Source organism: Mesorhizobium sp. M0028, from assembly GCF_040323855.1.
Taxonomy (GTDB): Bacteria; Pseudomonadota; Alphaproteobacteria; order Rhizobiales; family Rhizobiaceae; genus Mesorhizobium.
This window is the reverse complement of the sequence record NZ_JAMYVG010000007.1, coordinates 55247-111339: the sequence shown is the minus strand read 5'-3', so window position 1 is coordinate 111339 and position 56093 is coordinate 55247. Positions and strand designations below refer to the sequence as shown.

Sequence of the window (56093 nt, the reverse complement as noted above, 5' to 3'; positions counted from 1 at the left end):
CGAACGGCAGCTTCTTGCCGAGCACATCCGACAGTGCCCGAAGGATCGCCCAGTCCTCGCGCGCCTCGCCGGGCGCGAAGCCGGCCCGGTTGGTCTGCTGCACGCGGCCTTCGGTGTTGACGAAGGTGCCCGACTTCTCGGTATAGGCGGCACCCGGCAGGATGACGTTGGCGCGATGCGCGCCCTTGTCGCCATGCGTGCCGATATAGACGACGAAAGCGCCGCCGGTCTTGGCCATGTCGATTTCGTCGGCGCCGAGCAGGAACAGCACATCGGTCTCGCCCAGCATGCCGGCGACGTTCCTGCCGCCCTCGCCCGGCACAAAGCCGACATCGAGGCCGCCGACCCGCGCCGCCGCGGTGTGCAGTACGGCAAAGCCGTTCCAGTCGGCCCTTGCGGCGTTGACGGCGACGGCGAGCTTCGCCGCCTGGCCGAGCACGGCCGCGCCGTCCGGACGCGCCAGCGCACCCTGGCCGACGATGATCAGCGGATGCGTCGCCTTCTTCAGCAGTTGAAAGAATTTGCCGTTGCCATCGGCAAGATCCTTCAGCGATTCCGGCCCGGCGCCGAGCTGCTCGTAATCATAGCGCGTATCGCCGACATCGCCGATGACGCCGACCGGCAGATTGCCGGCCCGCCAGCGCTTGCGGATGCGGGCGTTGAGCAAGGACGCCTCGAAGCGCGGATTGGCGCCGATGATCAGCACCGCATCGGCCTGTTCGATGCCTTCGATGGTCGGGTTGAAGACATAGCTCGCCCGGCCGAGCGACGGATCGAGTGCGGCACCGTCCTGGCGGCAGTCGGTGTTCTTCGAGCCAAGCGAAGCCATCAGAAGCTTCAGCGCGTAGATCTCCTCGACGGCGGCAAGATCGCCGGCAATGGCACCGATCTTTTCGGGTGCGGCATTCGACACCGCTTCCTTGATCGCGGCAAAAGCCTCGGCCCAGCTTGCGGGGGCCAGTCTGCCGTCCTTGCGCACATAGGGCCGGTCGAGGCGCTGCGTGCGCAAGCCGTCCCAAATGAAGCGGGTCTTGTCGGAAATCCATTCCTCGTTCACCGCCTCGTTGGTACGCGGCAGGATGCGCATCACTTCGCGGCCTCGGCTATCGACGCGGATCGCCGAGCCGACGGCGTCCATGACGTCGATGGATTCGGTCTTGGTCAGTTCCCACGGCCGTGCCTGGAAGGCGTAGGGTTTGGAAGTCAGCGCACCGACCGGGCAAAGGTCGATGACATTGCCCTGCAGTTCCGAAGTCATCGCGCTTTCGAGATAGGTGGTGATCTCGGCATCCTCGCCGCGGCCGATCAGACCGAGTTCCGATATGCCGGCAATCTCGGTGGTGAAGCGGACGCAGCGCGTGCAATGGATGCAGCGGTTCATGATCGTCTTGACCAGCGGCCCGATATACTTGTCTTCGACCGCCCGCTTGTTCTCGTGGTAGCGCGAGGAATCGACGCCGAACGCCATCGCCTGGTCCTGCAGGTCGCACTCGCCGCCCTGATCGCAGATCGGGCAATCCAGCGGATGGTTGATCAGCAGGAATTCCATCACGCCTTCGCGCGCCTTCTTGACCATCGGCGTGTTGGTGAAGATTTCCGGCGGCTCGCCGTTCGGGCCGGGGCGCAGGTCGCGCACGCCCATGGCGCAAGACGCCTGCGGCTTGGGCGGGCCGCCCTTCACCTCGATCAGGCACATGCGGCAATTGCCGGCGATCGACAGCCGCTCATGGAAGCAGAAGCGCGGCACTTCCGCGCCGGCGTCCTCGGCCGCCTGCAGCAGCGTGTAGTGGTCGGGTACAGTGATCTCTTTCCCGTCGACCTTGAGCTTTGCCATTTCGCCTCAAACCCCTGCGGACGTTCCGCAATCTTTCCTTCCGGACGCAGCCGAGACCGCGCACGATATTGAATTCACTTTTTGACCCCGGCCAACGCGGCCGCCTGACCGATCCAGCCGTCACGGCCGATACGGCCCTTCAACGACAGGTAGTCTTCGACCCAGGCGATCTCTTGCGGCGTCCACGCGGCAAGCTGGGCGTATGTCCAGATGCCAAGGCCGTTCAGCACCTTTTCCAGTTTCGGCCCGATGCCCGATATCGCCTTGAGATCGGCCGGCTCGGCTGGCCGGTCCATCGGCTTGGGCTGCTTGAAATCTTCCGGCATCAGCCCGGCCGAGGCATCCGCTGCAACGGTGCTCGCATTCGCCAAGCTCCGCGCCGCGGTGCTCGTCGCAATGTCGGTCACGTCATTGGCGAAGGACTGCGCCTCGGCAATCAGGGTTTTGGTCGCTGCGCGCGCCTTTGTCGAGGAGCTTTTGCCGGTCGCGGAAAAGCGTTCCGTCCTGGCCTCGAAATCCTCGGCGACCGGCTGCCAAAGCCGCTGCGAAGTTTCGGCCGCGCCCGAAAGCACGCCCATCCAGATGCCAAAGGCTTGGTTCGCAAGCCCAATGCCTAGTGCCGTCATCGCCGCCGCGCCCGCGACAGGATGCGCCAGGAGATTGACGGCATTGGCCATCTCCTTCGGCATCATCCTGGTCAGATCCTGATTCATCTTCAAGAACGGGTCCATATCGGGCGTAAAATCGTCGGGTGTCGAAAACAGCGACATAGGTGGTCTCCTGGTCGTTTCCGTCTGCCCCGCGCTCGTTTCCTCGTCTCGGACATTCGCCCGCATTTTTGAATTCTTCTATTCTGCCGCCGCCAGCACCGGTTCGGCGCGGTGTGCGTTGCGCGAAAACTCGTCGATGCGCCGCTCCACCTCGCCGCGGAAATGCCGCATCAGGCCCTGGATCGGCCATGCCGCCGCGTCGCCAAGCGCACAGATCGTGTGGCCCTCGACCTGCTTGGTCACATCGAGCAGCATGTCGATCTCGCGCTTCTGCGCCTCGCCGCGCACCAGCCGTTCCATCACCCGCCACATCCAGCCGGTGCCCTCACGGCAGGGCGTGCACTGGCCGCAGCTTTCGTGCTTGTAGAAATAGGAAAGCCGCGCGATCGCTTTCACGATATCGGTCGATTTGTCCATGACGATGACAGCTGCCGTGCCGAGGCCCGATTTCAGGTCGCGCAGCGCGTCGAAATCCATCGGCGCGTCGATGATCTGCTCGGCCGGCACCAGCGGCACCGACGCTCCGCCCGGAATGACCGCCAGCAGATTATCCCAGCCGCCACGAATGCCGCCGCAATGCGTCTCGATCAGCTCGCGGAACGGGATCGACATCGCCTCTTCGACGGTGCACGGATTGTTGACGTGGCCGGAGATGCAGAACAGCTTGGTGCCGACATTGTTGGGCCGGCCGAAGGACGAGAACCAGGCGGCACCGCGGCGCAGGATGGTCGGCGCGACAGCGATGGACTCGACATTGTTGACCGTCGTCGGGCAGCCATAGAGGCCGACATTGGCCGGAAATGGCGGCTTAAGCCGTGGCTGGCCCTTCTTGCCCTCGAGGCTTTCGAGCAGCGCCGTTTCCTCGCCGCAGATATAGGCGCCGGCGCCATGATGCATGTAGATGTCGAAATCATAGCCGGAGGTGTTGTTCTTGCCGATCAGCTTGGCCGCATAGGCCTCGTCGATGGCGCGTTGCAGCGCCTCGCGCTCGCGGATGAACTCGCCGCGCACATAGATGTAGGCGGCGACCGCGCCCATGGCGAAGCCCGCAAGCAGGCAGCCTTCGACCAGCGTGTGCGGGTCGTGGCGCAGTATGTCGCGGTCCTTGCAGGTGCCGGGCTCGGACTCGTCGGCATTGACGACGAGATAGCTCGGCCGGCCGTCGCTTTGCTTGGGCATGAACGACCATTTCAGCCCGGTCGGGAAGCCCGCGCCGCCACGTCCGCGCAGGCCGCTGGCCTTCATCTCATTGACGATCCACTCGCGCCCCTTGGCGATGATGCCGGGCGTGTTGTCCCAGGCACCGCGCGCCATGGCGCCGGCCAGCGACTTGTCGAAGCGGCCGTAGATATTGTTGAAGATGCGGTCTCTGTCCTGAAGCATTGCTCGTTCCTCAGACCGGCTTCTTGCCGGTCGGCCGGCTTTTGTTTCCGGGCGACGGCGTGGCCGCCTTGGCGGCAGTCTTCGCCGGTTTAACCTTGGCCTCCGGCGCTTTGAAAGCAGACGCCGGCTCGGCCTTGTTCTTGGGGCCTTTGCGCTGTTTCGAGACGTCCTCGACCTGCGGCTCGGCCTTGTTGGCATTGGCGGCCGAATGCAGCGGCGCTGCAACGCTCGCCGCCTTTTCCGCCGCGGGCGCGACTTTTGTCGCCGATGGCGATTTCAGCGCCGGACTGGTCTCGACAGCGTCGGTCTTCGGCTTGCTGGCATTCGAGGGCGCAACCGGCGCCGGCGCGGCAGAAGCGGCTGGCGGGGCCGGCGCCGCGGGTGCTGCGGCGGCAGCCGCCGGCGCCGCTTCCTTGGCGGCCTTGGTCGCCGCCCTGGTTTCCCGGTCGCGGGTCGCCTTCAGGATCGCCTTTTCACTCTTGAGGGTCGTCAGGCCACTGGCCGGCTCTGAGGTGACGCGGCCGTTTTGCGGTCCTGGCGTCACCGAAGCACCCTTGCCGGCGTCATAGAGGTCGATGATCTCGGCAAGCCGCTCCGGTGTCAAATCCTCGTATGTGTCCTTGAAGACCATAACCATCGGTGCGTTGACGCAGGCGCCGAGGCATTCGACCTCCTCCCACGACAGCGTGCCCTTGTCGTTGGTGTGGAACTGGTCGTGATGGATCTTCGAGCGGCACACATCCATCAGCGATTCCGAGCCGCGCAGCATGCAGGGCGTGGTGCCGCAGACCTGGACATGCGCGCGGGTGCCGACCGGATTGAGCTGGTATTGCGTATAGAAGGTGGCGACTTCTAGCCCGCGAATATAGGGCATGCCGAGCATGTCGGAGATCGTCTCGATCGCCGCCTTGGTCACCCAGCCTTCCTGCTCCTGCGCCAGCATCAGCAAGGGGATGATCGCGGATTGCTCGCGCCCCTTCGGATATTGCTTGATCCACTGCTTCGCCGCTGCCGCATTCGCCCGGTTGAAGGCGAAGGAGGCTGGCTGGAGGCTGGCTTCTGCGAGACGGCGGACTGACATTTAGCGATCGACCTCACCAAAGACGTATAGGTTCGTCATCTTGCTGCGGCCTCCTTACAAAGTTTCGCCGTACCGTCGAAACATTGGAAAGTCGGCGAATTTGTCATGACAGGCGGGCAAACGCCGGATTTACCAGCCAAGCGAGCAACAAGCCGCGCGAACCCTGTTTTGCCGGAAGCGGCTGCCGATACCTCCGCCTTAGACAAACTCGCGCCATCCGGCGCTGCGACGCTACACTCGCATGTATCTCTCTTGAAATAGAAAGCATCGACATCGGCGGATTCTGCTGTCGCACTTTCTTGCATGCCAAGCGTGACGTAGCTCAGCTTGAAGTGCTGCTTCACAAGATCGGAAGCATCGATAGACGCTCCGCACTCGATTGCATATGCAGGGTGCATTGCGACAGCAATGACGATTAACATGAGGCTCAGAATGCGATTCACCGATCGACCTCACCAAACACGATGTCGAGGGAGCCGAGAACGGCGGTGACGTCGGCCAACATGTGGCCGCGGCACAAAAAGTCCATCGCTTGCAGATGCGCAAAGCCGGGGGCGCGCAGCTTGCAGCGGTAGGGCTTGTTGGTGCCGTCGGAGACGAGATAGACACCGAACTCGCCCTTCGGCGCCTCGACCGCGGCATAGACCTCGCCGGCCGGAACGCGGTAGCCTTCGGTGTAGAGCTTGAAGTGATGGATCAGCGCTTCCATCGAGCGCTTCATCGCCGCGCGCTTCGGCGGCACCACCTTGCCGTCGAGGTTAGACACCGGCCCGCTGCCCTCCTTACCGAGCAACAGGTCGACGCACTGGCGCATGATTTTCGCCGACTGCCGCATCTCTTCCATACGCACCAGATAACGGTCGAAGCAGTCGCCGTTCTTGCCGATCGGAATGTCGAAGTCCAGATCGGCATAGCATTCGTAGGGCTGCGATTTGCGCAGATCCCACGGCGCACCCGAGCCGCGCACCATGACGCCGGAAAAGCCCCAGGCCCAAGCGTCGGCCAGGGAGACGGTAGCGATGTCGACATTGCGCTGCTTGAAGATGCGGTTGCCGGTCAAAAGCGCGTCGAGGTCGTCGACCGACTTCAGGAACGGGTCGATCCACTTGCCGATGTCCTCGATCAGCTTCTGCGGCAGGTCCTGGTGGACGCCGCCCGGCCGGAAATAGGCCGCGTGCATGCGCGAGCCCGAGGCGCGCTCATAGAACACCATCAGCTTTTCGCGCTCGACAAAACCCCAGAGCGGCGGCGTCAGCGCGCCGACATCCATCGCCTGCGTCGTCACATTGAGGATGTGCGACATAATGCGGCCGATCTCGGAGTAGAGAACTCGAATAAGCTGCCCGCGCTTCGGCACCTCGATACCGAGCAGCCGCTCGGCGGCGAGCGCAAAGGCATGCTCCTGGTTCATCGGCGCGCAATAGTCGAGCCGGTCGAGATAGGGCACGGCCTGCAGATAAGTCTTGTGCTCGATCAGCTTTTCCGTGCCGCGATGCAAAAGCCCGATATGCGGATCGACGCGATCGACGACTTCTCCGTCAAGCTCCAGCACAAGGCGCAAAACGCCATGCGCAGCAGGGTGTTGCGGGCCGAAATTGATATTGAAGTTGCGAACGGAGGTTTCAGCCATTTACTGCTTTGCCTTCTCATCTCCCGGAAGCACGTAATCCGTACCTTCCCACGGAGACAGAAAATCGAAATTGCGGAATTCCTGCTTGAGCTCGACCGGCTCGTAGATGACGCGCTTGGCTTCGTCGTCGTAGCGCACCTCGACGAAGCCGGTCAGCGGAAAGTCCTTGCGCAGCGGATGGCCCTCGAAGCCGTAGTCGGTCAGGATCCGGCGCAGATCGGGATGGCCCGAAAACAGCACGCCATAGAGGTCGTAGGTCTCGCGCTCGAACCAGTCCGCGCCGGGATATATGCCGGTGATCGACGGCACCAGCGTCTCTTCGTCGGCCTGGACCTTGATGCGGATGCGGATATTCTGCCTCGGCGACAGCAGGTGATAGACCACGTCGAAGCGCTTTGCCCGCGACGGATAATCTGCGCCGCAAACGTCGATGATCGAAATGAACTGGCATTTCGGGTCGTCGCGCAGGAAGGTCACCACCTCGATCAGGTCGCGCGGCTCGACCGAGATAGTGAGTTCGCCATAGGCGAGCACCGCTTCGCCGATCCGGCCGGTCAGCTTCTCGCCAAGATAGGTCGAGAGGTCATTCAACGCCTGGGTCATGCCGCTCACCGTTCGATCGTGCCGGTGCGGCGGATCTTCTTCTGCAGCAGAAGGATGCCGTAGAGCAGCGCTTCAGCGCTCGGTGGGCAGCCGGGCACGTAGATGTCGACCGGCACGATGCGGTCGCAGCCGCGCACCACCGAATAGGAATAATGATAATAGCCGCCGCCATTGGCACAGGAGCCCATCGAGATGACGTAGCGCGGCTCCGGCATCTGGTCGTAGACCTTGCGCAGCGCCGGCGCCATCTTGTTGGTCAGCGTGCCGGCGACGATCATGATGTCGGACTGGCGCGGAGACGCGCGCGGCGCGACACCGAAACGCTCGCTGTCGTAGCGTGGCATCGAGGTGTGGATCATCTCGACGGCGCAGCAGGCGAGGCCAAAGGTCATGAACATCAACGAGCCGCTGCGCGCCCAGGTGATCAGCGCCTCGGTCGAAGTGACGAGAAAACCCTTGTCGGCGAGTTCGTTGTTGATCTCCAGGAAGAACGGATCATCCTCCCCCACCGGTCTGCCGGTGTTGGGGTCGATGAGGCCCTTGGGCTTCGGCGCGACGAGCGTGCCGGAACTGTCGTTCAATCCCATTCCAGCGCTCCTTTTTTCCATTCATAGGCAAAGCCGATGGTCAGCACCGCCAAAAACACCATCATCGACCAGAAACCGAGCATGCCGATCTGACTGAACGACACTGCCCAAGGAAACAGGAAGGCCACCTCCAGATCGAAGATGATGAACAGGATCGACACCAGGTAGAAGCGGATGTCGAACTTCATGCGGGCGTCGTCGAACGAGTTGAAGCCGCACTCATAGGCGGAAAGCTTTTCCGGATCGGGGTTGCGGTAAGCGACCAGGAACGGTGCGGCGAGCAGCGCCAGGCCGACGACCAGCGCCACGCCGATGAACAGGACGATGGGCAGGTACGAACCTAAAAGTGCGTTCATGCTGCAGTTTTCCGTTGGCGGCCAATCCACTCTGATTACAGCACCGGACCCACTTGCGGAAGCGTGACAGATTAACCACTGAACCGTTTTAAGGGGGCTCTATGCTGCAACGCGGCGAGGGTTAGCGCAGCGCTTTCGGCGAAGCAAGTCAAACCTTGTTCAAATCGCGGTGCTGGACGGCATATCCGGGAAAACTGGTCCGATCCGCTCCTGTTTGATTTCCTTCACTTTTCACTCCACTTTTCTCTCCTGACATAGATGCCGCCAAAACCTTGCTAGCATGGGGCGGAATCGCAGGTCATTTTCTCTGTCTAACATCGTCCGGATACCGCCTTCATGAAGGAAAAAATCTCGCTTGCCCTGGCCCGTCGCATTGCGCTTGCGGCACAGGGATTCAATGACCCGCGCCCCAGCGGCACGCCTGACCGCCGGCATCTGGCCCGGGTGCTTGCACGTACCGGCCTGCTGCAGATCGATTCCGTCAGCGCCGTGGTTCGCGCCCATTATATGCCGCTCTATTCGCGGCTTGGCCCCTACAAGCTGGCGCTGCTCGACGACGCCGCGGTGACACGCAAGCGCATGGTCTTCGAATATTGGGCGCATGAAGCCTCGTTCCTGCCCGTCGAGACCTATCCGCTGATGCGCTGGCGCATGCGGCGGGCCGAGCGCGGCGAGGAAATGTACAGCGGACTGGCAAAATGGGGCCGCGAGCACGCCGCCTACATTGAGGACATCTATCGCGAGGTCGCTGAACGAGGCCCGATCGCGGCGTCGGCTTTCGAAGGCCAGAAGGGCTCGGGCGGCTGGTGGGGCTGGAGCCATGCCAAGCATGCCTTCGAATGGCTGTTCTGGGCGGGCCGCATCACCACGGCGCACCGGCGTGGTTTCGAGCGGTTCTACGATCTGCCGGAGCGCGTGCTGCCGCCAACGGTACTCGCTTTGCCAGTTCCGTCCCCCGCGGACGCCCACCGCGAACTGCTGCGCATCTCCGCCCGCGCCCATGGCGTCGCCACGGCGGGCGATCTGCGCGACTATTTCCGCCTCTCGCCCGCCGACATCAAGGGCCGCATCGAGGAACTGGTCGAGGCTGGCGACCTGTTGCCGGTGAGCGTCGAAGGCTGGAGCAAAACAGCCTATCTCCACAAGGACGGCCGTTTGCCGCGCAGGATCGAGGCGCGCGCCTTGCTTGCGCCGTTCGATCCCGTCGTCTTCGAGCGGTCGCGCACCGAGCGGTTGTTCGACTTCCACTACCGCATCGAGATCTACACGCCGGCCGAAAAGCGCCAGTATGGCTATTATGTGCTGCCGTTCCTGCTCGGCGACAGCATCGTCGGGCGCGTCGACCTCAGGGCCGACCGCCCGGCCGGCGTATTGCGCGTCCATGCCGCCTATTCGGAGCCCGGCGCCCCGCCGCAAACTGCCGCCGCCCTTTTCGAGGAATTGAAGCAGATGCAGGGTTGGCTCGGGCTCGAGCGCATCGAGGTGACGGCTGCCGGCGACCTCGGCCAGCCGCTCGCAGATATCGCCGCGTCATAGACGTGCGTTGACACGACTGCCTTCACAAGCCTAAATCCGTTCCAGACGGTCCCCTGCCCGCAACGGCAAGGGCCAAGAGGGAATGCGGTGCGAAATCTCGATTTCAAATCCGCGGCTGTCCCCGCAACTGTAAGCGACGAGCCAAGGCCGAAAACCACTGGGATATTCCCGGGAAGGCGGCACCCAGGCGATGACCCGCGAGCCAGGAGACCTGCCGTCTAGGACATAAGAATCCGATCGCCTGGCGGGTTTTCCGGGCAAGGAGCCTGATTTGGAACGCGACAGCAGTTTTCCGGCTGAGACAGCGGATTTATTGTCCGGCCATGGTGATTCCCCGGCCGGCGTTACCGTCATCGTCTGCTCGTCCTGCCGTGACGAGACCGGTTCGGACGCTTATCCCCGCGCCGGCGAACTGCTCGCCGAGCACACGCGCCGCGCCGCTTCCAGCGAAAACATTAAAATCCGCACCGTCGAATGCCTCGGCAATTGCAAGCGCCGGCTCAGCGCCGCGATGCTGCGCGACGGCTGCTGGAGCTATGTCTTCGGCGACCTGACCACGAGCAGCGGCACCGATCTGGTGACGGGGGCAAAGCTGTTCGCTACTTCGACGGACGGCCTCATTCCGTGGCGCGGCCGTCCCGATTGCCTGAAGCGCGGCTTGGTTGCCCGCATCCCTCCCCTCGACCTTTTGAAGGACTTGATATGACTTCCCCAGATTCGGCCGCCAACGTTTCGCGCGTCCCCTGCACCGTCGTCACCGGCTTTCTCGGCGCCGGCAAGACGACGCTGATCCGCCATTTGCTCGAAAACGCCAAAGGCAAGCGCCTGGCCATCATCGTCAACGAGTTCGGCGATATCGGCATCGACGGCGAGATCCTGAAGGGCTGCGGCATCGACACTTGCCCCGAGGAAAACATCGTCGAGCTGGCCAATGGCTGCATCTGCTGCACTGTCGCCGACGACTTTGTCCCCGCGCTCGACCAGATCCTGTCGCTGACGCCGAAGGTCGACCACATCCTGATCGAGACGTCCGGGCTGGCCCTGCCCAAGCCGCTGGTCCAGGCCTTCCAGTGGCCGTCGGTGAAAAGCCGCGTCACGGTCGATGGCGTCATCGCCGTCGTCGACGGGCCGGCGCTGGCTGATGGCCGCGTTGCCAACGACATGGACGCCCTGCAGGCGCAGCGCGCGCAGGACGAGACGCTCGACCATGACGATCCTGTCGAGGAGGTGTTCGAAGACCAGCTCGCTTGTGCCGACCTGATCATCCTGTCGAAGAGCGACCTGCTGGACGCAGCCGGCGCGGCGCGCGCCAATGCCGTCATCGGCAAGCATGTTGCGCGGGCGGTGAAGATCGTGCCGACCTCGCAAGGCAAGGTCGATCCGTCGGTGCTGCTCGGCCTTGGTCTCGCCGTCGAGGACGACATCGAGAACCGCAAGACCCATCACGACGACGAGCTCGACCACGAACATGACGACTTTGACTCGTTCGTCATCGACATTGCGTCGGTGTCCGACCCGGACGAGCTGGCACAACGCGTCGCCACGGCGGCGGAGGAAGAAAACGTATTGCGCGTCAAGGGTTTCGTCGACGTCGGCGGCAAGCCGATGCGGCTCTTGCTGCAGGCCGTCGGTCCGCGCGTCAACCACTATTACGACCGCGCCTGGACCGCTGAAGACGATCGCCGCTCGCGCCTCGTCGTCATCGGCCTGAAAGGGCTGAACCGCCCGGCGATCGAGCGTATCCTCGCCGGCTGATCCCAGGTACGAGCCGCGATGCACATCCTCACCACCACATCCGCCTCGCTCGACGATCTCGCCGAGCCTGTCGATCTCAGGCAAACGCCTGCGGATGTCGTGGCGCTGTCCTTCACCGACAGCGACCTCGCCGGGCTGGCGGCGGCGTGGAAGGCAGATGCGGACCGCCTGCCGTCGATGCGGCTCGCCGCCTTGCGCGACCTGCGCCACCCGATGTCCGTCGACCTCTGGATCGACAGCGTCGCCCGCCACGCCAAGGTCGTCCTGGTCCGCATCCTCGGCGGTTACGACTGGTGGCGCTACGGCTGCGACCAGCTTGCCGTTGTCGCGCGAAATCGCGGTATTAAGCTGGCGCTCCTACCGGGCGAGAGCCACGACGAGGATTTGCGGCTGATCGAAGGCTCGACGCTGCCGCGCCAGGAACTTGATGGTCTGCTCGACTATTTCCGCGAAGGTGGCCCGGCGAATATGACGGCGCTGGTGCAGAGGTTGGCAAGTCTCGCCGGATCGGGTGCGGCGGTCGCTGAACCTGTCAGCGTGCCAAAGGCGGGATTTTATGAGCCGGGACGCGGCGTTATAGAAAGAATGGACTTATCAAGCGTCGGCATTCCTTCGCGCCCCCCTCTGTCCTGCCGGACATCTCCCCCACAAGGGGGGAGATCGGCTGTCACTGACCGTCTCGCGACTTCTGCAACATCGAACATTGACGAAGGCGACGATGACCAGGCGATCTCCCCCCTTGTGGAGGAGATGTCCGGCAGGACAGAGGGGGGCGCGACGGAACGCAGCCTAAACCTACCGTCCGCCGAACCCGCCCCCATCATCCCCATCCTGTTCTACCGCTCGATGCTGCTCGCCGCCGATGTCGCGCCCATCGATGCGCTTGTCGAGGCGCTCGGGCAGCGTGGCATAGCGCCGGTCCCCATCTTCGTCTCCAGCCTCAAGGACGCGGCATCGCTCGCCTTTGTCGAAACCGCGTTTGCCGCGCTGAACCCTGCCGCCATCATCACCGCCACAGCTTTCGCCTCGGGCGCCGAACCCGGCGTCGAGACGCTGTTCGACCGCGCCGGAGTGCCGGTGTTCCAGGTCGTCGTCGCGACCACCCGCCGCGACATCTGGCAGAACAACCAGCGCGGCCTGGCGCCCGCCGACCTTGCCATGCATGTCGTCCTGCCCGAGCTCGACGGCCGCATCCTGGCCGGCGCCATTTCCTTCAAGAGCGAAAGCGAGATCGATCCGGCATTGGCCTTCCGCGCCTTCGCCAACCGGCCAGAGCCTGACCGCGTGGCGCAGGTCGCGAACCGTATCGAGGCCTTCGTGCGTCTGCAGCGGACGCCGCGTGCGGAGCGCAAGCTCGCCATCCTGATCCCCGACTATCCGAGCGCGCCCGGCCGCACCGGCTATGCCGTCGGTCTCGACGTGCCGTCCAGCGTGCTGGCGATGCTGCACGACCTGAGCGAACAGGGCTACGCCGTTGAAGGGATTCCGCAAACGCCGCGTCAGTTGCTGGAGGTGCTGGAGCCAGCCGACCAGGGACTGGCTTTGCAGGATTATCTGACCTTCTCGAAGGAATTGCCGCCGGCGGCCATCGCTGCGGTGGAGGCCGCATGGGGGAATACGGATGATGAGACAGGTTCGCGCGAGGCACCCCCCTCTGTGCTGCCGGACATCTCCCCTTCGAGGGGGGAGATTGCGCTGTTGTCTCTGCTTTCGCCAACTACCAAGGGCGTTAAGGGAGAGCCGGCAGCCGAACTGCCAATCTCCCCCCTTGAAGGGGAGATGTCCGGCAGGGCAGAGGGGGGTGTCCAAGCGCCCACCACCGCAAAATTCCCCTTCCGCGCCGCCACCTTCGGCAATATCACCGTAGCCCTCGCCCCTGATCGCGGGCGCTCAGCCGACCGCCGCGCCGACTATCACGACCCGACACTGCCGCCGCGCCATGCACTGATCGCCTTTGGCTTGTGGCTGCGTAAGTCGCTCGGCATCCATGCAATTATCCATGTCGGCGCCCACGGCACGCTGGAGTGGCTGCCCGGCAAGACCGTGGCGCTCAGCGAAAACTGCTTTCCCGAAATCGTCACCGGCCCCCTGCCCGTCATTTATCCTTTCATCGTCTCCAACCCCGGCGAGGCAGCACAAGCCAAGCGACGCATTGCCGCCGTCACGCTTGGCCATCTGCCGCCGCCGCTGACCGGCGCCGGGCTGGACGAAGAGCAGCATAAACTCGAGCGACTGGTTGACGAATATGCCCAGGCCGACGGGCTCGACCGCCGCCGCCGCGACCGCCTGGCGAAGCTGATCGTCGAGACTGCGGAAAAGACCGGCCTCGCCTCAGAGGCCGGCGTCGCCAGGACCGACGCAGCCGACGAAGCCTTGCGCCGCATCGACGCCTGGCTCTGCGATCTCAAGGATTTCGCCATCAAGGACGGCCTGCATATCTACGGTCGCTCGCCTGAGGGCGAAACCGATCCTTTGCGCGAGCAGAGTGCGGCAGCCGAGAAAGTAGCACTCATCGCGGCCCTCGACGGCCGCCATGTCGCCGCCGGTCCGGCCGGTGCACCGGCGCGTGGCCGGCGCGATGTGCTGCCCACCGGCCGCAATTTGTTTACCGCCGACCCACGCACCATGCCGACGCCGACCGCCTATGATCTGGGCAAGGTGGCAGCGGAAGAAGTCGTCCGCAGCTACATGCAATCGCATGGCGACTGGCCGCGCTCGCTGGTCATCGACCTCTGGGGCTCGGCCTCGCTGCGCACCGGCGGTGAGGAGATCGCGCAAGGCCTGGCGCTGATGGGCTGCCGGCCGCAATGGGATTCCGCCACCGGCCGCATCACCGGCATCGAGGTGCTGCCGCCGGCAACGCTCGGCCGCCCGCGCGTCGACGTCACCTGGCGCATATCCGGCCTGTTCCGCGACATGTTCCCAACCCAGATCGCGCTGATCGATGCCGCCGCCAACGCCGTCGCGACCCGCGACGAGGACGATTCGGAAAACCCGCTGGCGGCGAGAACCCGTGCAGACGGCAAGATCAGCCCGCGCATATTCGGCACCTCGCCCGGCACTTACGGCGCCGGCATCGAGGACTTGCTATCAAGCGGCGACTGGGCCGCGCGCGAAGAGATCGGCCGCGCCTATCTCGCCGCCACCTCGCATGCCTATGGCGGCGCCGAGGGCGAAGGCATTTCGGCGCCCGGCGCTTTTGAGGGCCGCATCGCTGAGGCCGACCTTCTGGTTCATACCGGCGACGATCCCGGCCGCGACATCCTCGAAGGCTCGGCCGACGTCGCCTTTATCGGCGGCTTTTCGGCAGCGCTTGCCGCGCTCGGCAAAAACGCTGACGTGATCGTGCTCGACACCACGGATCCGCAAAAGCCCAAGCCACGCTCGGTTGGGGACGCCGTATCCCGCGTCGTACGGGCACGCGCCGTCAATCCGCGCTTCATTGCCGGCCAGATGCGCCACGGGCCGCGCGGCGCCTCGGAATTCGCCGAGACGGTCGACCGGCTTGTCGGCTTTGCCGAGACCACTCATGCCATATCTGGCGCGCTGATCGAGGCCGTGCACGACGCCTATCTCGGCGACCCCGTTGTCCGCGCCTTCATCCTGCGCGAGAACCCGTCGGCGGCGAAGGTCATGGCCGAACGTTTCATGTCGGCACGACGGCGCGGTCTGTGGCATCCGCTGCGCAATTCGATCGATGACGATCTCGCCGCACTGATTGCCGAAGCCCAGGCGCTTGGGGTGGCGGCATGAACGCTTTCTCCCGACGCAGCGCCTGCCCTGCTTTGTCGGCACCGATGCAAACCGGCGACGGGCTGCTGGTGCGGCTCAATCCGGTCGCTGGAGGACTGTTGCCGAAGTCGTTGATCGGACTCTGCGAATCCGCCCTGCGCCACGGCAACGGCATTATGGAAGTGACCGCCCGCGGCAGCTTGCAGATACGCGGCCTGACGCCCGAAAGCGCCCGGCTGCTGGCGATGGAGGTCGATGCGCTGGGTGTTGCCGTTCGCACCGGCGTGCCGGTCGAGACTGGTCCGCTGGCCGGGCTCGACCCGCAGGAAATCGCCGATCCGCGCCCGCTAGCGGAGCGGATTCGGGCGGCAATCGAGGACGCCGGCGTCACGCAGCGTCTTGGCCCGAAGGTCTCGGTGATTGTCGACGGTGGCGGACAGCTGACCTTGGATGCAGTGACGGCCGATGCCAGGCTGGCTGCGGTGCGGACCGATGCGGGGACGCAATGGCAGGTGGCTATCGCCGGCGGCGGTCAGACTGCGACGCTACTCGTCATGGCCGAGGAAGATGCGGCCTGCGACATCGCCGTTGCGATCCTAAGGATGGTTGCCGAAAAGGGGCGCGATGCCCATGCGCGGGATTTGACAGAAAGACAGCTGAGATCTCTGGCAAATTGGCGATCCTTCGCGCCCCCCTCTGTCCTGCCGGACATCTCCCCCACTTGGGGGGAGATTGCGCCCTCATCTCAGCTTTCGCCAATCGATAAGCATGCTAAGAGTGAGCCACCGGCGAAGCTGCCGATCTCCCCCCAAGTGGGGGAGATGTCCGGCAGGACAGAGGGGGGCGCGAAGGATCGCCGGCCCATCGGAGTTTTCGACTTGGCTGCAGCCGGAACCGCCCTCGGCATCGGCCTACCCTTCGGCAGCATGCCGGCGAACCAGATCATCGCTCTCGCGCAGAGCGCGCTGGCCCTTGGCGCCACCGAAATCCGCCTGGCGCCGGGCCGCGCGCTGGTTTTCCTCGGCCTCGCGCCAGCGGCCTGCCCGCCGCTCCACCAAGCCGCCGCAACCCTCGGCTTCGTCACCGACGCCGCCGACCCGCGCACGAAAATCGCCGCTTGCCCGGGTGCTCCCGCCTGTGCCTCCGGCCGCATCGCGACGCGCGAAATCGCCGAGACCATCGCCGTGGAAAACCGCGACATCTTCGATTCTTCCTTGACGCTGCACATCTCCGGCTGCGCCAAGGGCTGCGCCCATCCCGGTCCGGCGGCGCTGACATTGGTCGGTAGCGAAAACGGAGCCGGACTTGTCGTGGACGGGACGGCTAAGATGTTTCCTGCCGGATACAGGCCGGGCGATGACGCCTCGCGCGGCATCGGCGGCATTGCAGCGGCAATCCGCAGAAAACGACTCCGAGGCCAGACTGCCGCCGCCTGCCTTGCAAGGCTTGGCACGGCCGGCGTCGTCAAAGCTTACCGACAGGAATGAGCATGCCCGCCCAGAACCCCATCACCTACGACTATATTCATGATGGCACAGCGATCTATGAGCGCTCCTTCGCCATCATCCGCGCCGAGGCCGACCTGTCGCGCTTTTCCGAAGCCGAGGCCGACGTCGCTATCCGCATGATCCATGCATGCGGCCAGGTCGAGGCTGCGCGGCATTTCGTTTTCTCACGCGATTTCGTCGCCGCTGCGCGCACAGCGTTGAGCGCCGGCGCGCCGATCTTCTGCGACGCACAGATGGTCTCGCATGGCGTCACGCGCGCCCGGCTGCCGGCCGGCAACGAAGTGATCTGCACGCTGCGCGATCCGCGGACCGCCGACATCGCGAGAAAAATCGGCAACACCCGCTCGGCCGCGGCGATCGACCTGTGGGGCGAGCGCATGGCCGGTTCGGTCGTCGCCATCGGCAATGCGCCGACCGCCCTCTTTTATCTGCTGGAAAAGCTGCGCGACGGCGCGCCGAAGCCGGCGGCGATCATCGGCATGCCGGTCGGGTTTGTCGGCGCCGCCGAATCGAAGGATGCGCTGGCCGAAAATTGCTATGGCGTGCCCTTCGCCATCGTGCGCGGCCGGCTGGGCGGCAGCGCCATGACCGCCGCCGCGCTCAACGCTTTGGCGAGGCCGGGCCTATGAATGCGATCGCAAAAGGTCGGCTGGTCGGCGTTGGCACCGGTCCTGGCGACCCAGAACTTTTGACGCTGAAGGCAGTGCGCGCGCTGGCTGAGGCCGATGTCGTTGCGCATTTCGCCAAGCGCGGCAACAACAGCAACGCGCGCGCCATTGTCGGAGCCCATTTTCGCGCTGATTTGATAGAGTTGCCGCTGCTCTATCCGGTGACAACCGAGATCGACAAGGACCACGGCGACTACCGCTCGCAGATCACCGATTTCTACGAGCAGTCGGCCGAAAAGGTTGCCGAGCACCTCAGCGCCGGCAGGATGGTTGCGGTGCTCTCGGAAGGCGACCCGCTTTTCTACGGCTCCTACATGCATCTGCATGTCAGGCTGGCGCATCGCTTTCCGACCGAAGTCATTCCCGGCGTCACCGCCATGTCCGGCTGCTGGTCGGCGACCGGCCTACCGATCGTCCAGGGCGACGACGTGCTGACTGTGTTGCCGGGCACGATGAGCGAATTCGAGCTGACGCGCCGCCTCGCCGACACCGATGCCGCCGTAATCATGAAGGTCGGCCGCAACTTGCCCAAGATCAGGCGGGCGCTGGAGGCAACCGACAAGCTGCCGCGGGCCATCTATGTCGAGCGCGGCACCATGCCGGGCGGCGTCTCGATGCGGCTTGCCGACAAAAAGAACGACCAGGCGCCTTATTTCGCCATCGTGCTGGTCGCCGGCTGGTCGGGGCGGCCAAGCGCATTGGGAGCCGAAGCATGAGCGGCCGCCTGACCGTCATCGGCCTGGGGCCTGGCAACGCCGACCAGGTGACGCCGGAAGCGAACCGGGCCGTCGCCGAGGCGAAATTCTTCTACGGCTACAAGCCTTATCTTGACCGGCTTGATCTGCGTCCCGACCAGATTCGCGTCGCTTCCGACAATCGCGAGGAGCTAGCGCGCTCCAGGGACGCGCTGCTGAAGGCTGCGGAAGGCCACGATGTCGCGGTCGTATCGGGCGGCGATCCCGGCGTCTTCGCCATGGCGGCGGCCGTCTGCGAGGCGATCGAGGCGGGGCCGGTCGAGTGGCGCGCGGTCGACATCGCCATCGTGCCTGGCATCACCGCCATGCTCGCCGTCGCCGCCCGCATCGGCGCGCCGCTCGGCCATGATTTCTGCGCCATCTCGCTGTCAGACAATCTGAAGCCGTGGGATTTGATCGAGCTGCGCCTGCTGGCCGCGGCGGGCGCCGGCTTCGTCATCGCGCTCTACAATCCGATCAGCAAGGCGCGCCCCTGGCAACTCGGCCGCGCCTTCGAATGCCTTGCCGCGATCCTGCCCGGCACCACGCCGGTGATCTTCGGTCGCGCCGCCGGCCGTCCCGACGAGCGCATCGAAGTTTTCTTGCTGGCGGAAGCCGATGCGCAAAAGGCCGACATGGCCACCTGCATCATCATCGGTTCACCGGAAACCCGGATCATCAAGCGCGGTGAAAAACCAGCGCTGGTCTACACGCCGCGGTCGGCAGCGGGCCCAAGAACATGACCGACCAGAAAATGATCGACCATCGCGGCAAGAGATTCGACCGTCTCAGCCGACGTGACGTCCGGCAACGCCGGCCTGCGGATCATGACCACCTCGATGCCGAGCGCCCGCGCTGCGGCGATCTTGCCGTAGGTCGCTTCGCCGCCGCTGTTTTTGGAAACGACGACATCGATGCGGTGCTCTTGAAGCAGCGAGTGTTCGTCCGGCTCCTGGAACGGCCCGCGCGCCAAGAGATAGGTCGCGTCGGGCACAGTAAGTCTTGGTTCGACCGGATCGACGCTACGGATGAGATAGTGGTGCTGGGGTGCAGCCTCGAAGGCAGTGATCTCCTGCCGTCCGAGCGCCAGGAACACGCGGCGCTGCGCCGATCCCAGCGCCGTCACCGAGCTGGTAACACCGTCGACCAGCGTCCACTGGTCACCTTCGGCAGGCTCCCAGCCTGGGCGCTTGAGCGCAACGATCGGCACGCCGGATCGGCGCGCTGCTTTCGCCGCATTGGCGGAGATCTGCGCCGCATAGGGATGCGTGGCGTCGATCAGCAGGTCGACGTCCGTCTCGTGGAGATACAACGCCAGCCCGTCGACGCCACCAAAGCCGCCAACCCGCACCGGCACGCCTTGCGCGGCCGGGTTTTCAGTGCGGCCGGCCAGCGACAGCGTAATCGCGAGATCGGAGCGCACCGAGAGTATTCCGGCCACCTGCCGGGCTTCGGTGGTTCCGCCGAGGATCAGAATGCGGTGGGTCATCATGCCTGCTGAAGGTCCGCGCGCCGCCGTGCTCACTCCAAAATGGCTCACGATCATCGGCATCGGCGAGGACGGTGTAGCGGGTCTCGGCGACGAGGCCAAGCAGTTGATCGCGGGTGCCGAATTCGTTTTCGGCGGCAAGCGCCACCTGGCCCTCGTCGCATCGCTCGCCAAAGGTGAAGCGCGCGCCTGGCCGACGCCTTTCGATGCCGAAATGCGCGACGTGCTGGCGCTCTCCGGCAGACGCGTCTGCGTGCTGGCCTCCGGCGATCCCTTCTACCACGGTGTCGGCGTCACCCTCGCCCGCAAGGTCGCGGCGGAGGATATGCGGGTGATCCCCGCGCCCTCGGCCTTCTCGCTGGCCGCCTCACGCTTGGGCTGGGCGCTACAGGACGTCGAGACCATTTCGCTGCATGGCCGCCCGCTCGACCTGATCCGGCCGTTGCTGCATCCTTGCACCCGCATTCTGGCGCTGACCTCGGATAGCGATGCACCGGACGCGATTGCCCGTCTCATGACCCAACTCGGCTTCGGCGCCTCGCGGTTGACGGTTCTGGAGGCGCTGGGTGGGCAGAACGAAAGGCTGCGCTCGGCGAACGCCGGCGCTTTCGACCTCGAAAAGATCAACCCACTCAACGTGCTCGCAATCGAAGTTGATTCGACCCCGCAAGCACGCGTCCTGCCGCTGACATCGGGCCTTGCCGATCGTTTGTTCGAGCACGACGGCCAGATCACCAAGCGCGAAGTGCGCGCCGTCACCCTGTCCGCTCTCGCGCCAAGGCGCGGCGAACTGCTGTGGGACATTGGCGCCGGCTCCGGCTCCATCGGCGTCGAATGGATGCTCGCGCATCCCTCCATGCGCGCCATCGCCGTCGAAGCCGATCCGGCCCGCGCCGCGCGCATCCGACACAACGCCGCGGCCTGCGGCGTTCCCGGTCTCGCCGTCGTTGAAGGTTCGGCACCGCAAGCTCTTGCCGGACTGGAAACGCCGGCGGCGATCTTCATCGGCGGCGGCGGCAGCGATGCCGGCGTGCTGGAAAGAGCCATCGATGCCTTACCCGCCGGCGGCCGCCTCGTCGCCAACGCGGTGACGCTGGAGATGGAGGCACTGCTGCTTTCCCGTCACGCTGCGCTCGGCGGCGAGCTCACCCGCATCGCCATATCCCGTGCTTCGCCGGTCGGTTCGATGCAGGCTTGGTGGCCGGCTATGCCGGTCACCCAATGGAGCTGGGTGAAGCCATGATGGTCGCGGGCATCGGCAGCCGCAAAGGCGTCAGCGCACGCGACGTGCTTGCTGCGGTAGAAACCGCGCTGGAGGCGCACGGGCTTGCCCTGCCCGCGCTTTCGGCGCTCGCGACCGCGTCTCTCAAGCAGGATGAAGCGGCAATCTTCGCCGCCGGACGCGAACTCCGCCTTCCGGTGATCGTTGTCGAGCAGGACGAACTCAAAGCTGCATCTACAACCAGCCACTCCAACCTATCACAGGAGCACGCCGGCACGCCGTCGGTTTCCGAAGCCTCCGCGCTTGCCGCCGCCGGCAAAGGCGCAAAACTGCTCGGACCACGCACCGTGCTCGGTGCTGTCACCTGCGCCATCGCCATCAGCGGAGATGCGGTATGACCGTCCATTTCATCGGCGCCGGCCCGGGTGCCGCCGATCTGATCACCTTGCGCGGGAGCCGTCTGCTCGGCAGTTGTCCCGTCTGCCTCTATGCCGGATCGATCGTCGCGCCGGAGCTGTTGCAGCACTGCGCGCCCGGAACGATGTTGATCGACACCGCGCCGATGTCACTCGACGAGATCGAGGCCGAATATCTGGCAGCCCACGCGGCCGGCCATGATGTCACCCGCCTCCATTCAGGCGACCTTTCCGTGTGGAGCGCCGTTGCCGAGCAGATCCGCCGGCTGGAAAAGCACGGCATCCCTTACACGCTGACGCCGGGCGTGCCGTCTTTTGCCGCCGCGGCCGCCGCGCTGCGCCGCGAGCTGACCATTCCGGAAGTCGCGCAAAGCCTGGTGCTGACCCGCATCTCCGGCCGCGCCTCGAAAATGCCGCCCGGAGAAACACTGGCCGGCTTCGGCCGCACCGGCGCCACGCTCGCCATCCACCTCGCCATCCACGCTGTCGACCGCGTCGTCGCCGAGCTGACGCCCTACTACGGCGCCGACTGCCCAGTCGCGGTCGTCTTCCGCGCCTCCTGGCCGGACGAGCGGGTGTTGACCGGCACGCTGGCGACCATTGAGGCGCAGCTAGGCGCGGATCCGATGGAACGCACGGCGATCATCTTCGTCGGCCGCTCGCTGGCGGCGGAAGATTTTAGTGAAAGTTCACTTTACGACGCCCACTACCAGCGGCGTTTTCGCGGACGAGACGGATCGTGAGCGGCAGCAATAGAAACACTACTGTCGAGCAGGCGCTCACCCGGCTGAACTTCAAGCCGCGCCAGCTGGAGCCCGGACATGTCTGGCTGGCCGGCGCCGGCCCTGGCGATCCCGGCTGCCTGACGCTGGAAGTGCTGGCCGCCCTCGGACAGTGCGACGCGCTGGTTTATGACGCGCTGGTCTCGCCCGAAGTCGTCGCCGTCGCCGAGGGCGCGGAACTGTTCTATGCCGGCAAGCGCGGTGGCAAACCATCGATGAAGCAGGACGACATCACCGCTCTGCTGGTCCGGCTGGCGCGCGAGGGCCGGCGCGTCGTCAGGCTGAAGGGCGGCGACCCCTATATTTTCGGGCGTGGCGGCGAAGAGGCGCTGGCGCTGGCCGGGGAAACCATCCCGTTCCACATCCTGCCTGGCCTGACGTCCGGCCTCAGCGCGTTGGCCGCCACCGGCATTCCCGGCACCATGCGCGGCATCAACAAGGCGCTGATCCTGGCGACCGGTCACGCCGCCGGCACCGATGACGATCTCGACTGGGCGGCCATCGCCCGTACCGGCCAGCCGGTGGTCATCTATATGGGCATGGCCAATCTGCCGCTGATCGCCGCCTCGCTGCTTGAGGGCGGGCTGGCGCCTTCGACGCCCGCCGCGGTAATTGTCGCTGCGACGACACCGCAGGAACGGATCGTCGTCGCCACGCTCGCCACCATTGCGGAAGAGGCAGCGGCCGCCGGTCTGACCTCGCCGGCGCTGATCGTCGTTGGCGGCATCGTCGCGATGCGCGCGGCATTGGCAGGTGAGTCATGACCCGCGCCATCATCATCGGCGCGCCGCGCTCGGGCTCGGGCAAGACCAGCGTCACCATCGGCATTCTGCGCGCGCTCGCCCGGCGCGGCCTGAAGGTGCGCGGCGCCAAATCCGGCCCGGACTATATCGATCCCGGCTTCCACGCCGCAGCCACCGGCCTGTCCGGCGTCAATCTCGACAGTTGGGCAATGCCGCCTGCCCTGCTCAACGCACTGGCCGGCGACGCGACCGAAGATGCCGATTTTATCTTCCTCGAAAGCGCCATGGGCCTGTTCGACGGGATTCCGGCTGCTTCAGGACGGTCCGGCTCGGCTGCCGACCTTGCCCGGCTCTACGGCCTGCCGGTGCTGCTGGTGCTCGATGTCTCCGGCCAATCGACCACGGCAGCGGCCGTCGCCAAGGGTTTTGCCACCTACGATCCGGATGTGCGCATGGCGGGGGTCGTGCTCAACCGGCTCGGCAGCGAGCGCCACCGCCGGCTTTGTGGCGATGCCATCGAAGCACTTGGCCTGCCTGTCGTCGGCGCTATCCTGCGCGATCCCTCGCTCAACCTGCCCGAGCGCCATCTCGGCCTCGTCCAGGCCGGCGAATATGAGAATCTGATGGCGCATCTCGACCGGCTGGCCGACATGGTCGAGCGCTCGCTCGACCTCGACGCCATCATGGCGCTGGCGGCGCCATTCACGCCCGCGCCGGGCAATTTCGGCAACGCGCTGCCGCCCCCCGGCCAGCGCATCGCACTCGCCGAGGACGCCGCCTTTACCTTCCTCTATCCGCACGTTGCTGCGCATTGGCGCAAGGCCGGCGCCGAGATCGTCCCGTTCTCGCCGCTCGCCGATGAAGCGCCTGGCGACAATTGCGATGTCTGCTGGCTGCCCGGCGGCTATCCCGAGCTTCATGCCGGCCGCCTCGCCGCCGCGGCGAATTTCAGGGCCGGCACGGCGCGGTTCGCCGCTACGCGGCCGGTGCATGGTGAGTGCGGCGGCTTCATGGTGCTCGGCGAGGCGCTCGAGGACGCGTCGGGCGAGACGCATCGGATGCTCGGCCTGCTCGGTCATTCGACCAGCTTCGCCAAGCGCAAGATGAATCTCGGCTACCGCGAGGCGCGGCTGCGTTCCGGGTGCCCGCTCGGCAGCCACGGCACGCTGATTCGCGGCCACGAATTCCACTACGCGCAGATGGTTGCCACCGGCAATGACGAGCCGCTGGCCGACCTCGCCGACGGACAAGGCAATCCGCTTGGTGCGTCGGGCTACCGGCGCGGCAATGTCAGCGGCACGTTCTTTCATGCCATTGCGAGGGGCGAGAGCATGATCCCGAAAAGTGGTAGCCGGTTTTCGGAATAGATCATGCTCAAACTCCAGATCCCCTCGCAACGGCAGCTGCTCGACGACATCGCGCTTTGCCTCGTCTTCTTCACCCGGCTGCCGTTGCCGAGAGCCGAGTTTCGTGGCCGCAGCCTTGCCGCTGCGATCTGGGCTGCACCGGTCGCCGGTCTCGCCGTCGCTCTGGCCGGTGCCCTGGTCTACGCCGTCGGCACGAGGCTAGGCCTAGCCGGAGATCCTGCTGCAGCGTTGACCCTTGCCGCGATCCTGCTCGCCACCGGCTGCCTGCATGAAGACGGGCTTTCGGATGTCGCCGACGGCTTTGGCGGCGGCAAGACGCGCGACAGGAAACTGGAGATCATGCGCGACAGCCGCATCGGTGCCTACGGCGCCTGCGCACTCAGCATCTCGCTGCTGATCCGCTGGAGCGTGCTCTCTGGATTCGCCGGCCCGGCTCATGTCTTCTGGGCCGTCATTGCCGCGCAAGCGGCCTCGCGCGGCCTGCTCGGCGCCTTCATGCACCTTTTGCCGCCGGCCCGAAGCGACGGCCTCTCGGCCGAAGCAGGCACAGTTACCGCCGAAACCGCTGGCATCGGTGCCGTCCTCGGTGCGGTCGCGCTGCTGGCGCTTGGGTTCGGCGCCGCCGTTTTCGCCCTCATCCTGCTTGCGATTTTGTTTGCCGCCTTCCGCGCGCTGTGCATCAGCCAGATCGGCGGCCAGACCGGCGACACCGTCGGCGCCCTCCAGCAGCTCGGCGAGATCGCAATCCTGCTCGTCGCTTCCGTTTCCCTTTCCTGACTCTGTTTCGGAGATTTTGCCCCCATGCCTTTCAAATCGCTCGATGAACTGCGCGCCGCCTGCCTCGACCTGCCCAATGGCAGCGACGCCGCCGCCAATGCCGTCGCCCGCCGCCAGGACACGCTGACCAAGCCGCAAGGCAGCCTTGGCCGGCTGGAGACAATAGCCGCCTGGCTGGCGCGCTGGCAGGCCCGCGACATGCCAAAGCTCGACCGCGTCAAGGTCTTCGTCTTCGCCGGCAATCACGGCGTCACCGCGCAAGGGGTGTCGGCCTTCCCGTCGGAAGTCACCGTGCAGATGGTGGCGAATTTCGCCGGCGGCGGTGCCGCCATCAACCAGCTTGCCCGCATCGCCGGCGCCGATCTCGATGTTATCCCGCTCGACCTCGACCGTCCGACCGGCGATTTCACGCAAGACGCGGCGATGGACGACGAGGCCTTCCTCACCGCCGTCTCGGCAGGCTACGACGCGATCAGCAGGGATCTCGACCTTGTCTGCTTCGGCGAAATGGGTATCGGCAACACCACGCCGGCGGCAGCCATCTCGACCGCGCTGTTCGGCGGCGGCGCGGAGCGATGGACCGGGCGTGGCACCGGCGTCGACGACGCCGGCCTCGTGCGCAAGATCGTCGCCATCGAGGCCGGCCTGAAGCGCCACGCCACGGCGCTTGCCGATCCGCTGAAGGTAGCGGCAGCCCTCGGCGGCCGCGAGCTTGCGGCGATCTTGGGCGCAACACTAGCGGCGCGCCATCTCGGCGTGCCGGTGCTGCTCGACGGCTTCGTTTGTACCGCGGCCGCCGCACCGCTGGCAAAGCTGCGCCCTGCCGGCCTCGCCCACACACTGGCGGCCCATGTCTCGGCCGAATCCGGCCATCGCCGCCTGCTCGAAGCGCTGGGCCTGCCGCCGCTGCTCGATCTCGGCATGCGGCTCGGCGAAGGCTCCGGCGCCTGCCTGGCGGTCAACATCGTCCGCTCGGCACTCGAATGCCACGCCCGCATGGCAAATTTTGCGGAGGCTGGGGTCTCAGAGAAGTAAGGCGGAGCCAAGCGCGGATCGCGTTGATGAACAACCGCTCACAGATCTTCGGAGACCCCAAACAGGGGCTTCGCGATATTCTTGCTCGGATCATCAGAGATTTCGACAGCACGAGCGGCGCCTTTGCCGGGCTGACATACAATTCGCCGTGGATACTGGCAACGGAGGATTGGGCAGAGCGATCAGGCCATACAGTCGAGGAACTGTGTGAGATGATTTCTCAGCGGCGGATTTCAATCTGCGCTGGCGAGAAGACAAATCCGGAAATCGTTCAGACTTTTGAAGATCTTCGCAATGCTGCGGAGGAGTGGAGAACTGAGACGGACTACATCGATCCGCCCACTCGCTATGATCCTGAAGAGGCAAAATTCCCGAACCGCAAGGAGCTAAAAGCCCACACCCTGAAGGCATGGGGTTCCATGGGGTTGGCCAGCCAATGGCATAACTACGATGCCAGGGATCTTAGTTTCAGTGGAACTTTTGAAGACAGATTTGGTCGCGATGTTACATTGAATGTCAAATTCAAGCTTGGATATGGCGGCCCTATTCGGTTGTTTTTCCAATTCCCCTATTATTCGGATGGAGATCCGAGATCATTGGACCTCTTTTGGCTTTCTGGATGGCTACTATGTCGCGAGCTTCGTCTGCCCAAAGCCCCTGAACTCGAATGGATCGTCGGCAAGAGCAAGACAAGCTTCGAAGCCGTCGACGGCGTCCTCGCCATAACGCGAGCGATCCTCAGCTATCTGCGGCCAACTATCCAATAGCACTCGAATGAATGCAGCCACGGGACGGCCGCGAAACATCCCGCTGTAGGGTCTTCCACCAAATCCTGGAGATTTTTGGTGGGTGCGCACAGGATTGAACTGTGGACCCGCTGATTAAGAGTCAGCTGCTCTACCAACTGAGCTACGCACCCACTCGGCCGGAAAAACCGGCGTTGGCGGGCATATAGCCGCCGACATCCGCCATGTCCAGCCCTGCCGATTCATTTACCGACAAATTGCCCAAGTGCCGCACATGGTCAGATGAAAAGCCTGCCTTCCGCCACCTTGACCGCATGGCCGCCGATGCGGGCGGCCGTCAGTTTGCCACCTTCGACATTCAGTTCGAGGCGAATGCGCGAAGGCCGGCCCATCTCCAGCCCCTGCTCGATCCACAGTTGTGAAACGCCGTCGGTCGGGCCGTCGAAATGCATGATCGCGCCGGCGAACGCGGCCGCCGCCGAGCCGGTCGCCGGGTCTTCGTAGGACGGATTGCCGGGCACCATCATGCGGACATGGAAGGCACTGTCGTGGTGCACCGTCTCGCGGCAATAGACATAGGGGCTGGCGAAGGCCCATTCGCTTTTGCGTGGTGCCAGTTCCGACCACGCCTGGTTGTCCAGCCTGATCCGGGCAGCCGCCTCCAGATTAGCGACGGGGATGGTCACGTAGGGCACGCCCGCCGACCAGAATGAAACGCGGTGGTTCTCGAAGCCGATCTCGTGCGGCCCAAGGCCAAGGGCCGCGCCGATGGCCTCGCGATCGGCCGACAATTCCAGCTGCGCCGGCAGTTTTGCCAGGTCGAACTCGGCGAAGGTCGAACCATCGTGCTTGCTGACAGCGCAGCGCACCGGGCCGATATTCTCCTCGAGCACGAAGATGCCGGCGGCCTCTCCCGCCATTTCGGCGAGCGCTATCGCCGAGCCGACAGTTGGGTGGCCGGCGAACGGCATTTCATAGTCAGGCGTGAAGATTCGGATGCGGGCCCGGTGCTTCGGGTTGTCGGGCGGCAGCACGAAGACGGTTTCGGACAGGTTGAACTCGCGCGCCACCGCCTGCATCGCCGCAACGTCCAGCCCGTCGCAGTCGAGTACCACGGCCAGCGGATTGCCGGCCAGCCGGGTGGTGGTGAATACGTCGTAAAGCAAGTAATTCCGCTTCTGCATTTCAGTAAGTCCTCTGCCTCATTCCCAACATGAGCGAAATTTAATTTGAATTTTGAACCATTAGGCCTGATTTGTGCACTGATGGGACATCACTGAACATAGGGGTCCGGCGTGGACCAGATTGTCAATCTGCCAAAGACGGATTCCACTTCCGCCATCGAGACGGCGCTCGGGCTTGACCACCAGGGCCTGAAGACAAAACGCCGTCGCGGTTGGCTTTACGCGGTGTTCGCACTGCTTGCCGTCGCCGCGGCTTTTGCCGGCTATGAGTGGTACGCGGGCTCGCCCGCCAAGATCGAGTATACCACGACACTGGCTGCCATGGCCGATCTTACCGTCGCGGTTTCGGCTACTGGCACGCTGCAGCCCCTCACCCAGGTCGATATTTCCAGCGAACTCTCCGGCGTCGTCCGCTCGGTCTCGGTCAACGAGAACCAGCTGGTGAAGAAGGGCGATGTGCTGGCCGCGCTCGACACTGCCAAGCTGGAGGTCCAGATCGAGCGCGCCCAGGCCTCCGCCAAGGCGGCGAGCGTCGAGGACGCCACCGTGACCCTGGCCGAAAACGAAAAGGGCCTGGTGCGCGCGGCGCAATTGACCAAGCGCGGCATGGCGACGGACCAGTCGCTTGAAGCGGCAACCGCCACGCGCGACCGCTCGAAGGCGGCGCTCGATATCGCCAGAGCCAACCTCGCCATGGCCAATGCCGATCTCAAGGCGCAGCAGACGGATCTTGCCAAGAGCACCATCTACGCTCCCATCGACGGCATCATATTGACGCGCTCGGTCGACCCCGGCCAGACGGTCGCCTCGTCGCTGCAGGCGCCGGTGCTGTTCGTCATCGCAGCGGATCTGAAGAACATGGAGCTGAAGGCTGCGGTCGACGAGGCCGACATCGGCGCCGTCAAACCCGGCCAGCATGCGCGCTTCACCGTCGATGCGTTCCCTGAACGGCCATTCGACGCCGAAATCCGCGACATTTCCTATGCCTCGGTCACTACCGACGGCGTCGTCACTTACGATGCAAGGCTGGATGTCGACAACAGCGAGCTTCTGTTGCGGCCCGGCATGACCGCCACCGTCTCGGTCGTCACCAAGCAGGCCAAAAACGTGCTAACCGTGCCGTCCATCGCCTTCCGCTACCGGCCGGCGCAGACGGCGGAGCGCGGTTGGAGCCTCACCGACCTGTTCACTGGCCGCATGGGACGCCCCGGAGGCAACCGCCAGCGCCAGGCGGCGACGAAGCCCACCGACGGCTCGCGCACGCTCTACGTGCTGGAGAATGGGCGGCCGCATCCGGTCAACGTCAAGGTCGGCTCGACAGATGGCGAACTGACCGAGATCGTTTCCGGCCTCGAGGAAGGCGCGCAAGTCATTACCGCCTCGCAGCAGAGGAGCTGATCGTGGCATCCGGCGCGACCCTCATCGGCTTCGACAAGGTCTGCAAAAGCTATGGCCAGGGCGAAGCCCGGGTGCATGCGCTGGCCGGCGTCGACCTCGCCATCAGGCGCGGCGAATTCGTCGCCATCATGGGCCCGTCCGGCTCGGGCAAATCGACGGCCATGAACATCATTGGCTGCCTCGACACGCCGACGGCCGGGACCTACAGCTTCGAAGGCATCGACGCCGGCCGTCTCGACCGCAACCGCCGTGCTCAGCTGCGCAATCTTTATGTCGGCTTCGTTTTCCAGGGCTATAATCTGTTGCCGCGCACCACGGCGGCCGAGAATGTCGAACTGCCGCTGATCTATCGCGGCGTCGGTGCCCGCGAGCGCCGCGGCCTGGCCATGCAGGCACTTGCCGAGGTCGGCCTTATCGGCCGCGAGCATCATACGCCGGCCGAGCTGTCCGGCGGCCAGCAGCAGCGCGTGGCGATCGCGCGCGCCATCGTCACCAGGCCGACGCTGCTCGTCGCCGACGAACCGACCGGCAATCTCGACACCGCCCGCACGCACGAGATCATGGAGCTCCTGACGCAGTTGAATACCGAGCTCGGTCTGACCATCGCGATGGTCACGCACGAAGCCGATGTTGCCGGCTGTGCGCAGCGCACGATCCGTTTCCTCGATGGCCATGTCGCCTCGGACACAGCCAATCTCGAGATGGCCTAGCCATGATCTGGGAAACCGTTCGCCTCTCGCTCCGCTCCATCCGCCGCAACGTGCTGCGCTCGTTCCTGACACTGCTCGGCATCGTCATCGGCGTCGCCGCCGTTATCGCCATGCTGACCATCGGCTCGGGCACCACCGAGAAGGTCAAGTCCGACATTTCCAAGCTCGGCAGCAACCTGCTCGTCATTCGTTCCGGCCGGCCGGCCGGACCCGGCGGCCCGGGAGGGCTCGACCAGGTGGTCCGGCCTCTTGCCGACAAGGACTTCGCCGCGCTTGTCGCGCACCTGGACGGCGCGCGCGCCATCTCGCCGGCGTCGCAAAAGCAGGTGCGCGTCATTTTCGGCACCGAAAGCCTGACCTCGGGCGTCACCGGCACCGACAGCGCCTATCTCGATGCCCGCGACTGGAAGCTGGTCTCGGGCCGCCCCTTCAGCGATTCGGAAACCCGCTCCGGCACCGGCGTCTGCCTCGTCGGCGAGACGGTGCGCCAGCAGTTCTTCGGCGCCGGCGATCCCGAAGGCGAGATCATCCGCGTCAACCGCACCTCCTGCAAGATCATCGGCCTGCTCGAACCGAAGGGCTATACCGGCTTCGGCCAGGACCAGGACAATGTCGTGCTGATGCCGCTTGCCGCCTATCAGCGTCGCATTGCCGGTAATCGCGACATCGACTCGATCTATGTCGCCGCCGACGACCGTACGCTGACCACGGTGCTGCAGCAGCGCGTCGAGGACATCTTGCGCGACACACGCCGCATCACGCCCGACCGTGACGATGATTTCTCGATCCGCGACATGACCCAGATCGCCGATGCCATGGCCAGCGCGACCACCACCATGACTGGCATGCTCGGCGCCGTCGCCGGCGTCAGCCTGCTCGTCGGCGGCATCGGCATCATGAACATCATGCTGGTGTCGGTAACCGAGCGCACGCGCGAGATCGGCATCAGGCTCGCCATCGGCGCCCACGAAAAGCATATCCTCATCCAGTTCCTGGTCGAGGCAACCGTGCTGTCGCTGCTTGGCGGCATCATCGGCATCCTGATCGGCCTGGCGCTTGCCGGCCTTGCCTCGCTGACGCTGACGATCCCGTTTGCGCCAAGCCCGGCGGTCATCCTGCTTGCGGTCGGCTTCTCCGCGCTGATCGGAATGGTGTTCGGCTTCTTCCCGGCGCTGCGCGGCGCACGGCTCAACCCCATCGACGCGCTGAGATATGAGTAGGCGTTGCAGCAAGTGTCGCCTCCAGACGCTGCCGATTTTTTATGCAACCTGCCCTTGTCGCAGCACATTCTGCAATGATAACAATGCTGTTGGGGACTAAGGGGGAACAATGGATGAGCAAGAAAGCGCGACTGGCTCTGGCGATTGTGATCGTCGAAGCCGCCTTGGCAGGGCTTTGGTGGAATTTGATCCTTTATGGGATGGAGAATCCCGATCGCGTCACCGCTGACTTCCAGCAGGTAATTGGGCAGACGATGGGAACGGCGATGGGGGCGCTCCTGGGTCTCGGCGTGCTGTTGTATTTTGTCGCCGCCCGCAACGACCGCAAGGCTATTGAAGGCAGGCTACGACGTTAGAGTCGGAAGCCTTGCTCGCTCGCAAAGTGCCATTCGATCAGCGGTCTCATATGCGGCATCAGCCCGTCCGGCAGATCGGCGGCATTGCGGATGATGACGGGGCCTTCGATTTCAGGCTCTGACTCGGCGGCGACGAAAGCGCTGATCCGCTGTGCCAGGTCGTCGGCGGAGGCCGTCTCGCGGTAGCGGCGAAAGATCACCGTGCCGCTTGCCGTCGACAGGGCGTAATGGTGCCTGCCGCGTGCCGCGCCTGATAGGTCGAGGCCGGTCTCTTCCCGCACCTCGCGGATCATGTTGAAGTCGACGTCGACAAGGCCGTCGTGGAAATCGGTTGGCTCGAACGAACCGGCGGCGAAGTAGACGCGCCCGGCATTGACCGTATGCGGCGCCATGCGGATCGCCACCAACGCGTTGTCGCCGGCGACCAGCATGGCGTGCGCGTAGGCATGTTCGGCGCCAGGCACCTGCCTATTGCTGCGCCAAAGCATGAAGGTCGAATAACGCACCGCATGGCAGCGGCCGACGAGGCGATTGTCGCGATAGCTGAGAGCGGAAAGCAGCACCACGGTGCCGTCAAAAAGCGCCGGCTTGGCTGCGGTCTCACGCCGCCAGTTTGCGGCGATCGCCTCGGCATTATCGCGCTCGAACGGATGTGGGCCGGGATCGAGCCTGACGTCGATGGCATCGACCGGCAGGATGACGTTGCGCGGCAGGTCGAAACTCACGCGTGTCTCACGCCATGTCGAGGGCAATTGCTACCGGGCAATGGTCGGATGCCTTAGGCCGGTCCCACCCGGCGCGTGGAAAGCGCTCGACCTCCTGGCCCGCCGGAAATATGGTCCGCCAGGGCTGGCCGTTGCGGATGATATCGGGAACGGCGGTGGCGTTCTGCCTGGCTAGCGCCCTCGACAAAAGGATGTAGTCGAGCTGGCAGAGATGCCGCTCTTCCGGTCCGCGCGTGTGATAGAAAGTCCAGCGATCCATTTCCGGCCGCCGCTCGACCGCGTTTTCGCAAAAACCGCCGGCAGTGAGCACGTCGATGCAGGACCGGGTCTCGTCGATGACCTCGAAGCGATAGCCGTCGACGGCATCGCCGGTAATCTTCACGCGTTGCCGGTAGTCGTTCATGTCGCCGCAGATTGCCCAGCGCTTGTCGGCGGCATGGTCCTTGCCGAAGCGCTCCTCGATGATCCGGCGCACCGCTTGCGCCTCGGCGATGCGCAGCGGCATTGTCGCCTCGCGGCCGTCGAGGCCGTTGCGGGGCGAGCCCATCGACTTGAAATGCACGAGATAGAGTGTCAACGGCGCGCCAGCCACAGTCAGATCGACTTCCAGGCAGTCGCGCCGGAAGATGCGCTCATGGGCCTGGTGACCGAGCGCTGCCAATTCCGCCGTGTGCAGCCCGAATTGCTCGAACGTGACATAGGCGTAGCTGGTCATGCGCACGAATTCGATCGGCTGGCCCTGCGCGGTCTCGTTGCGCATCATCACGGCGACGTCGATGCCGCGCGAATCATTGCCGGCGGTGGTGTATTTCTGCCGGTAACCTTGCCCCACCATCTTGAACAGATAGCCATATTCGAAGGCCCTCAGCGCCTCGATATTGTCGACCTCCTGCATGCAGATGATGTCGGCGCGGGTGGCCGCGATCGCCAGTGCCGTCAACTGCCGCGTGTCGTCGGACTGCGCGATCGCCCGCGCCTGCTCGAGCATCTTGTATTCGGCCTCGCTCTGGATGTCGAAAAGCGCCAGCGTGCGATCTTCGTTGAGCTGATTGCGGTATCCGGAATAATCAAACCTGTTCATCAGGTTTTCGACGTTGAATGTGGCAAGGCGCAGCGACATGGCTTTGACCTTTGCCCGCAAGCGCGCTCGAAAACAAGGGCGTAGAACCCAGGCGGCCCCGATTGACCGCGCGCTCGTCATGGTTGATGGAACCTTTTTTGTTCATCCTCCGTTCAGATGGAAAGTTCCATGAATGGGCTCTTCCCTGGGTATTCTGGGCGTGGGGCCTGAATCTTAGGAGAGTGCGATGAAACCGCTCTTTTTATCTTCCGTCAGATCCGGGCTGATGGCCCTCGGTCTGATAGCCGGCCTCTCGGCCCCCTCGCTTGCCGGGCCGATGCCCAAACCCCTGCTGCCGGTGGCGGGCAATGCCGCCGACATCGTGCAAATTCGTGAAGATTGGGCAGGCGGCAACGACAGGCAGATCTGGCGTTGGCGCCATCGCGGCTTTCGGCAATGGCACGGCGACAATGATTGGAGATGGCGGTCCAACAATTTCCGCGGCCGTCATTTTTCGAGACACTGGGACAATGGCGGCTGGGACGACAGCTGGCGTAGGCGCCATCATCGCCGCCATTACCGTGGCGGCTACTATGATGATGGTGGTGCGGGCGCCGCGATTCTTGGCTTGGGCCTGGGGCTCGGCCTTGGCAGCCTGTACAACAACTACAACTACTACGACGCGCCGCCACCGCGGCGCTATTACCGGACACAGCGGCTGTCCAGCGCGCATGTCCAATGGTGTTACAATCGCTACCGGTCGTACCGCGCCTGGGACAACACGTTCCAGCCCTACAACGGCCCGCGCCAGCAATGCTATTCGCCCTATAGCTGAGCACGCCGACAACAAGCATCATTCGGCGCCGTGCTTCGCGGCGCCTTTTTCTTTCAGCCAGGAATCGCGAAAATCGTCCAGCCTCCACCAGCGATAACGCTATTTTTATCAGCCAGGTCTAATAATCCTCCCGATCAGAACGCCCGAGACGCGAAAGATCGCTGGATTGCGTACGATGGCCGAGGACGAACAGAGGGACAAACGCCGGCAGCGCGTCTTGAAGGGCGCGGCGATCCTGACCGGCATGACCAACTCCGAGGTCACATGCACGCTGCGCAACATGCATGCCGGCGGTGCCGAATTGAAGGTCTCGATCGACGCGCGCGTGCCCGATGAGTTCCTGCTCTACGTTCCAACCGACGGCATTGCCTACAAGGCGGAGGTCCGCTGGCGCCGCGAGGACCGAATTGGGGTGATGTTCACCGGCACCGAACCAAAGCCCAGCTGGCACTACGGTTGAGGTTCCCGGCCCTATCCGGGCGGCAGGACTTGCAGTGTCTGCTCGTCAAACAAAGGCTCATCCTGGCCGACGCGAACGAATAGAAGCTTTCGCCGTTCGGGTGATTGCAACTCGAAATACTGAATGCCGTCCGGGGCTTCGCCCCATTCGCCGCATGGCGGTTCGCCGACCTCGTCAGGGTCTGCAACGGCTTTCAATTCACTGAGATAAACGGCATCGGGACTGAAGACATACCGCAGGGTGCCCGTGGGCGTGACCCCTTCGGTGTAAGGCATGAGCACGCAACGTGTGCTGACAGCCTTCTCGGTCTTCTGCGAGTATATTCGCTGCAACGCGGCGCCAGCGGCCTCGCCCGGCAGCATATCGAAGACTTCGACGACGGGATCGGCCGGCCCGCCATCGCTGTATTTGATGGCAAGAGCATTGCCGCCAAGCTCGAAATGGATCTGGCGGAATCCGAAATCACAGCGCTGTACCCAGGCAGCCAGCCCGACATCTCTGTCCGCCAGCCGTTCCCAGGTGCATTTGTCGACAGGCGGACGCGACGGCTTGCTTTGGTCGGCACGCGCCCCGATGGCCATGGCCAGAAGGACCGGCAGGGCGCAGATGCAGGCCGGCAGTCTCTTGCTATTCATCGCTGCAACCCGTCAAGGTAAAGGCATCCCAGGCTGAACCATCGGGGTTGGCTTTGGCGAAATCGGGCCATTCGGTAAAAATCGCGCCAAAGTCAGGCAGCAGCAACCCTGTTGGTGCCGGCGAGGCTTCGAGGGAGCTCAACTGCTCGGCACCGCCTGCGTTGAACGCATAGACCTGCCCATCCCACACTCTGCACAGCCCGGTGCCGTCCTCGAGACCCGCCTCACGATCGTCGTCGTTGCAGGTGTGCCGAATCGTCCCCACAGGAAACGAGTACTTGCCATTGGTCCAGGTGATGTCCGATGGCAGGCGAATGGGGGTATTGGGCACGATCAGCGAAAAGACCTCTGTCGTCAGCGCGGCCGGTTCGCGGTCGATGGGCCGGAACTGTATCGTCGCTCCCGAACGCGGCTCGCGATAGGTCGCGTGGCTGAGCGAACATTCTGTCGCGTTCGCTGCTTGCAACAGGCTCAGCATGCTCAGAAAAATAGCTGCTGCTTTGCGGATGATCATTTGAGTCCCTGGAGCAGCAGCATTGTGAAGTTTAAGCATCGATGCTTTAGCATGGCCCGAGGCCCGGTCGAAAGAAAGAAATCGATGATGCGAAATCTCTTGATGCTCATTTCGATCTTAACATTTTCGTGCGGCAGCGCCTTTGCCACGGAACCCTATGTGGGCACATGGTCCGGGCACAGATCGAACTGTACCGCCGTTGCGGATGTTCAACGCCAGACTGTTTACGCGTTGTACCGCGACGCCCTGTCGGTCCCTGCTCTCGGCTGCGAACACGCAATGTTTCTCGAGACGCCCACGGGCTGGGTGGCGCGGGCCAGCCAATGCTACGGATCTGACCCGTCGGTCGAAGAGCCGTTCTCTCGGGTCATCCATATTGTTGTCGACGGGGCGACGGTGAGATTGACATGGCCTGGCTTCGACAGCGGAGTTCTTGTCAGATGCTGACGACAGGTGCCTTCTTCCGCTGGATCTAGGACGGCAGCTTCAAAATGACGCCTACCAGAAGCGCGGCTCCACCGAGGAAGCCAGCGGCGCAGACCCACAGGAGCCAAAGCCCGCTCACCCTGCATTCGAGAACCGCTGCAGCTGGGTTGGCGGGGTCGTAGTGGACCTCGACCTTGTCGCCCTCGAGGTAGCGCTGTGATTGACCGCTGACGAGGCTCGGCAGCGACGCCGTCACGTTTGCGCCGCAAGCGATGCGATCGGCGGCGTAGCGCTGGCCGGCAACGCTATAGCTGTAGACGATGCGGGATTTGAAAACTGTGCGCCAAGGCCGATAGCCGCCTCCGGACCTGTCGCGGGTCTCGAATTTCTGCAGGCCCGAGGCGTCGATGCGTCCTGCCGTGATGGGCCATTTGGCCGCCTGTTCCGCAAGTGACTTCTGGGCAAAGCCCATGCGCAGGACAAACAATCCCATGAAAAGCAGCAGGGCCGCGGCGCCGAGGTTCTGCGGCTTGGGCAAAAACGGCCGGATCGCTTCCAGGACGCCGCCAACGGAGAAGACCAATACCAGCGCGCCAACCACCAACCCGGCCGAAAGCTGGACCATGAATTTGAAGGAACCGTCGGGCATGGTGCGTTCGATCACGGCCTTGGCTGGATCGGCCGGATTGTAGAAGACGGTTACGCCGGCCCCGTTTGGAAATTTCGCAAGGGTTTCCGCCACCGCAAAGTTTCCAAGGTTCTCCTGCACGCTGTAGTGCGAACTGCGAAACTTCTTGCCGTTCACCTTGTATTCGAAGGTGATCGCCGGGAAGTTGCGCATCTCGGTCGACCCTCTGCTGTCCGAACCGGATCCCGAACTGGTCACCTCGCGAGCCTCGACCCGCGACGAGATGATCTTTCCCTGCGTCGGGGACCAGCGGCTGGCCGCCCTCACCTCCCACCATTTCAGCAAGGTAACGAGGGACAGCATGCCGGCAACCGCACAGGCAAACCCGATCAACAGAAATTTGAGTTCCAACGCTCACCCCTTGGCCATTTTGTGCCATGCCCTGCACACGCATACCACGACAGCGGGAATAGCGCGCCTGCTGAGAAATCAACGCAAAAAGGCCGGCGGATCGCTCCGCCGGCTTTCTTGATCGACAATGAAATTGCGATCAGTTCTTGGCCTTGTCGACCAGCTTGTTCTTGGAAATTCCCACGCGCCCGCAGGGCGAAGCCCGAGGACGCGTAACGAAACGAACGTGGATTTCCTTCAGTTCTTGGCCTTGTCGACCAGCTTGTTCTTGGAAATCCACGGCATCATCGCGCGCAGCTTGGCGCCGACTTCCTCGATCTGGTGGCTGTCGTTGTTGCGGCGGATGCCCTTGAAGCGCGACATGCCGGCGCGGTATTCCTGCATCCATTCCGAGGTGAACTTGCCAGTCTGGATGTCCTTGAGCACGCGCTTCATCTCGGCCTTGGTCTCGGCGGTGATGATGCGCGGACCCGAGACGTATTCGCCCCATTCGGCGGTGTTCGAGATCGAATAGTTCATGTTGGCGATGCCGCCTTCATAGATCAGGTCGACGATTAGCTTGACCTCGTGCAGGCACTCGAAATAGGCCATTTCCGGCGCATAGCCCGCTTCCACCAGTGTCTCGAAACCGGCGCGGATCAACTCGACCAGACCGCCGCACAACACCACCTGCTCGCCGAACAGGTCGGTCTCGCACTCCTCGCGGAAATTGGTCTCGATGATGCCCGAACGGCCACCGCCGACGCCGCAGGCGTAGGAGAGCGCCAAATCGAGCGCATTGCCCGAAGCGTCCTGGTTGACCGCGACCAGGCACGGCACGCCGCCGCCCTTCTGGTATTCGCCGCGCACCGTGTGGCCCGGGCCCTTTGGCGCGATCATGACGACGTCGACCGAGGCTTTTGGCTCGATCAGGCCAAAATGCACGTTGAGGCCGTGGGCGAAGGCGATCGCCGCGCCGTCGCGGATGTTCGGCGCGATCTCTGATCTGTAGATGTCGGCCTGCAGCTCGTCGGGCGTCGCCATCATCATCAGGTCGGCCCATTTGGCGGCATCGGCCACACTCATCACCTTGAGCCCGTCGGCCTCGACCTTCTTCGCGGTCGCCGAGCCGGCCTTGAGGCCAATGGCGATATCCTTGACGCCGGAATCCTTGAGGTTGAGCGCATGCGCCCTGCCCTGGCTGCCATAGCCGATGATGGCAACCTTCTTGCCTTTGATCAGGTTGAGATCGGCGTCGCGATCGTAATAGACACGCATTTTTCTTCCTTCCCGTTTTGAATTCAGAGGCCCTGCGGCCCGGTTTTTGCCCCGTAAAGAGCGAGAAACTGCTGCGTCGCCCGGACGGCATCGCCGCCGATCGCCGCATCAGTCAATTCCAGCCGGTCGCCGAGCAGCAGGCGGATCTGCACGTCGCGGGCGACCAGCCCGAAAAAGGTGCGGAAAGCCATCTCAGCGTCGGAAAACTCGAGGAAACCAGCTTCCTTGCCTGCCTCCAGCACCGGCTTCAGCCGCCTGGCCAGCGCGAAGCGGCCGTTCTCCAGCACGATGGCGCCGAGATCGTCCTTCCCCGAACTAGCATGGCCGACCGCCACCCGGTTCAGCGCGATCGAGGTGTCGCTCGAAATTACCCTGAGCCAGTCCGAAGCGAAGCGTTCGAGGCTCGCCGTCAGCGAGGCAAGATCGAGTCCCTTGCGGTCGACCGGCACTACCCGCACCTTGGACGCCTGCCATTGCACCGTTGCCGTCAACAGCCCGTCGCGATCGCCGAACCATTTGTAGAGCGTCTCCTTCGAGCAGCTCGCCCGCCGCGCCACGGCGGTCATGGTCAACTGATCGCCCTCTTCGACCAGCAGGCGAAGGGCGGCGTCGAGCACGGCCTTCTGCCGCTCCGTCAGCGTCTCGCTGGTGTCGATGTCGGTCACAGCGTGCAACACAGTCTTTCCTCAGGAGGCGAACTCACCCGCAGTTCAGATACGGACTCGACAGCGTACCGTACGTTACGGTTCGGCTTTATGGCGTATTGCCCGACCCGGCGCAAGCCTTTATTTCTGTAGCTTGCTCCATGCGGGGCATTACGGGAGACACGGATCATGCTCGCCGGATTGCTTGCCTTGACCGTTGCCGCTGTGTTTGCAGGCGCGGCTATCTACGTCAGCGTCGCCGAACAGCCGGCGCGGCTTCGCCTCGATGACAAAGCATTGCTGCAGGAATGGCAGCCTTCCTACAAGCGCGGCGCCGCCATGCAGGCCTCGATCGCCGTCATCGCCTGTATTCTGGGCCTCGTCGCGTGGTGGCAGACCGGCAATCTCGCTTATCTGGCCGGCGCCGTGCTGATCATCCTGCCTTGGCCATGGACGCTGCTGGTGATGATGCCGGCAAATCGGCTGCTGGAGGTGATGGACGCTAACACCGTCAATCCTGAGGCTCGGACAATGATCGTCAAATGGGGCAATCTGCATCTGGTCCGCGTCGGGCTTGGGGTTCTGGCGACATTGGCATTCCTTTGGGGCAGTGCCTGACCTCGCAGATCCGCGCCATCTTCGGCACGAAGGCGTGTCACGCCAGGGCGGGCGGATCTCGCAGGCGCCCAAGCAGAGCCGACAGCGTGTCCAGATCATCGTTGGAAAGCTGGGAGCCGACCAACTCCGATATCGAGCGGCCGTAGACGACCCACATGCGGCGGCGCGTCTCGCGCCCCTTGCCGGTGATGCGGATGGTTTGCCCGCGGCCGTCATCGGCAACTGGAAGCTTCTCGACCTGCCCGTCGGCTTCGAGCCGCGCCAGCAGCCGCGAGATGTTGTATTGCGCAAACAGGGTGCGCTCGGTGAGTTGGAACGGCCGCAATCCGCCCTCGCCCGCCTCGGCAAGCTCATGCAGCACGTCGTACCAGGCAAGCGGCGGCAGGCCACTGTCCTTCAGCGCGTCCTCGGCACTTTCCAACAACTGGCGCGAAACCCGCATCAGGCGGGCCCAGGCTTTGATTGCTGGAGGTGAAGGAATCCCGGTCATGATTACATCGTAGGCGATAGATGCAACTGCATCAAGCTTGACGATCGATGCAAATGCATCTATATAGATGCAATCGCATCAATCATGAAAGGCAATTCCGATGAAGCATGAAATCTGCAGGATCGCCGACATTCCGGAAACAGGCAGCCTGATCGCTCCGTTTTTCGGCCGCGAGGTCCATGTCTACCGCAGCGGCGAGCGTATCCGCGCCGCCGCCAACGTCTGCCTGCACTTCGGTGGCCCGCTCGACTGCAAGGACGGCAAGCTCGTCTGCCAATGGCACGGCGCCTCGTTCGACATGGCGAACGGTGATCGCCTCGAAGGCCCAGCGCCGAAGGGCTCCCGCCTGATGTTCCTCTCCACCCGCGTCGAGAACGGCGCCTTGAACTATGTCTGGGGAGAGTGAGATGACCGACAAGCTCATCCTCGTCAGCCACCATCTTTGTCCCTATGTGCAGCGCGCGGCGATTTCGCTTCGCGAAAAGGGCGTGCCGTTCGAGCGCATCGCCGTCGATCTCGCCAACAAGCCTGCCTGGTTCAAGGCGATATCGCCGCTCGGCAAGGTGCCGCTGCTTCGCGTTGAGCATGACGGCCAGGAAACGGTGATCTTCGAATCGCTCGTCATCCTCGAATTCCTCGAGGAAACCCAGCCCAATCCGCTGCATCCCACCGATCCCTATGCCCGTGCCCGACATCGCGCCTGGATCGAGTTTGGCTCGGCAATCCTCAATGCCATCGGCCGCTTCTATTCAGCGCCTACGGAAGCCGCGTTGCTCGCCGAAAGCGAGGCGCTATCGGCGATGTTCGATCGCCTGGAAGTGGAACTGGCGAATGGCGCGGTTGGGCCGTGGTTCGCCGGTGAGCGCTTTTCACTGGTCGACGCGGTCTACGGGCCGATTTTCCGCTATTTCGACGTCTTCGACCGGATCGGCGATTTCGGCATCCTGGACGGAAAGCCGCATGTCCAGGTGTGGCGCGAGGCGTTGCGCAAACGCCCATCCGTGAAGGACGCGGTCGCTCCCGATTATCCGCAACGCCTCCATACATTCCTACAGGCGAAGGGCTCGCACCTTTCGGAAATCATCCGCCGAAACGATCCGGCCACCGGGCTTCCGCAAGCCCGATCGGCTTGAATGGATTGATCACAGTGCCGGTAATCATCGAGGCAAGGATATTCGTTTCCGGCGGAATGCTTGCCACTGGCCACCAGCCTGTCGCGGACGCAAGCCTCCAGCGCAGTATCGATACGTCCGTTCCGATGAGCGCGTAACTGATCGCCGCGCCGGCAATCGCGATGTCCAGAGAATTGCCCATTTGCCCGACCCGACCCAGGCCGGACAATCCTTCAGCGTTGTCGCTAAATCAAGCCGCTGTCTCGGCCTTGAGACTCAGCCTTCGGCAGCATCGAAAACCTTCCGCGCCTCGCGTACAGCGCCGTGATTGAGCTCGGCCCATTGGATCAGCTGGTGCAAGGGTCCAAACATCGAGCGCCCGAGATCGGTGAGGCTGTATTCAACGCTCGGCGGTTTGGTCGGAAAAACCTCGCGATGCACATAGCCGTCGCGCTGCAGATCGTGCAGCGTCTGGGTGAGCATGCGCTGTGAAATATCGGGCACGAGGCGCCGCAACTCGCCAAAGCGGTACGGCTTCTCGGCCAAGGCCTCCATCAGCAGCGAACTCCATTTGTTGCTTATGCCCTGGATCACGTCGCGAACCGGGCAATCCGCAAGGTTTCCGCCACCGCTGCCTGCTTTGTAGATCTCGAGCTTCGATCTCAGATTGACGATCTTGCCGTCCATGGCTGGTTCCCTGGCTGTGCCTACCTCCCGCAAAACTGCCTTCTTTACGAGGATGGGTCAATTCCTATTTTAGTGCTGGTCTCTTTTTGAGACTAACATATGCACCCGCCGCTCCGGCGCAACGTCAGGACCTTTCATGACCGACACCCTTCTCGTCACCGGCGCCTCCGGCCAGCTTGGCCGCGGCGTCATCAATCATCTGCTTGACACGCTCAAGGTCTCCCCTCAGCGCATCATCGCCGCTACCCGCAATCCGGAAAATCTGGCCGATCTGGCAGCCCGAGGCGTCACCATCAGGACGGTCGACTTCGACGACACCGCATCGTTGGCCAGTGCATTTACCGGCGCCGACAGGGTTCTGATCATTTCGACAAACGAGCTCGCCATTCCGGGCAAGCGCCTGAAGCAACATGAGACCGCGGTCGCCGCCGCAAAAAGCGCGGGTGTTTCGCATCTGCTCTACACATCGATGCCCAATCCGGAGCCAGGATCGCCGGTGCTGTTTGCGCCCGATCACCACGGCACCGAGCAGGCGATCAAGGCGAGCGGTATCCCCTCCACCATCTTCCGCAACGGCTGGTATCAGGAGAACCTGTTCCTGGCGCTGCCGCACGCCATCGCCTCTGGGCAGTGGTACACGTCCGCTGGAGACGGCCGCATTGCCCACGGCGCGCGCGACGATATGGCTGCCGCGATTGCCGCCGGCCTCGCTTCGAGCGCAACCGAAAGCACGACATACACGCTGACCGGCCCCAAGGCCCACACGATGGCCGAAATTGCAGCCCTCGTCACCGAGATCACCGGCAAGCCAATCGACGTTGTCCAGCTTTCGGATGAAGCGCTGACCGAGGGATTGAAGGCAGCCGGCGTTCCCGAGGCTTTCGCCCCCGTTATCGTTTCCTTCGATACCAACACCCGCTCCGGTCGCATCAGCATGGTGACCGACGCGGTCGAGACGCTGTCCGGCAGGAAGCCGCAGCCGCTGAAGCAATTTCTTGAAGCAAACAAGGCGGCTCTGGTGAGCTGAGCCTCACAATGGCCGTGCCCTCAAGGGGCACGGCCGTTTGTTTAGATAGCCACCTGCGTCCCGATCTCGACGACGCGTCCGGTCGGGATCTGGAAATATTCCGTCGCATCGGCCGCCGAGCGCGCCAGCCCGATGAACAGCTTGTCCTGCCAGACCGGCATGCCGGAATTGGGCGATGCCTTGAGCGAGCGCCGCGACAGGAAGAAGGATGTCGTCATGATGTCGAACTTCCAGCCCTGCTTGCGGCAGATCGCCAGCGCGCGCGGGATATTGGGCTGCTCCATGTAGCCGAAGGTCAGCGTCACCCGCATGAACAGCTCGTTGACCGTCTCCATCTTGACGCGCTCGCTGTCGGGCACGACAGGCTGCGGCGCCGTCACCACCGAAAGGATGACGTTCTGTTCGTGCAGCACCTTGTAGTGCTTGAGGCTGTGCATCAGCGCCGTCGGCGCACTCAGCGGATCGCTGGTCAGGAACACTGCGGTGCCCGACACCAGATGCGGCTTCTTCTTCAGCAGATTGCCGGCGAGGAAATCCAGCGGGATCTCGTTCCGGCGGGTCTTTTCGAACAAATAGCGGGTGCCGCGGATCCAGGTCCACATGGTCAGCACAATAACTGCGGCAATGGCAAGCGAGGACCAGCCCCCTTCAAACACCTTGACTATGTTGGCTGCAAAGAAGCCGGTATCGACGAAGGCGAACACCGCCATCAAGGCGACCGCGACGCCGAGCGGCCATTTCCAGATGCGCGTCATTACAACAAAAAGCAGTATGTTCGTCACCAGCATGTTGCCGGTCACCGAAATACCGTAGGCCGAGGCCAGGCGGCTGGATTCGCCGAAGCCGACCACCAGCAACATCACCACCAGCGCCAGCATCAGGTTGATGCGCGGCAGATAGATCTGGCCCGACTGTTTTTCCGACGTGTGCTGGATGACGAAACGCGGCAGCATGTTGAGCTGCACCGCCTGCCTGGTCAGCGAGAAAGCGCCGGAGATCACCGCCTGGCTGGCGATGACGGTCGCCGCCGTCGCCAGCACGACCATCGGAATAAGCGTCCAGCCCTGGTTCATCTCAAAGAAGGGATGGCCGACAACACCGCCATTTGCGAGCACGAAGGCACCTTGCCCGACATAGTTGAGCAACAGACAAGGGAACACAATTGCCAGCCAGGCGAGCACGATCGGCTTGCGGCCGAAATGGCCGAGATCGGCATAGAGCGCCTCAGCGCCGGTGACGGCGAGGAAGACCGCACCAACAGTGACGAAGGCGACGTCGGGCGAGTTGACCAGGAACGACACGATGTAATGCGGGCTGATCGCCAGCAGGATTTCCGGATCGGCGATGATGTGGTTAATGCCGGAAAGGCCGATGGCCAGGAACCACAGCGCCGTGACTGGCCCGAACACCAATCCTACGCCGCCGGTGCCGAACCGCTGTACCGCAAACACGATCGCCAGGATGGCCAGCGTCAGCGGCACCACATAGGGCTGGAATGTCGGCGTGACGACATTCATGCCTTCGACCGCCGATAGTACCGAGATCGCCGGCGTAATGACTGCGTCGCCGAAAAAAAGCGCCGCGCCGACAATGCCGATGCCGAGGATCACCGCCGAGCGCGTCGGGAAACTGTTGCGCGCCAGCGCCATCAGCGACAGCACCCCGCCCTCGCCGCGATTGTCGGCACGAAGCACGAACATGATGTATTTGATGGTGACGGTGATCGTCAGCGACCAGATGATCAGCGAGAGTACGCCCAGGATGTCGCCACGGTTGGCGACGTTGCCGCCGGCTGATGCATGCAACGCCTCTCGGAATGCATAGATCGGGCTGGTGCCTATATCGCCGTAAACCACACCGAGTGCGCCCAGCATCAGCACCTTGGTGCTGTGCTGCTCGACCTCAGAATGGCTCGATTGTTCGACAGGTTCTGCCTCATTACCAGCATTGGCAAGGGCCATGGACGACACTCCGATAAGCGGGCGGTGCTCTACGCTTGCTGCGCTGCAATATCAAGTGCCGTCACGTAATGGCTCCGTCCCGATATTGCGAGTCGTCCACGACTTGGCAGACTCAGTCCCATCGGCAGACTACCTGGAATGTCGCAACGGACACGTTTTTAAATAGCCACCTGCGTCCCGATCTCGACCACGCGTCCGGTCGGGATCTGGAAATATTCCGTCGCATCGGCCGCCGTGCGCGCCAGCCCGATGAACAGCTTGTCCTGCCAGACCGGCATGCCGGAATTGGGCGAGGCCTTGAGCGAGCGCCGCGACAGGAAGAAGGATGTCGTCATGATGTCGAACTTCCAGCCCTGCTTGCGGCAGATCGCCAGCGCGCGCGGGATGTTGGGCTGCTCCATATAGCCGAAGGTCAGCGTCACCCGCATGAACAGTTCGTTGACCGTCTCCATCTTGACGCGCTCGCTGTCGGGCACAACCGGCTGCGGTGCCGTCACCACCGAAAGGATGACATTCTGCTCGTGCAGCACCTTGTAGTGCTTGAGGCTGTGCATCAGCGCGGTCGGCGCGCTCAGCGGATCGCTGGTCAGGAACACTGCGGTGCCCGACACCAGATGCGGCTTCTTCTTCAGCAGATTGCCGGCAAGGAAATCGAGCGGAATCTCGTTCCGGCGGGTCTTTTCGAACAAATAGCGGGTGCCGCGGATCCAGGTGGACATGATCAGCCCCATGGCGCAAGCGACTGTTATCGAGACCCACCCGCCTTCGAGGATCTTGACGATGTTTGCGAGGAAAAATCCGGTATCGATCGTGCCAAACAGCAGTGTGAGCGCCGCCGCCAGTGCAAGCTGCCATTTCCACCGGAACCGCATCACGACAAACAGCAGGATGGTTGTCATCAGCATTTCGCCAGTCACCGAAATGCCATAGGCGGAAGCCAGCGAACTCGAACCGCCAAAGCCGACCACCAGCAACATCACGCCCAGCGCAACCACCAGATTGACGCGCGGCATGTAGATCTGGCCGGATTGCATTTCGGACGTATGCTGCACCTCGATGCGCGGAAGCAGATTGAGCTGCACCGCCTGGCGGGTCAGCGAGAAAGCGCCGGAGATCACCGCCTGACTGGCGATCACGGTCGCTGCCGTGGCCAGCCCAACCATGGGCATCAGCGCCCAATCAGGCAGCATCTGGAAGAATGGATTGGTGGGTTTGCCGCCGTTGGCCAGAACGAACGCGCCTTGTCCGAAATAGTTGAGGAGCAGACAAGGGAACACCACGGAAAACCATGCCAGCACGATCGGCCTGCGCCCGAAATGACCGAGGTCGACATAGAGGGCTTCGGCCCCGGTGACCGCCAGGAACACCGCCCCGACCGTGACGAAGGCACCGGTGGGCGTATTGGCCAGATAAGCGACCGCGTAATAGGGATTGATCGCCAGCAGGACCGACGGGTCGTCCAGCAGATGGTACACCCCGGCGGCGCCGATCGCCAGGAACCACACTGCCGTCACCGGTCCGAACACGGCCGCCACCCTGCCGGTGCCAAAGCGTTGCACGGCAAAAAGCATTGCCAGGATGACCAGCGTGATCGGAACCACATAGGTTTCCAGCGTCGGGGTCACCACTTCCAGGCCTTCGACCGCCGAAAGCACGGAGATGGCCGGCGTTATAATGGCGTCGCCGAAAAACAGCGCCGCGCCGCACAGCCCGATCCCCAGGATGAGCTTGGCTCCATTGGGATAAGCGCTGCGCGCAAGCGACATCAGCGACAGCGTGCCGCCCTCGCCCTTGTTGTCGGCTCTGAGAACGAAAGCGACGTACTTTATCGTGACGATGATCGTCAGCGCCCAGACGATAAGCGACAGCACGCCAAGGACGTCGTTGCGCGCTACCGGTCCCGACGATGCGTGCAGCGCTTCCCGAAATGCATAGATTGGGCTGGTGCCGATATCGCCGTAAACCACGCCCAGCGCGCCCAGCATCAGCACCTTGGTGCTGTGCTGCTCGACGGTGGAGTGGCTGGATTGCTCGATGGGTTCTGCCTCGCTACCGGCGTGAGCAAGGGCCATGGACGACACTCCCATAGACGTGCGGTGCTCTATGCTGCGGGGTGGAAAGGACGCGCTGCCATGCCGGGAACGCACGGCCTATCGGCTCGCCTCTCTCTACCAGCCACAAGCCTTCAGAAACCGCCTGACCGTTGCGGCCATGCCATACTCCAACGCATCGGCTGTCAACCCATGTCCGATCGACACTTCGGCCAAGGCCGGGATGCGCCTGGCCAGTGCCGGCAAATTGCTCACCACAAGGTCGTGCCCGGCATTGACCTGGAGCCCTGCAGCAAGTGCGGCATCCGCCGTCTTTCCCAATTTCTCCAATTCCTTCGCCGCTTTTGCCGAATCGGAATGATAGCTGCCATATGGACCCGTGTAGAGTTCGATCCGGTCGGCGCCGGTGTCGCGAGCGGCTTTCACGCCATCGGGATCCGGATCGGAAAAGAGCGATACGCGAAAGCCTCCCTTCTTCAGGCGCTTGACGACCGGTGTCAGGAACGCAGCCCCGGCGGCGAAGTTCCAGCCATGGTCGGAAGTCGCCTGCACCGGGTCGTCGGGCACCAGCGTCACCTGTTCCGGCTGATGCTTTTCCACAAGCGCCAGGAACTCCTCGGTCGGATAGCCCTCGATGTTGAATTCCGCACTCGGGAACTCGTCGTCGATCAGCGCCCTGATCTCAGGCAGATCGGAATGCCTGGTGTGCCGCTCGTCGGGTCGCGGGTGCACCGTCAGCCCATGCGCACCGGCGGCAAGGGCGATGCGTCCGAGCCCCGTCACGCTTGGCCACGGCAGGTCGCGCCGGTTGCGCAGCATGGCGATGGCATTGAGGTTGACGGAAAGCTTTGCAGGCATTTGCACGGTTCCAGGCTGATCTCGGCGCGCATCTATAGCGCCTTTAAGGGGAACAGACAGAGGGTTTCAGGTGTTCCAGGGGAACGAAGAAAATCGAGCGCAAGGAGTTTCCTGTTGAATTTTCTCGATGCCGTGCCGGCGATCCGCCGCATCGATACCGATCGCGAAGACCTCTTCGCCATCGATGTCGTCGGCCATGTCGCAGCGGCTGATGCCGAAAACCTGTTCGGATTGCTGGAGGCAGCCTACGCGCTGCACACGAAAATCGACGTGCTGGTGCGCCTGATCGATCATGAGGGTGTCGACTGGACCGACGTATCGGACGAGACGATCGAACAGGGCATAGCTCACGCGGTGGAGCATATCGGCCGCTGCGCGGCGGTCGGTGAGCCGAACTGGATAGCGGAGGCAAGAGCCTTCTTGCCAGCCTCTTTGCCTATCGAACTCCGGCATTTCGAGGCTAAGGACGAAACCGCCGCCTGGGAATGGCTTGGCGCCAGACCGATCGCCCAGCGCTGATACGGCCGCCCTATCGGACGATCGTCAGCCGTTCGGCCGCGCGCGTGATGGCGGTGTAGAGCCAACGCTGCCGGGTTTCCTTGAATGCCCAGCTTTCGTCGAAAAGCACGATCTCGTTCCACTGCGACCCCTGCGCCTTGTGCACGGTCAGCGCGTAGCCATAATCGAAATCGTCGAAGCGCTTCTTCTGCTGCCAGGGAATGTCGGCGTCCGGATCTTCGAACGCCGCCTTGAGCAGTTTGATCTTGGCGACGCCGCGATCCGGATCGTCTTCCTCCGGCGAGACCAGCAGATTGATGCCGGGCTTGACCGTCTCGCGCGACGAGGTCATCACCTTCCACAGCGAGCCGTTGAGCAACCCCTTGGCTGGATCGTTGCGCAGGCAGACCAGCTTGTCGCCGGCTTGCGGATAATCGGCGTTGAACCCCTTCAGCTCGCGCAGCCGCTGATTATAGCGACGGCGCGTGCGGTTGGTGCCGACCAGCACCTGGTCCGCCTTCAGCACCAATTCCTGGGTGACGTCTTCCTTGCCGATCACTTGCGCCGCGCCATAGTCGCCGCGCATGAACTCGCGGCCCTCGCGCACATCGAGCGCAAGCCGGATGATCGGGTTGTCGCGCGCCTGGCGATGGATTTCGGTGAGCAGAATGTCCGGCTCATGGTCGGTGAAGAAGCCGCCGCCGGAGATCGGCGGCAACTGGCCGGGATCGCCAAGCACCAGGATCGGCGTGCCGAAGCTCATCAGGTCACGGCCAAGCTGCTCGTCGACCATCGAGCATTCGTCGATGACGACGAGCTTGGCCCGCGAGATCGGGCTCTGCCGGTTGAGCGAAAAGGTCGGCGACATCGAGGTTTTGCCGGTCACCTCGTCCGCTACCGATTCCTCGCCTTTCGGCCGGTAGATCAGCGAATGGATTGTGCGGGCATTGACCGCGCCCTTGGAACGCAGCACCTGCGCCGCCTTGCCGGTAAAGGCGGCGAACTGCACCTGGCCGTCGACATGCTCGGCGAAATAGCGCGCCAGCGTCGTCTTGCCGGTGCCGGCATAGCCGAACAGCCGGAACAGCTGCGGCTTGCCGGCTTTCAACCAGCCGGCCACCGCCTTCAGCGCCTCGTCTTGTTGAGGGGAGAATTCCATCAGCGCGACAGACCGGATTCGCGAGGGAAAGACAAGGTGACTGCCGTCACCATCAACTTCATCGCCTGCAATTACGCTGCTGCGACAGGGCCAGGCTATCAGCGACGAAGAGGAACGTAAAGAGAACAACGCCGGGCGACGACAGCTTACCCAGCCCGCTGTGGATCGTTCTCCAGCAGGATCGGCTTGCCATGCGGCGTAGCATGCGCGGCCCGTTCCCAGGCAGCAGCAAGGCTGTCGACGTCGCTCCTACCGGCAACGCCTTTGGCCGAAAGCTTTTCTAGCGCGGCCAGCCAGTGCTTGTAATAGTCATGACCGTCGCGCGCGGCGCCCGGCCGCTTCACCTCGGCCGACAAGGCGTCCGCCCATTCGCTCCACGAAAACAGCCCGTTGTCGTGTAGCGCCACCGTCATGGCGAAGGCCTCTGCTTGCCACGGCTGGGCGAAGACTGGCGCCTCGACACCGGCGGGCAGCGCGATGGCGACTGAGCCCGTCTCACGCCGCTTCAAGATAGCTCTCCCAGGCATCGATCGACACGACAAGTGTCGGGTCGGCGCCCTCGCCCCAGATTTCGCTGCCGGTGAAGGCCACCGTATAGACCCATTGCGGGTTTTCGCCCTGGCCGTGCGCATTGGTGTCGGGAAAAACGAAGCCGTCACGCATGGCCTCGATGACGCCTCGCTTGCCACGCGCGTAACGCGGCAGCCTGGTGTGGCCGGTCGGATGAAAGTTCTTGGTTCGCACGAGGTCGCCTGCCTTGAATCGCGGCGGGACGGCGACCGGCCGGTCGCAAGGCCCGCCCTTGGCCAGCACCGCCGAAACGTCTTGCGCCTTCAGGACCCGCTTGGGTGTCGCTACCGGGTCGACCGCATCGCCCCTGGCCAGATCGCGGTCGCTGACGAAACCATGGCGTTTGAGTAACACCTCCAGCGCCTTGATCCAGATTTCGTAATAACTCGACGCATAGTAGTCGGCCGGGTGCAGCGATTCCCGCGCGTGCCGGCTCTCGTCGATGTTCCAGGCGCCCATGGCGCCGGCGCACAACGTCACGCCCAGCGCCCGCCTTTCCCAATCGGCATGGAAATAGGGTTCGTCCTGTTCAGGCGCGACCGGCCCGAAACCCATCTGGCCGCCGAGATCCTGCGGCCCGTTCATGCCGGTTCCCGCGCCAGCGCCGTGCCGATCATGGCATCGCGCGTCACCAGATCGGCGAGCCGCGCCTCATCCCAGCCCTCTGTGTCCCTGGGCCGCATCGGCACCACCAGATAGCGCAGCTCGGCGGTCGAATCCCACACCCGGATTGCCGTCGTCGCCGGCAAGGTCAGCCCGAATTCGTCGAGCACGCCGCGCGGATCGATCACCGCGCGCGAACGGTAGGGCGGCGCCTTGTACCAGACCGGCGGCAGGCCGAGCACCGACCATGGATAGCAGGAGCATAGCGTGCAGACGACGAGGTTGTGCGTGTCGGCCGTGTTGAACACCGCCTGCATGTGTTCGCCTTGCCGGCCGGTGTGGCCGAGCGATTCGATGGCCGCCGTCGCATCACGCTTCAGCCATGCGGCAAACCCGGGATCAACCCAGGCCTTCGCCACCACCTTTGCGCCGTTGCGCGGCCCGACCTTGGTTTCGTAGGTATCGACGATGACGTCGATCGCCGCTGGATCGATCAGCCCCTTGCGGGTGAGAATCGTCTCCAGTGCGCGCACACGCGCCGCAAAAGCATCAAGCTCGTTGTCGTGGTCGTGATTGTGCAGCATGGCATCAAATTACGATCGCGGACCTCCGGCCGCAAGCACCACGGCTTGGGCCAGTGCTATTCGGCTGCCGCCTTCTGCGGCACCGGTTCTTCCTCGTCGTCGAACAGTGACGGCTGGTCGACCGCCTCGACCGGGCTCGGCTCGCCCCGGTGCCCCGCCCATACGCTGACGAGCCAGCCGGAAAAATGCTCCATGTAGACGTAGATGACGGGCGTGACGAACAGCGTCAGTGCCTGCGAGGCGACAAGGCCGCCGACCACCGCCACGCCGAGAGGCTGGCGCAATTCCGCGCTGGCGCCGGTGCCGAGCGCGATCGGGATGGTACCCATCAGCGCGGCAAGCGTAGTCATCATGATCGGCCGGAAGCGCATCAGGCAGGCCTTGTGGATGGATTCGACAGGCGACATCCCCTCGCGCCTGAGTTCCAGCGCCACGTCGATCATCATGATGCCGTTCTTCTTGACGATGCCGATCAGCATCAGGATGCCGATCACCGCGATCACCGACAGATCCATCCCCGCCAGCCGCAACGCCACCAGCGCGCCGAGCACCGCCGATGGAAGCCCGGTCAGGATGGTGAGCGGATGGATGAAGCTCTCATAGAGCATGCCGAGCACGATATAGATGGTCAGGATCGCGCCGCCGATCAGCAGCCCCTGGTTGGAAAGCGAATCCTGGAACGTCTTCGCCGTGCCCGAGAAGGCGGTCGAGATCGTCGGCGGCATGCCGATCTTGTCCTTCAGCGCGTTGATGTGGCTCACGCTGTCGCCGAGGGCCACGCCCTGCGGCAGATTGTAGGAGATGGTCACAGCCGGAAGCTGGCCGAGCTGGTTGACGGTCAAAGCACCGGCGGTCCGATCGACGCGAGCGAACGCACCGAGCGGCACCAGGCTGCCGCTCGCCGTTCTCACCTTGATGGCCAGCATCCGCTCGGGCGACCACTCGATCTTCGGGTCGAGCTCCATGATCACGTCGTAGCTGTCGGCCGAGCCGAAGATGGTCGACACCTGCTGGGTGCCGAAACCGCCATAGAGACTGGAGCGCAGCGTGTCGGTATCGACGCCGAGGTTCGCCGCCTTGTCGCGGTCGATCACCAGCGTCGCCTGTAGCGCGTTGTTCTGCAGGTCATTGGTCACGTCGGTGAAGGCGGCATGATCGGCGGCCATTGCGTCCGTCAGCCTTTGCGCCCAGACGTTCGTCAGGCCGGTATCGAGGCCCTGCACGGCAAGCTGGTAGGCACTCGCCGAAGAACGCGCGCCGAGCCGCAGGTTCTGCACCGGCTGCATGTAGGTTTCGATGCCGGGCACATTGGCAAGCTGGCGCCGCAGATCCGAAAGCACCTTGTCGATGTTGGGGCGCTGGTCCTTGTCCTTCAGCTGCACAAAGAGCTGGCCCTGGTTGAGCGCATTGTTTCCGCTGCCCGCCGACCAGCCGACATGCGCGACATAGGGCGAATGGGTGAAGACATCAGCCACTTGCCCCTGCAGCTTCACCATGGCGTCGAACGAAATGTCCTGGCGCGCGATGGTCGTCACCGAGACCTGACCGATATCCTCCTGCGGGAAGAAGCCCTTCGGCGATATCTGGATCAGCCACACCGACAGCCCGGCGGTTACCAGGAAGACAAGGAAAACCAGGAAATTGTGGCGCAGGCAGAATGTCAGCAGCCGGTCATAGCCCCGCATGAAGACGTTTTGTCTATGGCCTTCACCGTGCGCTGCTTTCTGCTCGGCTTTCGATAACGACAATAGCCGCGAGCACAGCATCGGCGTCAGCGTCAGCGAGACGAACATCGATGCCAGGATGGCGACCGTCACCACCACCGCGAACTCGTTGAAGATGCGCCCGATCACGCCGCCCATCAAAAGCACGGGAATGAACACGGCGACCAGCGAGATCGAGATCGAGATGATGGTGAAGCCGATTTCGCGGGCGCCCTTGAGCGACGCCTCCATTGCCGAGAGCCCATCCTCCTCCATATGCCGGAAGATATTTTCCAGCATGACAATGGCGTCGTCGACGACAAGGCCGACCGCCAGCGTCAGTCCCATCAGCGAGATGTTGTCGATGGAAAAGCCGAACAGGTACATCACGCCCAGAGTGGCGATGAGCGAAATCGGCACCGCCACGGCCGGGATCACCGTCGCCGTCACCCGGCGCAGGAACAGGAAGATCACCATCACCACCAGCGCGATAGTGAGCAGGAGCGTGAACTGCACGTCGTCGACCGCCTCGCGGATCGATGTCGAGCGATCGTTGAGCAACTGGATGCTCGCAGCTGCCGGCATCTGACCCTCGAAGGAAGGCAGCATCGCCTTGACGCGGTCGACGACATCGACGGTATTGGCATCCGGCTGACGCTGCACCGCCATGATGATGGCGCGGGTGCCGTCATACCAGCTTGCCGTCGTCGTGGTCTCGACCGAATCGATGACGCGGGTCACCTCGCCGAGCCGCACCGGATGGCCGTTCTTGGTGGCGATGATGATGTTGGAGAATCCCGCCGCGTTGGTCAGCTGCGTGTTCGCCGTGATGGTCAGCTGCTGTTTGTTGTTCTTGAGCACACCGAGCGGCGTGTTGCTGTTGGCCGAGGCAATGGCCGTCTGCAGCTGGTCGATCGAGATGCCGCGTGCGGCGAGCGCCGTCGGATCGATCTGGACGCGGACGGCATATTTCTGTTGGCCGTAGATCGAAACCTGCGCAACGCCGTCGATCGTCGACAGCGACGGCGAAATCACATTCTCGGCAAAGGCATCGAGATCGGTCAGCGGAATGGTGTCGCTGACCAGCGACATCAGCAGGATCGGCGCGTCGGCTGGATTGACCTTGCGATAGCTCGGCGGGCTGGTCATCTCCGGCGGCAATTGTCGTTGCGTGCGTGCGATCGCCGCCTGCACATCGGCGGCGGCTGCATCGATGTCGCGGTTGAGCACGAACTGAATGGCGATCGAGGTCGTGCCGAGCGAATTGGTCGTCGAGATCGAATCGATGCCGGCGATAGTGGCAAACTGCTTGATCAGCGGCGTTGCCACCGAGGTCGCCATGGTTTCCGGCGAGGCCCCAGGCAGCGAGGCCGAGACGTTGACAACCGGAAATTCCGCGCTTGGCAGCGCCGCGACCGGCAGGAATTTGTAAGCAAATAGCCCGCCCAGAACCAAGGCGAACGACATGAGCAGCGTGGCGACGGGCCTGCGGATGCAGAATTCGGAAATCATGGCTGTGTTCCGCCCGTCCTGTCGGCCTCCGCGACCTTCGGAGTCGCCTGGTCGTCGGTACCGGTCGAGGCCTTGCCTTCGCGGACCGCCGCGCCGTTTTTCAGCTTGGTCTGGCCTTCGACGACGACACGCTCGCCGCTTTCCAATCCTTGGCTGATCGCGGTGTTGGCGCCTTCTGTCAGCGCGACCTGCACGGGCCGCATTTCAACGGTGTTGTCCGGCTTGATCACATAGACGAACGGCCCCTTCTGGCTGGGCTGGACGGCGACCGTCGGAACGGACGTCATTTGCGGCATGATGCCGGCATCGAGCACAACATTTACATATTGGCCCGGCCACAGCGAAAGATCGGCGTTGGGCACGCTGGCCCGCGTTGCGATGGTGCCGGATGCCGTGTCCACGCTGGAATCGACGAAATCCAGCGTTCCCTTGCCGATCGGCTTCGGGTCGCCGTCCTTGGTCAGCGTCACCGCGCCTTGCTGCGGCGCCGCCAGCGCCTTGTGCAGTAAGGCAAGATCGCTTTCCGGAAGATTGAAGTTCACCTGCAGCGGGTCGACCTGCGTGATCGTCACCAGCGGCGTCGACGTGCTGCTGCCGTTGCTGGTGGTGACGAGGTCGCCGACCGCGACGCTGACCGCGCCAAGCCTGCCGGAAATCGGCGCTTTGATCGTGGCAAAGCCAAGCTGGACCTCGTCCGCATCGATCGTCGCCTTATCGGCGTCGACAGTGGCCGCGGCGGATTTCTGCGCCGCGACGGCCTGATCATAGGTCTGCTGTGTTCCGGCCTGCCTGGCGACGAGATTTTTGGCGCGCTGAAGATCGGCCGTGGCGCTGGCAAGCAGCGCCTGGTCTTTTGCGAGCGTCGCCTGATCGCGTGCCAATTGGGCCTTCAATGAGCGATCGTCCAGCGAGAACAGAAGGTCGCCGGCCTTCACCATCTGTCCGTCCTTGACCGCGATTGCGACGATCTGGCTTGAGACCCGTGCGTTGATGCTGACCACGGCGGGAGAGGACACAAAGCCGATGGCATAGCGCCGGACCGGGAAATCGGCCGTCGAGGCGGTGGCGGCAACCACCGAAGTCGAACGCGCGGCATTTGCCGCTGCAGCGGGCTTGTCCGCCGCCGCCGTCGTCTGCTTCGCCGACAGCATCTGCTGAAGACCGCTCATTGCGGTGGGCGAATGATAAAGCCACGCCGCCGCGGCAACGCAGGCTGCAGCAATCACCGCAAATACGATCTTTCCGCGCATCGACAAAAGGCCTCTCGATCCGACACGCCGCTATCCGGTGGCCGCAGTCTAGCTCAACTCGCAGCCTCTTGCCGCGCTTTTGCCAGATAATAGAGAATGCCGAAGGCGAAAAAGGGCCAAAAGCCGTCATTACGAAGATTTAATGTGCAGTGCACAATAAAACGGCAGCTAACGCAGCATCGGCCACAGCGTC

General features: G+C 63.7%; 57 protein-coding genes, 1 tRNA gene and 1 riboswitch (2 of these 59 running past the window's edge). Of the genes, 27 read left to right on the top strand and 31 right to left on the bottom strand.

Annotation, left to right across the window (positions count from 1 at the left end; all coding sequences use genetic code 11):
* The 9 genes from nuoG to NKJ93_RS15880 form a co-directional block, all read right to left on the bottom strand.
* Positions 1-1834, bottom strand: the 5' portion of a protein-coding gene (nuoG, locus tag NKJ93_RS15920; RefSeq protein ID WP_352483050.1) for an NADH-quinone oxidoreductase subunit NuoG. It extends 248 nt beyond the left edge of the window; only the first 1834 of its 2082 coding nucleotides appear in the window; its start codon is at positions 1832-1834; its stop codon lies off the left edge, out of view.
* A 74-nt stretch (positions 1835-1908) separates the two neighbouring features.
* On the bottom strand, positions 1909-2604 hold the full coding sequence (locus tag NKJ93_RS15915; RefSeq protein WP_352590092.1) for a helix-hairpin-helix domain-containing protein: 696 nt from the start codon (positions 2602-2604) through the stop codon (positions 1909-1911).
* A gap of 78 nt (positions 2605-2682) precedes the next feature.
* Positions 2683-3987 carry an NADH-quinone oxidoreductase subunit NuoF gene (nuoF, locus tag NKJ93_RS15910; protein ID WP_352483047.1) on the bottom strand — a complete coding sequence of 435 codons (1305 nt, stop codon included), beginning with the start codon at positions 3985-3987 and terminating at the stop codon, positions 2683-2685.
* Positions 3988-3997: 10 nt separating this feature from the next.
* Positions 3998-5068 carry an NADH-quinone oxidoreductase subunit NuoE gene (gene nuoE / locus NKJ93_RS15905; protein ID WP_352496386.1) on the bottom strand — a complete coding sequence of 357 codons (1071 nt, stop codon included), beginning with the start codon at positions 5066-5068 and terminating at the stop codon, positions 3998-4000.
* 35 nt (positions 5069-5103) lie between these two features.
* On the bottom strand, positions 5104-5511 hold the full coding sequence (locus NKJ93_RS15900; RefSeq protein WP_352590089.1) for a hypothetical protein: 408 nt from the start codon (positions 5509-5511) through the stop codon (positions 5104-5106).
* Positions 5508-6698, bottom strand: coding sequence for an NADH-quinone oxidoreductase subunit D (locus NKJ93_RS15895; RefSeq protein ID WP_352590086.1), 1191 nt, complete (start codon positions 6696-6698; stop codon positions 5508-5510). Before NKJ93_RS15895 ends, NKJ93_RS15900 begins: the two co-directional genes overlap by 4 nt.
* Entirely contained in the window at positions 6699-7301 is a 603-nt protein-coding gene (locus tag NKJ93_RS15890; RefSeq protein WP_023720748.1) for an NADH-quinone oxidoreductase subunit C, read from the bottom strand.
* 5 nt (positions 7302-7306) lie between these two features.
* Complete coding sequence (locus tag NKJ93_RS15885) at positions 7307-7888, bottom strand: NuoB/complex I 20 kDa subunit family protein (protein WP_023720749.1); 582 nt, start codon at positions 7886-7888, stop codon at positions 7307-7309.
* Positions 7879-8244, bottom strand: coding sequence for an NADH-quinone oxidoreductase subunit A (locus tag NKJ93_RS15880; protein WP_023720750.1), 366 nt, complete (start codon positions 8242-8244; stop codon positions 7879-7881). The genes NKJ93_RS15885 and NKJ93_RS15880 overlap by 10 nt, the downstream gene beginning before the upstream one ends.
* A 336-nt stretch (positions 8245-8580) precedes the next feature.
* Between NKJ93_RS15880 and NKJ93_RS15875 the strand changes: the two genes are divergently transcribed.
* The 8 genes from NKJ93_RS15875 (at position 8581) to NKJ93_RS15840 (ending at position 18920) form a co-directional block, all read left to right on the top strand.
* Entirely contained in the window at positions 8581-9780 is a 1200-nt protein-coding gene (locus NKJ93_RS15875; protein ID WP_352496385.1) for a winged helix-turn-helix domain-containing protein, read from the top strand.
* Positions 9781-9809: 29 nt separating this feature from the next.
* Positions 9810-10013, top strand: a riboswitch (cobalamin riboswitch).
* Between the two features lie 38 nt (positions 10014-10051).
* Positions 10052-10486: a DUF1636 family protein gene (locus tag NKJ93_RS15870; RefSeq protein ID WP_352590083.1), complete on the top strand. Its 435-nt coding sequence runs from the start codon at positions 10052-10054 to the stop codon at positions 10484-10486.
* Positions 10483-11535 (top strand): cobalamin biosynthesis protein CobW, encoded by a 1053-nt coding sequence (cobW, locus tag NKJ93_RS15865; protein ID WP_023720753.1) that lies wholly within the window; start codon positions 10483-10485, stop codon positions 11533-11535. The genes NKJ93_RS15870 and cobW overlap by 4 nt, the downstream gene beginning before the upstream one ends.
* Positions 11536-11553: 18 nt before the next feature.
* The gene (locus NKJ93_RS15860) at positions 11554-15288 is read left to right on the top strand and encodes a cobaltochelatase subunit CobN (RefSeq protein ID WP_352590080.1); all 3735 of its coding nucleotides are present in this window, start codon (positions 11554-11556) and stop codon (positions 15286-15288) included.
* The gene (gene cobG, locus NKJ93_RS15855; RefSeq protein WP_352590077.1) at positions 15285-16754 is read left to right on the top strand and encodes a precorrin-3B synthase; all 1470 of its coding nucleotides are present in this window, start codon (positions 15285-15287) and stop codon (positions 16752-16754) included. The genes NKJ93_RS15860 and cobG overlap by 4 nt, the downstream gene beginning before the upstream one ends.
* Positions 16751-17404: a precorrin-8X methylmutase gene (locus tag NKJ93_RS15850; protein ID WP_352590074.1), complete on the top strand. Its 654-nt coding sequence runs from the start codon at positions 16751-16753 to the stop codon at positions 17402-17404. Before cobG ends, NKJ93_RS15850 begins: the two co-directional genes overlap by 4 nt.
* Entirely contained in the window at positions 17401-18159 is a 759-nt protein-coding gene (locus tag NKJ93_RS15845) for a precorrin-2 C(20)-methyltransferase (RefSeq protein WP_352590071.1), read from the top strand. Before NKJ93_RS15850 ends, NKJ93_RS15845 begins: the two co-directional genes overlap by 4 nt.
* Positions 18156-18920: a precorrin-3B C(17)-methyltransferase gene (locus tag NKJ93_RS15840; protein WP_352590069.1), complete on the top strand. Its 765-nt coding sequence runs from the start codon at positions 18156-18158 to the stop codon at positions 18918-18920. The genes NKJ93_RS15845 and NKJ93_RS15840 overlap by 4 nt, the downstream gene beginning before the upstream one ends.
* On the opposite strand, the gene NKJ93_RS15835 is transcribed toward NKJ93_RS15840, so the two are convergent.
* Positions 18884-19666, bottom strand: coding sequence for a cobalt-precorrin-6A reductase (locus NKJ93_RS15835; protein ID WP_352590067.1), 783 nt, complete (start codon positions 19664-19666; stop codon positions 18884-18886). The two genes, NKJ93_RS15840 and NKJ93_RS15835, sit on opposite strands and share 37 nt — an antisense overlap.
* A 1-nt stretch (position 19667) precedes the next feature.
* Between NKJ93_RS15835 and cbiE the strand changes: the two genes are divergently transcribed.
* The 8 genes from cbiE to NKJ93_RS15795 are packed head-to-tail and all read left to right on the top strand — an operon-like array spanning position 19668 to position 26775.
* A complete protein-coding gene (cbiE, locus tag NKJ93_RS15830) occupies positions 19668-20909 on the top strand; it encodes a precorrin-6y C5,15-methyltransferase (decarboxylating) subunit CbiE (RefSeq protein ID WP_352590064.1) in 1242 nt (413 codons plus the stop codon).
* Positions 20906-21286 (top strand): cobalamin biosynthesis protein, encoded by a 381-nt coding sequence (locus NKJ93_RS15825; protein WP_023720761.1) that lies wholly within the window; start codon positions 20906-20908, stop codon positions 21284-21286. Before cbiE ends, NKJ93_RS15825 begins: the two co-directional genes overlap by 4 nt.
* A complete protein-coding gene (gene cobM / locus NKJ93_RS15820) occupies positions 21283-22047 on the top strand; it encodes a precorrin-4 C(11)-methyltransferase (RefSeq protein WP_352496381.1) in 765 nt (254 codons plus the stop codon). Before NKJ93_RS15825 ends, cobM begins: the two co-directional genes overlap by 4 nt.
* A complete protein-coding gene (gene cobA, locus NKJ93_RS15815) occupies positions 22044-22850 on the top strand; it encodes a uroporphyrinogen-III C-methyltransferase (RefSeq protein WP_352496380.1) in 807 nt (268 codons plus the stop codon). Before cobM ends, cobA begins: the two co-directional genes overlap by 4 nt.
* On the top strand, positions 22847-24196 hold the full coding sequence (locus NKJ93_RS15810) for a cobyrinic acid a,c-diamide synthase CobB (RefSeq protein ID WP_352590061.1): 1350 nt from the start codon (positions 22847-22849) through the stop codon (positions 24194-24196). Before cobA ends, NKJ93_RS15810 begins: the two co-directional genes overlap by 4 nt.
* A 3-nt stretch (positions 24197-24199) precedes the next feature.
* Positions 24200-24973 (top strand): adenosylcobinamide-GDP ribazoletransferase, encoded by a 774-nt coding sequence (cobS, locus tag NKJ93_RS15805; RefSeq protein WP_352590058.1) that lies wholly within the window; start codon positions 24200-24202, stop codon positions 24971-24973.
* Positions 24974-24997: 24 nt separating this feature from the next.
* Positions 24998-26008, top strand: coding sequence for a nicotinate-nucleotide--dimethylbenzimidazole phosphoribosyltransferase (gene cobT, locus NKJ93_RS15800; protein WP_352590055.1), 1011 nt, complete (start codon positions 24998-25000; stop codon positions 26006-26008).
* A 26-nt stretch (positions 26009-26034) separates the two neighbouring features.
* The gene (locus NKJ93_RS15795) at positions 26035-26775 is read left to right on the top strand and encodes a hypothetical protein (RefSeq protein WP_352590052.1); all 741 of its coding nucleotides are present in this window, start codon (positions 26035-26037) and stop codon (positions 26773-26775) included.
* 76 nt (positions 26776-26851) lie between these two features.
* On the opposite strand, the gene NKJ93_RS15790 is transcribed toward NKJ93_RS15795, so the two are convergent.
* Positions 26852-26927, bottom strand: a tRNA-Lys gene (locus NKJ93_RS15790).
* Between the two features lie 105 nt (positions 26928-27032).
* The gene (locus NKJ93_RS15785; protein ID WP_352590049.1) at positions 27033-27938 is read right to left on the bottom strand and encodes a PhzF family phenazine biosynthesis protein; all 906 of its coding nucleotides are present in this window, start codon (positions 27936-27938) and stop codon (positions 27033-27035) included.
* A 111-nt stretch (positions 27939-28049) separates the two neighbouring features.
* Here NKJ93_RS15785 and NKJ93_RS15780 point away from each other — a divergent pair, with 111 nt between their 5' ends.
* From NKJ93_RS15780 to NKJ93_RS15765, 4 genes are all read left to right on the top strand, one after another.
* Positions 28050-29336 carry an efflux RND transporter periplasmic adaptor subunit gene (locus NKJ93_RS15780; RefSeq protein WP_352590047.1) on the top strand — a complete coding sequence of 429 codons (1287 nt, stop codon included), beginning with the start codon at positions 28050-28052 and terminating at the stop codon, positions 29334-29336.
* Positions 29337-29338: 2 nt separating this feature from the next.
* A complete protein-coding gene (locus NKJ93_RS15775) occupies positions 29339-30046 on the top strand; it encodes an ABC transporter ATP-binding protein (protein WP_352495192.1) in 708 nt (235 codons plus the stop codon).
* Between the two features lie 2 nt (positions 30047-30048).
* Complete coding sequence (locus tag NKJ93_RS15770) at positions 30049-31266, top strand: ABC transporter permease (RefSeq protein WP_023720770.1); 1218 nt, start codon at positions 30049-30051, stop codon at positions 31264-31266.
* A gap of 113 nt (positions 31267-31379) precedes the next feature.
* Positions 31380-31622, top strand: a complete 243-nt coding sequence (locus tag NKJ93_RS15765) for a hypothetical protein (RefSeq protein ID WP_023720771.1) — start codon at positions 31380-31382, stop codon at positions 31620-31622.
* On the opposite strand, the gene NKJ93_RS15760 is transcribed toward NKJ93_RS15765, so the two are convergent.
* Together NKJ93_RS15760 and NKJ93_RS15755 are read right to left on the bottom strand one after the other, a co-directional pair.
* The gene (locus NKJ93_RS15760; protein ID WP_023720772.1) at positions 31619-32347 is read right to left on the bottom strand and encodes a hypothetical protein; all 729 of its coding nucleotides are present in this window, start codon (positions 32345-32347) and stop codon (positions 31619-31621) included. The two genes, NKJ93_RS15765 and NKJ93_RS15760, sit on opposite strands and share 4 nt — an antisense overlap.
* Before the next feature lie 7 nt (positions 32348-32354).
* Entirely contained in the window at positions 32355-33467 is a 1113-nt protein-coding gene (locus NKJ93_RS15755) for an endonuclease/exonuclease/phosphatase family protein (protein WP_352590044.1), read from the bottom strand.
* Between the two features lie 187 nt (positions 33468-33654).
* Here NKJ93_RS15755 and NKJ93_RS15750 point away from each other — a divergent pair, with 187 nt between their 5' ends.
* Entirely contained in the window at positions 33655-34242 is a 588-nt protein-coding gene (locus NKJ93_RS15750) for a BA14K family protein (RefSeq protein ID WP_352483023.1), read from the top strand.
* A 175-nt stretch (positions 34243-34417) separates the two neighbouring features.
* The gene (locus NKJ93_RS15745) at positions 34418-34702 is read left to right on the top strand and encodes a PilZ domain-containing protein (RefSeq protein WP_352483022.1); all 285 of its coding nucleotides are present in this window, start codon (positions 34418-34420) and stop codon (positions 34700-34702) included.
* Between the two features lie 11 nt (positions 34703-34713).
* On the opposite strand, the gene NKJ93_RS15740 is transcribed toward NKJ93_RS15745, so the two are convergent.
* From NKJ93_RS15740 to NKJ93_RS15720, 5 genes are all read right to left on the bottom strand, one after another.
* Positions 34714-35337, bottom strand: coding sequence for a hypothetical protein (locus tag NKJ93_RS15740; RefSeq protein ID WP_352590041.1), 624 nt, complete (start codon positions 35335-35337; stop codon positions 34714-34716).
* A complete protein-coding gene (locus NKJ93_RS15735) occupies positions 35330-35851 on the bottom strand; it encodes a hypothetical protein (RefSeq protein ID WP_352590038.1) in 522 nt (173 codons plus the stop codon). The genes NKJ93_RS15740 and NKJ93_RS15735 overlap by 8 nt, the downstream gene beginning before the upstream one ends.
* A gap of 472 nt (positions 35852-36323) precedes the next feature.
* A complete protein-coding gene (locus NKJ93_RS15730; RefSeq protein WP_352590035.1) occupies positions 36324-37316 on the bottom strand; it encodes a DUF3592 domain-containing protein in 993 nt (330 codons plus the stop codon).
* A gap of 237 nt (positions 37317-37553) precedes the next feature.
* Complete coding sequence (gene ilvC, locus NKJ93_RS15725) at positions 37554-38573, bottom strand: ketol-acid reductoisomerase (RefSeq protein ID WP_352483016.1); 1020 nt, start codon at positions 38571-38573, stop codon at positions 37554-37556.
* 23 nt (positions 38574-38596) lie between these two features.
* The gene (locus NKJ93_RS15720; RefSeq protein WP_023720781.1) at positions 38597-39250 is read right to left on the bottom strand and encodes a TetR/AcrR family transcriptional regulator; all 654 of its coding nucleotides are present in this window, start codon (positions 39248-39250) and stop codon (positions 38597-38599) included.
* A gap of 156 nt (positions 39251-39406) precedes the next feature.
* Between NKJ93_RS15720 and NKJ93_RS15715 the strand changes: the two genes are divergently transcribed.
* Positions 39407-39835 carry an anthrone oxygenase family protein gene (locus tag NKJ93_RS15715; protein ID WP_023720782.1) on the top strand — a complete coding sequence of 143 codons (429 nt, stop codon included), beginning with the start codon at positions 39407-39409 and terminating at the stop codon, positions 39833-39835.
* 37 nt (positions 39836-39872) lie between these two features.
* Here the strand turns inward: NKJ93_RS15715 and NKJ93_RS15710 are convergent, their stop codons facing one another.
* The gene (locus tag NKJ93_RS15710; protein ID WP_352495188.1) at positions 39873-40325 is read right to left on the bottom strand and encodes a MarR family winged helix-turn-helix transcriptional regulator; all 453 of its coding nucleotides are present in this window, start codon (positions 40323-40325) and stop codon (positions 39873-39875) included.
* A 100-nt stretch (positions 40326-40425) separates the two neighbouring features.
* On the opposite strand from NKJ93_RS15710, the gene NKJ93_RS15705 reads away from it, so the two are divergent.
* Together NKJ93_RS15705 and NKJ93_RS15700 are read left to right on the top strand one after the other, a co-directional pair.
* On the top strand, positions 40426-40731 hold the full coding sequence (locus tag NKJ93_RS15705; RefSeq protein WP_352495187.1) for a Rieske (2Fe-2S) protein: 306 nt from the start codon (positions 40426-40428) through the stop codon (positions 40729-40731).
* A gap of 1 nt (position 40732) precedes the next feature.
* A complete protein-coding gene (locus tag NKJ93_RS15700; RefSeq protein ID WP_352590032.1) occupies positions 40733-41458 on the top strand; it encodes a glutathione S-transferase family protein in 726 nt (241 codons plus the stop codon).
* A gap of 255 nt (positions 41459-41713) precedes the next feature.
* On the opposite strand, the gene NKJ93_RS15695 is transcribed toward NKJ93_RS15700, so the two are convergent.
* Positions 41714-42124, bottom strand: a complete 411-nt coding sequence (locus NKJ93_RS15695) for a winged helix-turn-helix transcriptional regulator (protein WP_023720786.1) — start codon at positions 42122-42124, stop codon at positions 41714-41716.
* Between the two features lie 136 nt (positions 42125-42260).
* Between NKJ93_RS15695 and NKJ93_RS15690 the strand changes: the two genes are divergently transcribed.
* Complete coding sequence (locus tag NKJ93_RS15690) at positions 42261-43151, top strand: SDR family oxidoreductase (RefSeq protein WP_352590029.1); 891 nt, start codon at positions 42261-42263, stop codon at positions 43149-43151.
* Positions 43152-43192: 41 nt separating this feature from the next.
* On the opposite strand, the gene NKJ93_RS15685 is transcribed toward NKJ93_RS15690, so the two are convergent.
* The 3 genes from NKJ93_RS15685 to NKJ93_RS15675 form a co-directional block, all read right to left on the bottom strand.
* Positions 43193-45112 carry a potassium transporter Kup gene (locus NKJ93_RS15685; protein WP_352483013.1) on the bottom strand — a complete coding sequence of 640 codons (1920 nt, stop codon included), beginning with the start codon at positions 45110-45112 and terminating at the stop codon, positions 43193-43195.
* Between the two features lie 158 nt (positions 45113-45270).
* Positions 45271-47184 (bottom strand): potassium transporter Kup, encoded by a 1914-nt coding sequence (locus tag NKJ93_RS15680; protein ID WP_352483011.1) that lies wholly within the window; start codon positions 47182-47184, stop codon positions 45271-45273.
* A 96-nt stretch (positions 47185-47280) separates the two neighbouring features.
* Entirely contained in the window at positions 47281-48021 is a 741-nt protein-coding gene (locus NKJ93_RS15675; RefSeq protein WP_023720789.1) for a pyridoxine 5'-phosphate synthase, read from the bottom strand.
* A 114-nt stretch (positions 48022-48135) separates the two neighbouring features.
* Here NKJ93_RS15675 and NKJ93_RS15670 point away from each other — a divergent pair, with 114 nt between their 5' ends.
* Positions 48136-48540, top strand: coding sequence for a SpoIIAA family protein (locus NKJ93_RS15670; protein WP_023720790.1), 405 nt, complete (start codon positions 48136-48138; stop codon positions 48538-48540).
* Positions 48541-48550: 10 nt separating this feature from the next.
* Here NKJ93_RS15670 and NKJ93_RS15665 read toward each other — a convergent pair whose 3' ends face one another.
* The 7 genes from NKJ93_RS15665 to NKJ93_RS15635 form a co-directional block, all read right to left on the bottom strand.
* Positions 48551-49678 carry an ATP-dependent DNA helicase gene (locus NKJ93_RS15665; RefSeq protein ID WP_023720791.1) on the bottom strand — a complete coding sequence of 376 codons (1128 nt, stop codon included), beginning with the start codon at positions 49676-49678 and terminating at the stop codon, positions 48551-48553.
* A gap of 146 nt (positions 49679-49824) precedes the next feature.
* Positions 49825-50187, bottom strand: coding sequence for a nitrile hydratase accessory protein (locus NKJ93_RS15660; RefSeq protein WP_352590026.1), 363 nt, complete (start codon positions 50185-50187; stop codon positions 49825-49827).
* A complete protein-coding gene (gene nthB / locus NKJ93_RS15655; protein ID WP_352483009.1) occupies positions 50174-50833 on the bottom strand; it encodes a nitrile hydratase subunit beta in 660 nt (219 codons plus the stop codon). Before nthB ends, NKJ93_RS15660 begins: the two co-directional genes overlap by 14 nt.
* Positions 50830-51435: a nitrile hydratase subunit alpha gene (gene nthA / locus NKJ93_RS15650; protein ID WP_023720794.1), complete on the bottom strand. Its 606-nt coding sequence runs from the start codon at positions 51433-51435 to the stop codon at positions 50830-50832. Before nthA ends, nthB begins: the two co-directional genes overlap by 4 nt.
* A 56-nt stretch (positions 51436-51491) precedes the next feature.
* Positions 51492-54650, bottom strand: a complete 3159-nt coding sequence (locus NKJ93_RS15645; RefSeq protein WP_352483007.1) for an efflux RND transporter permease subunit — start codon at positions 54648-54650, stop codon at positions 51492-51494.
* Positions 54647-55900, bottom strand: coding sequence for an efflux RND transporter periplasmic adaptor subunit (locus NKJ93_RS15640; protein WP_352483005.1), 1254 nt, complete (start codon positions 55898-55900; stop codon positions 54647-54649). Before NKJ93_RS15640 ends, NKJ93_RS15645 begins: the two co-directional genes overlap by 4 nt.
* Before the next feature lie 168 nt (positions 55901-56068).
* Positions 56069-56093, bottom strand: the 3' portion of a protein-coding gene (locus NKJ93_RS15635; protein ID WP_352483004.1) for a LysE family translocator. The gene runs 572 nt beyond the window's last position; 25 of the gene's 597 nt are visible here — the last part of the coding sequence; its start codon lies off the right edge, out of view; the stop codon is at positions 56069-56071.

Excerpts from the sequence above, each read along its gene's own strand:
- NKJ93_RS15885 (WP_023720749.1), bottom strand. The coding sequence starts at position 7,888 with ATGGGATTGAACGACAGTTCCGGCACGCTCGTCGCGCCGAAGCCCAAG.
- NKJ93_RS15880 (WP_023720750.1), bottom strand. The coding sequence starts at position 8,244 with ATGAACGCACTTTTAGGTTCGTACCTGCCCATCGTCCTGTTCATCGGC.
- cobT (WP_352590055.1), top strand. The coding sequence starts at position 24,998 with ATGCCTTTCAAATCGCTCGATGAACTGCGCGCCGCCTGCCTCGACCTG.
- NKJ93_RS15745 (WP_352483022.1), top strand. The coding sequence starts at position 34,418 with ATGGCCGAGGACGAACAGAGGGACAAACGCCGGCAGCGCGTCTTGAAG.
- NKJ93_RS15755 (WP_352590044.1), bottom strand. The coding sequence starts at position 33,467 with ATGTCGCTGCGCCTTGCCACATTCAACGTCGAAAACCTGATGAACAGG.
- NKJ93_RS15835 (WP_352590067.1), bottom strand. The coding sequence starts at position 19,666 with ATGACCCACCGCATTCTGATCCTCGGCGGAACCACCGAAGCCCGGCAG.
- NKJ93_RS15770 (WP_023720770.1), top strand. The coding sequence starts at position 30,049 with ATGATCTGGGAAACCGTTCGCCTCTCGCTCCGCTCCATCCGCCGCAAC.
- nthA (WP_023720794.1), bottom strand. The coding sequence starts at position 51,435 with ATGCTGCACAATCACGACCACGACAACGAGCTTGATGCTTTTGCGGCG.
- NKJ93_RS15915 (WP_352590092.1), bottom strand. The coding sequence starts at position 2,604 with ATGTCGCTGTTTTCGACACCCGACGATTTTACGCCCGATATGGACCCG.
- cbiE (WP_352590064.1), top strand. The coding sequence starts at position 19,668 with ATGCCTGCTGAAGGTCCGCGCGCCGCCGTGCTCACTCCAAAATGGCTC.
- NKJ93_RS15715 (WP_023720782.1), top strand. The coding sequence starts at position 39,407 with ATGCTCGCCGGATTGCTTGCCTTGACCGTTGCCGCTGTGTTTGCAGGC.
- NKJ93_RS15700 (WP_352590032.1), top strand. The coding sequence starts at position 40,733 with ATGACCGACAAGCTCATCCTCGTCAGCCACCATCTTTGTCCCTATGTG.
- NKJ93_RS15845 (WP_352590071.1), top strand. The coding sequence starts at position 17,401 with ATGAATGCGATCGCAAAAGGTCGGCTGGTCGGCGTTGGCACCGGTCCT.
- NKJ93_RS15680 (WP_352483011.1), bottom strand. The coding sequence starts at position 47,184 with ATGGCCCTTGCTCACGCCGGTAGCGAGGCAGAACCCATCGAGCAATCC.
- NKJ93_RS15840 (WP_352590069.1), top strand. The coding sequence starts at position 18,156 with ATGAGCGGCCGCCTGACCGTCATCGGCCTGGGGCCTGGCAACGCCGAC.
- NKJ93_RS15690 (WP_352590029.1), top strand. The coding sequence starts at position 42,261 with ATGACCGACACCCTTCTCGTCACCGGCGCCTCCGGCCAGCTTGGCCGC.
- NKJ93_RS15895 (WP_352590086.1), bottom strand. The coding sequence starts at position 6,698 with ATGGCTGAAACCTCCGTTCGCAACTTCAATATCAATTTCGGCCCGCAA.
- NKJ93_RS15675 (WP_023720789.1), bottom strand. The coding sequence starts at position 48,021 with ATGCCTGCAAAGCTTTCCGTCAACCTCAATGCCATCGCCATGCTGCGC.
- cobM (WP_352496381.1), top strand. The coding sequence starts at position 21,283 with ATGACCGTCCATTTCATCGGCGCCGGCCCGGGTGCCGCCGATCTGATC.
- NKJ93_RS15810 (WP_352590061.1), top strand. The coding sequence starts at position 22,847 with ATGACCCGCGCCATCATCATCGGCGCGCCGCGCTCGGGCTCGGGCAAG.
- cobS (WP_352590058.1), top strand. The coding sequence starts at position 24,200 with ATGCTCAAACTCCAGATCCCCTCGCAACGGCAGCTGCTCGACGACATC.
- cobG (WP_352590077.1), top strand. The coding sequence starts at position 15,285 with ATGAACGCTTTCTCCCGACGCAGCGCCTGCCCTGCTTTGTCGGCACCG.
- nthB (WP_352483009.1), bottom strand. The coding sequence starts at position 50,833 with ATGAACGGGCCGCAGGATCTCGGCGGCCAGATGGGTTTCGGGCCGGTC.
- NKJ93_RS15875 (WP_352496385.1), top strand. The coding sequence starts at position 8,581 with ATGAAGGAAAAAATCTCGCTTGCCCTGGCCCGTCGCATTGCGCTTGCG.
- NKJ93_RS15825 (WP_023720761.1), top strand. The coding sequence starts at position 20,906 with ATGATGGTCGCGGGCATCGGCAGCCGCAAAGGCGTCAGCGCACGCGAC.
- NKJ93_RS15785 (WP_352590049.1), bottom strand. The coding sequence starts at position 27,938 with ATGCAGAAGCGGAATTACTTGCTTTACGACGTATTCACCACCACCCGG.
- NKJ93_RS15640 (WP_352483005.1), bottom strand. The coding sequence starts at position 55,900 with ATGCGCGGAAAGATCGTATTTGCGGTGATTGCTGCAGCCTGCGTTGCC.
- nuoE (WP_352496386.1), bottom strand. The coding sequence starts at position 5,068 with ATGTCAGTCCGCCGTCTCGCAGAAGCCAGCCTCCAGCCAGCCTCCTTC.
- NKJ93_RS15750 (WP_352483023.1), top strand. The coding sequence starts at position 33,655 with ATGAAACCGCTCTTTTTATCTTCCGTCAGATCCGGGCTGATGGCCCTC.
- NKJ93_RS15685 (WP_352483013.1), bottom strand. The coding sequence starts at position 45,112 with ATGGCCCTTGCCAATGCTGGTAATGAGGCAGAACCTGTCGAACAATCG.
- nuoF (WP_352483047.1), bottom strand. The coding sequence starts at position 3,987 with ATGCTTCAGGACAGAGACCGCATCTTCAACAATATCTACGGCCGCTTC.
- NKJ93_RS15765 (WP_023720771.1), top strand. The coding sequence starts at position 31,380 with ATGAGCAAGAAAGCGCGACTGGCTCTGGCGATTGTGATCGTCGAAGCC.
- NKJ93_RS15695 (WP_023720786.1), bottom strand. The coding sequence starts at position 42,124 with ATGGACGGCAAGATCGTCAATCTGAGATCGAAGCTCGAGATCTACAAA.
- NKJ93_RS15705 (WP_352495187.1), top strand. The coding sequence starts at position 40,426 with ATGAAGCATGAAATCTGCAGGATCGCCGACATTCCGGAAACAGGCAGC.
- cobW (WP_023720753.1), top strand. The coding sequence starts at position 10,483 with ATGACTTCCCCAGATTCGGCCGCCAACGTTTCGCGCGTCCCCTGCACC.
- NKJ93_RS15665 (WP_023720791.1), bottom strand. The coding sequence starts at position 49,678 with ATGGAATTCTCCCCTCAACAAGACGAGGCGCTGAAGGCGGTGGCCGGC.
- NKJ93_RS15850 (WP_352590074.1), top strand. The coding sequence starts at position 16,751 with ATGAGCATGCCCGCCCAGAACCCCATCACCTACGACTATATTCATGAT.
- ilvC (WP_352483016.1), bottom strand. The coding sequence starts at position 38,573 with ATGCGTGTCTATTACGATCGCGACGCCGATCTCAACCTGATCAAAGGC.
- NKJ93_RS15795 (WP_352590052.1), top strand. The coding sequence starts at position 26,035 with ATGAACAACCGCTCACAGATCTTCGGAGACCCCAAACAGGGGCTTCGC.
- NKJ93_RS15735 (WP_352590038.1), bottom strand. The coding sequence starts at position 35,851 with ATGATCATCCGCAAAGCAGCAGCTATTTTTCTGAGCATGCTGAGCCTG.
- NKJ93_RS15740 (WP_352590041.1), bottom strand. The coding sequence starts at position 35,337 with ATGAATAGCAAGAGACTGCCGGCCTGCATCTGCGCCCTGCCGGTCCTT.
- NKJ93_RS15645 (WP_352483007.1), bottom strand. The coding sequence starts at position 54,650 with ATGATTTCCGAATTCTGCATCCGCAGGCCCGTCGCCACGCTGCTCATG.
- NKJ93_RS15710 (WP_352495188.1), bottom strand. The coding sequence starts at position 40,325 with ATGACCGGGATTCCTTCACCTCCAGCAATCAAAGCCTGGGCCCGCCTG.
- NKJ93_RS15860 (WP_352590080.1), top strand. The coding sequence starts at position 11,554 with ATGCACATCCTCACCACCACATCCGCCTCGCTCGACGATCTCGCCGAG.
- NKJ93_RS15890 (WP_023720748.1), bottom strand. The coding sequence starts at position 7,301 with ATGACCCAGGCGTTGAATGACCTCTCGACCTATCTTGGCGAGAAGCTG.